Annotated in this window: 47 protein-coding genes and 1 tRNA gene (1 of these 48 running past the window's edge); 19 read left to right on the forward strand and 29 right to left on the reverse strand. The window is 34.5% G+C overall.

Annotated features, from left to right (window positions below):
- Positions 1-302: 302 nt before the first annotated feature.
- The 4 genes from ABJI11_RS04040 to ABJI11_RS04055 all read left to right on the forward strand — a co-directional run bounded on the left by ABJI11_RS04040 (position 303) and on the right by ABJI11_RS04055 (position 5167).
- A complete protein-coding gene (locus ABJI11_RS04040; protein ID WP_348349647.1) occupies positions 303-944 on the forward strand; it encodes a response regulator transcription factor in 642 nt (213 codons plus the stop codon).
- Positions 945-1178: 234 nt separating this feature from the next.
- Positions 1179-2666 (forward strand): FGGY family carbohydrate kinase, encoded by a 1488-nt coding sequence (locus ABJI11_RS04045; protein WP_348349649.1) that lies wholly within the window; start codon positions 1179-1181, stop codon positions 2664-2666.
- Positions 2667-3992: a xylose isomerase gene (gene xylA, locus ABJI11_RS04050; RefSeq protein WP_348349734.1), complete on the forward strand. Its 1326-nt coding sequence runs from the start codon at positions 2667-2669 to the stop codon at positions 3990-3992.
- 158 nt (positions 3993-4150) lie between these two features.
- Entirely contained in the window at positions 4151-5167 is a 1017-nt protein-coding gene (locus ABJI11_RS04055) for a LacI family DNA-binding transcriptional regulator (protein ID WP_348349651.1), read from the forward strand.
- A 2-nt stretch (positions 5168-5169) separates the two neighbouring features.
- Here ABJI11_RS04055 and ABJI11_RS04060 read toward each other — a convergent pair whose 3' ends face one another.
- Complete coding sequence (locus ABJI11_RS04060; protein WP_348349653.1) at positions 5170-6543, reverse strand: Gfo/Idh/MocA family oxidoreductase; 1374 nt, start codon at positions 6541-6543, stop codon at positions 5170-5172.
- A 144-nt stretch (positions 6544-6687) separates the two neighbouring features.
- Between ABJI11_RS04060 and ABJI11_RS04065 the strand changes: the two genes are divergently transcribed.
- From ABJI11_RS04065 to ABJI11_RS04100, 8 genes are all read left to right on the forward strand, one after another.
- Positions 6688-8067 carry a sialate O-acetylesterase gene (locus ABJI11_RS04065; RefSeq protein ID WP_348349655.1) on the forward strand — a complete coding sequence of 460 codons (1380 nt, stop codon included), beginning with the start codon at positions 6688-6690 and terminating at the stop codon, positions 8065-8067.
- 131 nt (positions 8068-8198) lie between these two features.
- Positions 8199-9920 carry a GMC family oxidoreductase gene (locus ABJI11_RS04070; protein ID WP_348349657.1) on the forward strand — a complete coding sequence of 574 codons (1722 nt, stop codon included), beginning with the start codon at positions 8199-8201 and terminating at the stop codon, positions 9918-9920.
- 3 nt (positions 9921-9923) lie between these two features.
- Complete coding sequence (locus ABJI11_RS04075; RefSeq protein WP_348349659.1) at positions 9924-10646, forward strand: gluconate 2-dehydrogenase subunit 3 family protein; 723 nt, start codon at positions 9924-9926, stop codon at positions 10644-10646.
- A 12-nt stretch (positions 10647-10658) separates the two neighbouring features.
- Complete coding sequence (locus tag ABJI11_RS04080) at positions 10659-11480, forward strand: sugar phosphate isomerase/epimerase (protein WP_348349661.1); 822 nt, start codon at positions 10659-10661, stop codon at positions 11478-11480.
- A 187-nt stretch (positions 11481-11667) separates the two neighbouring features.
- Complete coding sequence (locus tag ABJI11_RS04085) at positions 11668-12405, forward strand: M15 family metallopeptidase (protein WP_348349663.1); 738 nt, start codon at positions 11668-11670, stop codon at positions 12403-12405.
- 15 nt (positions 12406-12420) lie between these two features.
- Positions 12421-13332, forward strand: coding sequence for an alpha/beta hydrolase (locus ABJI11_RS04090; protein WP_348349665.1), 912 nt, complete (start codon positions 12421-12423; stop codon positions 13330-13332).
- Between the two features lie 68 nt (positions 13333-13400).
- A tRNA-Pro gene (locus ABJI11_RS04095) sits at positions 13401-13474 on the forward strand.
- A gap of 396 nt (positions 13475-13870) precedes the next feature.
- Positions 13871-15025: a glycoside hydrolase family 5 protein gene (locus ABJI11_RS04100; protein ID WP_348349667.1), complete on the forward strand. Its 1155-nt coding sequence runs from the start codon at positions 13871-13873 to the stop codon at positions 15023-15025.
- Between the two features lie 163 nt (positions 15026-15188).
- Here the strand turns inward: ABJI11_RS04100 and ABJI11_RS04105 are convergent, their stop codons facing one another.
- The 8 genes from ABJI11_RS04105 to ABJI11_RS04140 all read right to left on the reverse strand — a co-directional run bounded on the left by ABJI11_RS04105 (position 15189) and on the right by ABJI11_RS04140 (position 23662).
- Positions 15189-15707, reverse strand: a complete 519-nt coding sequence (locus ABJI11_RS04105; RefSeq protein WP_348349669.1) for a hypothetical protein — start codon at positions 15705-15707, stop codon at positions 15189-15191.
- The gene (gene prfH / locus ABJI11_RS04110; protein ID WP_348349671.1) at positions 15692-16390 is read right to left on the reverse strand and encodes a peptide chain release factor H; all 699 of its coding nucleotides are present in this window, start codon (positions 16388-16390) and stop codon (positions 15692-15694) included. Before prfH ends, ABJI11_RS04105 begins: the two co-directional genes overlap by 16 nt.
- 107 nt (positions 16391-16497) lie before the next feature.
- Positions 16498-17889: an RtcB family protein gene (locus ABJI11_RS04115; RefSeq protein ID WP_348349673.1), complete on the reverse strand. Its 1392-nt coding sequence runs from the start codon at positions 17887-17889 to the stop codon at positions 16498-16500.
- A gap of 667 nt (positions 17890-18556) precedes the next feature.
- The gene (locus ABJI11_RS04120; protein WP_036155506.1) at positions 18557-18844 is read right to left on the reverse strand and encodes a hypothetical protein; all 288 of its coding nucleotides are present in this window, start codon (positions 18842-18844) and stop codon (positions 18557-18559) included.
- 112 nt (positions 18845-18956) lie between these two features.
- Positions 18957-20333 (reverse strand): hypothetical protein, encoded by a 1377-nt coding sequence (locus ABJI11_RS04125; protein WP_348349676.1) that lies wholly within the window; start codon positions 20331-20333, stop codon positions 18957-18959.
- 12 nt (positions 20334-20345) lie between these two features.
- Positions 20346-21743 carry an RtcB family protein gene (locus ABJI11_RS04130; RefSeq protein ID WP_348349678.1) on the reverse strand — a complete coding sequence of 466 codons (1398 nt, stop codon included), beginning with the start codon at positions 21741-21743 and terminating at the stop codon, positions 20346-20348.
- Positions 21744-21878: 135 nt separating this feature from the next.
- Positions 21879-22928, reverse strand: a complete 1050-nt coding sequence (locus ABJI11_RS04135) for a nucleotidyltransferase domain-containing protein (RefSeq protein WP_348349680.1) — start codon at positions 22926-22928, stop codon at positions 21879-21881.
- The gene (locus ABJI11_RS04140; protein WP_348349682.1) at positions 22925-23662 is read right to left on the reverse strand and encodes a nucleotidyltransferase domain-containing protein; all 738 of its coding nucleotides are present in this window, start codon (positions 23660-23662) and stop codon (positions 22925-22927) included. Before ABJI11_RS04140 ends, ABJI11_RS04135 begins: the two co-directional genes overlap by 4 nt.
- A gap of 92 nt (positions 23663-23754) precedes the next feature.
- Between ABJI11_RS04140 and ABJI11_RS04145 the strand changes: the two genes are divergently transcribed.
- Entirely contained in the window at positions 23755-24771 is a 1017-nt protein-coding gene (locus tag ABJI11_RS04145; RefSeq protein WP_348349684.1) for a WYL domain-containing protein, read from the forward strand.
- Positions 24772-24863: 92 nt separating this feature from the next.
- Entirely contained in the window at positions 24864-28301 is a 3438-nt protein-coding gene (locus ABJI11_RS04150) for a VIT domain-containing protein (RefSeq protein WP_348349686.1), read from the forward strand.
- A 141-nt stretch (positions 28302-28442) separates the two neighbouring features.
- Here ABJI11_RS04150 and ABJI11_RS04155 read toward each other — a convergent pair whose 3' ends face one another.
- From ABJI11_RS04155 to ABJI11_RS04220, 14 genes are all read right to left on the reverse strand, one after another.
- On the reverse strand, positions 28443-29783 hold the full coding sequence (locus ABJI11_RS04155; protein WP_348349688.1) for a hypothetical protein: 1341 nt from the start codon (positions 29781-29783) through the stop codon (positions 28443-28445).
- On the reverse strand, positions 29783-35974 hold the full coding sequence (locus ABJI11_RS04160; protein ID WP_348349689.1) for an AAA domain-containing protein: 6192 nt from the start codon (positions 35972-35974) through the stop codon (positions 29783-29785). Before ABJI11_RS04160 ends, ABJI11_RS04155 begins: the two co-directional genes overlap by 1 nt.
- 5 nt (positions 35975-35979) lie before the next feature.
- A complete protein-coding gene (locus tag ABJI11_RS04165) occupies positions 35980-36606 on the reverse strand; it encodes a 4Fe-4S single cluster domain-containing protein (protein ID WP_348349691.1) in 627 nt (208 codons plus the stop codon).
- 5 nt (positions 36607-36611) lie between these two features.
- Entirely contained in the window at positions 36612-38432 is a 1821-nt protein-coding gene (locus ABJI11_RS04170) for an AAA family ATPase (protein WP_348349693.1), read from the reverse strand.
- A gap of 361 nt (positions 38433-38793) precedes the next feature.
- Positions 38794-39177 carry a hypothetical protein gene (locus tag ABJI11_RS04175; protein WP_348349695.1) on the reverse strand — a complete coding sequence of 128 codons (384 nt, stop codon included), beginning with the start codon at positions 39175-39177 and terminating at the stop codon, positions 38794-38796.
- Entirely contained in the window at positions 39167-39442 is a 276-nt protein-coding gene (locus tag ABJI11_RS04180) for a hypothetical protein (RefSeq protein WP_348349697.1), read from the reverse strand. Before ABJI11_RS04180 ends, ABJI11_RS04175 begins: the two co-directional genes overlap by 11 nt.
- Entirely contained in the window at positions 39439-41055 is a 1617-nt protein-coding gene (locus ABJI11_RS04185) for a CRTAC1 family protein (RefSeq protein ID WP_348349699.1), read from the reverse strand. Before ABJI11_RS04185 ends, ABJI11_RS04180 begins: the two co-directional genes overlap by 4 nt.
- A 37-nt stretch (positions 41056-41092) precedes the next feature.
- A complete protein-coding gene (locus ABJI11_RS04190; protein ID WP_348349701.1) occupies positions 41093-41767 on the reverse strand; it encodes a DUF6796 family protein in 675 nt (224 codons plus the stop codon).
- The gene (locus ABJI11_RS04195) at positions 41764-42231 is read right to left on the reverse strand and encodes a DUF2062 domain-containing protein (RefSeq protein ID WP_348349703.1); all 468 of its coding nucleotides are present in this window, start codon (positions 42229-42231) and stop codon (positions 41764-41766) included. The genes ABJI11_RS04190 and ABJI11_RS04195 overlap by 4 nt, the downstream gene beginning before the upstream one ends.
- Positions 42232-42400: 169 nt before the next feature.
- The gene (locus ABJI11_RS04200; protein WP_348349705.1) at positions 42401-43672 is read right to left on the reverse strand and encodes an MgtC/SapB family protein; all 1272 of its coding nucleotides are present in this window, start codon (positions 43670-43672) and stop codon (positions 42401-42403) included.
- A gap of 11 nt (positions 43673-43683) precedes the next feature.
- The gene (locus ABJI11_RS04205; protein ID WP_348349707.1) at positions 43684-45366 is read right to left on the reverse strand and encodes an AarF/UbiB family protein; all 1683 of its coding nucleotides are present in this window, start codon (positions 45364-45366) and stop codon (positions 43684-43686) included.
- Between the two features lie 29 nt (positions 45367-45395).
- Entirely contained in the window at positions 45396-45611 is a 216-nt protein-coding gene (locus ABJI11_RS04210; RefSeq protein WP_348349709.1) for a hypothetical protein, read from the reverse strand.
- A gap of 9 nt (positions 45612-45620) precedes the next feature.
- On the reverse strand, positions 45621-46433 hold the full coding sequence (locus ABJI11_RS04215; protein ID WP_348349711.1) for a universal stress protein: 813 nt from the start codon (positions 46431-46433) through the stop codon (positions 45621-45623).
- 42 nt (positions 46434-46475) lie between these two features.
- Complete coding sequence (locus ABJI11_RS04220; RefSeq protein WP_348349713.1) at positions 46476-46934, reverse strand: hypothetical protein; 459 nt, start codon at positions 46932-46934, stop codon at positions 46476-46478.
- 272 nt (positions 46935-47206) lie between these two features.
- On the opposite strand from ABJI11_RS04220, the gene ABJI11_RS04225 reads away from it, so the two are divergent.
- The 5 genes from ABJI11_RS04225 to cls all read left to right on the forward strand — a co-directional run bounded on the left by ABJI11_RS04225 (position 47207) and on the right by cls (position 52327).
- Positions 47207-47635, forward strand: coding sequence for a hypothetical protein (locus ABJI11_RS04225; RefSeq protein WP_348349715.1), 429 nt, complete (start codon positions 47207-47209; stop codon positions 47633-47635).
- A 182-nt stretch (positions 47636-47817) separates the two neighbouring features.
- Positions 47818-48900 (forward strand): efflux RND transporter periplasmic adaptor subunit, encoded by a 1083-nt coding sequence (locus tag ABJI11_RS04230; RefSeq protein ID WP_348349716.1) that lies wholly within the window; start codon positions 47818-47820, stop codon positions 48898-48900.
- Positions 48897-50159, forward strand: a complete 1263-nt coding sequence (locus ABJI11_RS04235; RefSeq protein WP_348349736.1) for an FtsX-like permease family protein — start codon at positions 48897-48899, stop codon at positions 50157-50159. Before ABJI11_RS04230 ends, ABJI11_RS04235 begins: the two co-directional genes overlap by 4 nt.
- 10 nt (positions 50160-50169) lie before the next feature.
- Entirely contained in the window at positions 50170-50859 is a 690-nt protein-coding gene (locus tag ABJI11_RS04240; RefSeq protein ID WP_348349718.1) for an ABC transporter ATP-binding protein, read from the forward strand.
- 58 nt (positions 50860-50917) lie between these two features.
- Positions 50918-52327 (forward strand): cardiolipin synthase, encoded by a 1410-nt coding sequence (cls, locus tag ABJI11_RS04245; RefSeq protein ID WP_348349720.1) that lies wholly within the window; start codon positions 50918-50920, stop codon positions 52325-52327.
- Between the two features lie 105 nt (positions 52328-52432).
- On the opposite strand, the gene ABJI11_RS04250 is transcribed toward cls, so the two are convergent.
- From ABJI11_RS04250 to ABJI11_RS04275, 6 genes are all read right to left on the reverse strand, one after another.
- Complete coding sequence (locus ABJI11_RS04250; RefSeq protein ID WP_348349722.1) at positions 52433-53074, reverse strand: hypothetical protein; 642 nt, start codon at positions 53072-53074, stop codon at positions 52433-52435.
- A 108-nt stretch (positions 53075-53182) separates the two neighbouring features.
- Complete coding sequence (locus ABJI11_RS04255) at positions 53183-54553, reverse strand: MBL fold metallo-hydrolase (protein WP_348349724.1); 1371 nt, start codon at positions 54551-54553, stop codon at positions 53183-53185.
- Positions 54554-54557: 4 nt separating this feature from the next.
- On the reverse strand, positions 54558-55400 hold the full coding sequence (locus ABJI11_RS04260; RefSeq protein ID WP_348349726.1) for an ATP cone domain-containing protein: 843 nt from the start codon (positions 55398-55400) through the stop codon (positions 54558-54560).
- A 247-nt stretch (positions 55401-55647) separates the two neighbouring features.
- Positions 55648-56487, reverse strand: a complete 840-nt coding sequence (locus ABJI11_RS04265) for a universal stress protein (protein ID WP_348349728.1) — start codon at positions 56485-56487, stop codon at positions 55648-55650.
- Between the two features lie 64 nt (positions 56488-56551).
- On the reverse strand, positions 56552-57400 hold the full coding sequence (locus ABJI11_RS04270; RefSeq protein ID WP_348349730.1) for a universal stress protein: 849 nt from the start codon (positions 57398-57400) through the stop codon (positions 56552-56554).
- Between the two features lie 5 nt (positions 57401-57405).
- Positions 57406-57671 carry the end of a universal stress protein gene (locus ABJI11_RS04275; RefSeq protein ID WP_348349732.1) on the reverse strand. Its footprint extends 568 nt past the window's final position, so 266 of the gene's 834 nt are visible here — the last part of the coding sequence; its start codon lies beyond the right edge, outside the window — the gene reads right to left on this strand; its stop codon occupies positions 57406-57408.

The raw sequence follows: 57671 nt of genomic DNA on the forward strand, positions 1-57671 counted from the left end.
CTCATTAATCCAAAGTTTGGCAAGCGCCTCAGTTTTATGAATTAATTCATTAACGGATATCCGTTTTTTGATTTAATTTTTAACTGAACAATAGTGAAGTATAGTCAAAGTTTTGACTGTTCTTCTAGACATCATTTGTCAATTTTTAATGTAAAATTGAACTAATAGTATACGCTATTGGTGCATATAACATAGCTATTGTCTAGTTATTCGAGCCTTTCAAAAGGTTATTGAAATTACTAAAAACTAATTTTAGTTATTATTCTAAATAAGAATGATAGCTTTAAAAAACTATGGAGATTATGAAGAATTCAAGTATTAGAATAATTGTTTTGGAAAAAGATAGTTCATTACATTCTGTGTATAAAAATCACTTCGAAGATATAGATGGCTACGAAGTGGTAGGCTGCTACACATCAGCAAAAGAAGCCATTAAAGATTATAAGTTTACTAAACCTGAAATTGTATTATCTGAGATAGATTTAGATGATATGAACGGGGTAGATGCCATTAAACTTTTCAAGAAAAAAGATTGGGAAGTTAAAATTATAATGTTCAGTGAGATCAATGATTTCGACGTTATAAAAAATGCTTTCAAAAAAGGAGCTAATGGGTATTTGACCAAACCATTGACCTTAGACAAGTTAGAGCACGCTTTACGTAGTATGGAAAAAGAAGGTGCGGCAATGAGTAATGATATCGTAAAGAAAATTATAAGTAATTTTCATAGAAAGACCTTTGCTTTTTTCTCAGAAAGAGAGAATCAAATTGTAGATTTTCTATGTCAAGGTGCTACTTATAAAATGATTGCAAAAAAATTATTTGTTACGCCTAGTGCCGTAAATTTTCACATTCAGAATATTTATTTGAAGCTAGATGTAAACTCAAAATCAGAGGCACTTTCAAAGTTAGAACAATTACAAAATCAACTAGAACAGTATTAAAAAATGAATTCTTATGTATTGATATTAAGGGTAGTACGAAAACCCTTTCGAAAATAAGTTGTTTTCAATTTAATATATAACAATTTCATTTTCAAAACTTTATAGTTTCAGGTTTTTGTTTTGATATTTTTAAAAAATTGAACTATGATAATTTTTCGTTGTGTAAATATTGAATGGTCATCATAGTAACTATTTTTGGTTTAACTTATTACAGCAAACCAATTTATACTATTTATGTACCATTTAGGATTAGATATCGGTAGTTCATCTATTAAGATTGCCTTAGTAAATGCCTCAACAGGAAAAAGCGTTGGGGTGGTTACAGAACCTGAGACAGAAATGTCAATGGAGGCTGTGAAAAATGGCTGGGCAGAACAGCATCCGGAAGATTGGTGGAGCTATGTTTGTAGTGGCATTGACAAGATATGCAAACAAGAAAATATTAATCAAAAAGATATATCAGGCATTGGTATATCTTATCAAATGCACGGTCTAGTGCTCATTGATAAAGAAGGTGATTCCCTTAGAAAATCTATCATTTGGTGTGACAGTAGAGCTGTTGGCATTGGTCAGCAAGCCTACGAAGAAATAGGGTCGGATACTTGCGACACCCATCTATTAAATTCACCATCAAACTTCACGGCATCTAAGCTAAAATGGGTGAAGGAAAACGAACCTGACATTTACGCTCAAATTTATAAAATGATGCTTCCGGGTGATTACATTGCCTATAAATTATCAGGAGTAGCAAATACTACGGTTTCAGGTTTATCTGAAGGTATTTTTTGGGATTTCAAAAAAGACAGTATAGCCGATTTAGTACTGGAGTATTACGGATTGGAAAAAGATATGATACCGGATATTGTAGATACTTTTTCTGTACAATCTAAAGTAAATGAAAAAGGAGCAGCTGAAAGCGGACTTTCAATAGATACCCCAATATTATATAGGGCAGGAGACCAGCCAAATAATGCATTGACATTAAATGTGTTTAACCCTGGAGAAGTTGCGGCAACAGGTGGTACATCTGGCGTTGTTTATGCAGTAACAGATAATCTTTCAGTAAAAGAAAGCTCTCGGGTAAACAACTTTGCACATGTAAATTATTCAAAGGGAAAACCGGCTAGAATTGGCAAGTTGCTTTGCATTAATGGCGCAGGAATTCAATACCGTTGGTTGTTAAATAACCTCGATGTAGACTCGTATGAAGAAATGAATTCGTTAGCAGATGAGGTTTCCATTGGGTCAGATGGTGTAGCTATAATTCCGTTTGGCAATGGGGCAGAAAGAATGCTAAAAAGTAAAGAAGTAGGTACAAGAATTCTCAATTTAAATTTAAATAATCACGGTAAAGGGCATTTATGTCGCGCAGCGCTAGAAGGCATTGCTTTTTCTTTTGTTTACGGAATGGAAATCATGGAGTCTGATGGTATAAAAGTGAATGTAATGCGTGCTGGTAATGATAACCTTTTTCGTTCAGAAATCTTTTCGAATACAGTCGCAACTTTAATAGGGTATGATATTGAGATTTATAATACTACTGGTGCAATTGGAGCGGCTAGAGCGGCAAATTTACATAAGGGCGATTTTGAAGCTTTTGGTAAGGCAATATTAGATAATGATTATGTAATGACCTTCAGTCCTAAAAAAGATAAAATAGCATACCAAGAAGCCTACGCTACTTGGAAGAAAGAATTAGAATTGACATTGAACAACAAATAAATCAACATAATGGCAAACAAGGAATATTTTAAAGGAATAGACAAAATTAAATTTGAAGGCAAGGAATCTGACAATCCGTTAGCTTTTAAATACTACAATCCAGATCAAGTTGTTGCGGGTAAAACAATGAAGGAGCACTTTAAGTTTTCAACAGCTTACTGGCATACCTTCTGTGGTGAAGGTTCAGATCCATTTGGACCTGGTACACAGAATTTTGAGTGGGATAAATCATCTGATGCGGTACAAGCGGCTAAAGACAAGGCAGATGCTGCTTTTGAATTTTTTGATAAAATAGGATTTGATTACTACTGTTTTCATGATTTCGATTTAATTGAAGAAGCAGCAACATTTGCAGAGTCAGAAAAGAGATTGGCAACAATCACAGAGTACCTAAAAGAGAAGCAAAAAGAATCAGGCAAGAAATTATTGTGGGGTACGGCTAACTGTTTCTCAAACCCAAGATATATGAACGGTGCATCTACCAATCCTGATTTTAATGTATTGGCAAGAGCAGGTGGTCAAATTAAATTGGCTTTAGATGCTACCATTGCCTTAGGTGGTGAGAACTATGTTTTTTGGGGTGGTAGAGAAGGTTATATGTCACTATTGAATACAGACCTAAGTCGTGAAGTTGACCATATGGGGCAGTTTTTGACTATGGCAAGAGACTATGCACGTAGCCAAGGGTTTAAAGGAAATTTCTTTATTGAGCCAAAACCAATGGAGCCAATGAAACATCAGTACGATTTTGATTGTGCAACAGCCATTGGGTTCTTGAAAGAATATGGTCTAGAGAATGATTTTAAAATGAATATCGAAGTTAATCACGCTACATTGGCGCAACATACTTTTCAGCATGAAATTGCTGTTGCCGCAAAAGCAGGTATGTTAGGTAGTATGGATGCTAACAGAGGAGATTACCAAAATGGATGGGATACCGATCAGTTCCCTAACAATATTCAAGAAACAACAGAAGCAATGTTGGTATTCTTGGCAGCTGGTGGTTTACAAGGTGGTGGTGTAAATTTTGATGCCAAAATAAGAAGAAATAGTACGGATTTGGAAGATGTGTTCCATGCACATATTGGTGGTGCAGATACTTTTGCAAGAGCATTGATTACTGCAGATAAGATTATAGAATCCTCATCTTACAACAAGTTGCGTGAAAATAGATACAGTTCTTTTGATTCAGGCAAAGGAAAAGATTTTGAAAACGGTAAGTTAGATATGAAAGATCTTTACAACATTGCTAAAGAAAATGGTGAGTTGGAGTTACAGAGTGGTAAGCAAGAATTGTTTGAGAATATCATCAATCAATACATATAAGCATTTTTGCCCATTAAGCGTTTTAGCATAGTAGCTTTTTGGGTACTTATAGTTATAAAATTAAATTTAAATGTCCCTAGGTTTTGACCTTAGGGACATTTTGCTTTTTACGGATAATTTAAATGTCAAATTAAATCTGTTCTTTTGCAGTATATATTATGAAAAAAGTAACCTTAAAGGATATTGCCGGGCATTTTGGTGTTTCTATCTCTACCGTTTCTAAAGCGATAAACGATAGTCATGAGATTAGCAACGACCTAAAGGTGAAAATTCAAACATACGCCAAAGAGAAACATTACAAACCCAATAGGTTGGCTCTTAATTTGTTGAATAAAAGCACTAAGACTATTGGCGTTGTTGTACCTAATATTTTAAACTACTTCTTTGTTCAGGTTCTTTATGGTATAGAGAAGGTTGCAAATGAGAGTGGTTATAATATTATTAGTTGTATTAGTAACGAGTCTAAAGCAAAAGAAACGAAAACACTTGAATTTTTTGATGCAGGTACGGTAGATGGAGTTATAATGTCTCTTGCGGAAGAAAGCCAGAATGAGGATCAGCATGATGCGTTGATAGATGTTATTAATAATGATATACCCGTAGTACTTTTTGATAGGGTGTCAGAAAATGTGCAATGCGATAAGGTGGTTGTAGATGATCTTGAGGCTGGTTATAAAATCACCAAGTACCTCATAAACATTGGCTGTCAAAATATAGCTGTGGTAAATCCTATTTCAAGCTCAAGCGTAGGTAAATTGAGACTGCAAGGCTATAAAAAAGCATTGGATGAATTTGATATTCCGTTTGATCCTAAATTAATTATAAATCTCACGGTCAAAGATGATCTTGATCTGCTGATGTCATTTTTATTAAATTATAAAACAATTGAAGGTATTATAGGAATTGATGAACTAATTGCTGTTCAAGTCTTAGAAGTTGTAAAGGCAAGAGGCTACAATGTACCCAATGATATTTCTATAATTGGGTTTACAAACGGGCAGTTATCTAAATATGTAACTCCGTCATTGACAATGGTTAGTCAGCATGGTAAGTATATTGGTGAGCAAACCGCTAAATTGTTAATTAATAGAATTAAGAATCCTGGTTTACCTTATGAAACTAAAACAGTAAAGACCAGCTTGCTGGTACGTGATTCTACTAAAAAATTACAATAAATTTATACGGTATCTGGGTGCGGATGTTTCCACGGTCCACGATATTCTCGTTGCAAAAGTGCGGTAGCTTCAGGGTCGTTCAAAACCGTTCTACTTTTAGGATCATAGGTTAAAGGTCTTTTTAAATCCATCGATAAATTAGCCAAAATACAGCTGGCAGATGAAATGTGCCCTTGTTCAATATCCGCAACAGGTTTTGTATTGTTTTTAATTGCATTTAAGAAATCTATCATATGCCTACGCGTTGCTGGTGCGGCATGTAGTTCTAAATCTTTTTCTGTAAGGTCTTCCCTATATTTTTCTTTTTCATAAAGTACATTAAAACGAATACTGTCGCTACCATCAACGGGTACAAATTCGGCTTTCATGACATCGCCCTTAAGTACTCCTTTTTCTCCATATATTTTAAAGGCCCAAGGGTACTCTGGGTCATCGGGATTTCCCCAAGTTCTATGTTGCCAGTTACAGTTGAGTCCGTCATATTCAAATTCGACTGATTGTGTATCAGATATGTTAGATTTGCCTTCTTTCTGTACATAAATTCCTCCTTCAGAGCTTATTCGTTTGGGCCATCCTAAATCAAGCATCCAACGAACCGTATCTAGCATATGTACACACATATCTCCTGTAATTCCGTTTCCATACTCTCGAAATGTTCGCCACCATCTTTTATGCGGTAATCCGTCATAAGGTCTCATAGGTGCAGGACCCGTCCACATTTCATAATCAAAGAAATCAGGCACCTCTTGTTCCGGTGGATTACCGTTGGCTCTCATGTGGTAATAGCAGCACATATCTACATGACCAATGGTACCTAGTAGTCCTGTATCAATAATTTGTTTTTTAGCGGCTATTAGATGTGGCGTACTTTTTCGTTGGGTACCTACTTGTACTACCTTATTGTATTTTCTTGCTGCGGCAACCATTGCTTTACCTTCTATAACATCAATGCTGGTAGGCTTTTGAACATATACATGAGCCCCAGGTTTTATAGCTGCAATACAAGTTAAAGCGTGCCAATGATCAGGTGTACCTATAAGAACAATATCTAATTTTTCACTTTGCAACATGGTTCTATAATCAGAAAATAGTTTTGGTTTTTTACCATTCTTCTGTCGTTCAGATACTAATTGGGCAGCTATGTTTAACTGTTGACTATCAACATCACACAATGAAACTACTTCTACATTCGCTATTTGAATAAGACGTAATAAATCACCAGTGCCATACCAACCAGTACCTATGAGGGCTACTTTTTTAGGTTGTTCATTTTCAAAAAAATTGCTGGCGTAAGATGGCAAAGAAGTAAAAAGTAAAGATGCAGATGCTATTTTTATAAAATTTCTTCTCTTAATAGATAGAGGTTGGTTTGTCATGACAACTTGAGTTTAAATAGATTATGAACATCACAAATAAAGTACTTAAGATAGCAAATACTTTAAAAATAATATTGAATGATTATGAATTTGTTAATATGAAACATATTTAAGTATATTTAAATCAAAATTATAACCAATCCAATGAATATACGTTTTGCCCTGATATTGCTGTGCATGGTGGCTACCACCTTTGCAAAAGCAGAAATTACACTACCCAAAATATTTTCTAATGAAATGGTCTTGCAACGCGAGAGCAATGTGTTGTTGTATGGCTGGGCAGATCCCAACGAAGAATTTGCCATTTATACGAGTTGGAACGATGAGACGGTTCAAGTAAAAACTGGTAACAATGCAAAATGGGAAATCACCGTAAAAACTCCAGAAGCTGGTGGTCCTTTTACAATAAGCTTTACGGGGAAGAATAATGAAATTATTTTACAAGATGTTTTGATAGGCGAAGTTTGGCTTTGTTCTGGGCAAAGTAATATGGAGTGGAGTGCAAACAGCAAAATAGCGAATAGGGATTTTGAAGTTGAAAATGCAGACTATCCAAATATTAGACTGTTTACTGTAGCAAAGAGAACAGCCGATTATCCGCAAGAGGATGTAAGCGGCACATGGAAAGCATGTACTTCTGAAACCATGCAAGATTTTAGTGCGGTTGCCTATTTTTTCGCAAGAAAGGTGCAAGAAGAATTAAACATTCCGATCGGACTAATAGATAACGCATGGGGAGCATCTAGCGCAGAAGTGTGGACACCAGAATCTGTTTTTAAAGCACACCCTGAATTGGTAGAAGCGCACAAAAAAGTAGAACCAAATAAATGGGTAACGGTACAGAAATCATCTTTGTTCAATGGTATGGTGGCACCGTTAACTAAGTTTAAAATTGGTGGTACTATTTATTATCAAGGTGAAGCTAACACGCCAAATGCCGAAAACTATCAAGAGCTTTTTACCAATATGATTACATCTTGGCGAAAGGAATGGAAAGATGATTTTCCATTTTATTATGCTCAAATAGCGCCATTTAAGTATGACCAAGAATTTGCTGGAGGTATAGTTAGAGATCAGCAAAGAAGAACTTTAGCACTAGAGAATACTGGTATGGCAATGACAAGTGATATCTGTACAACAGAAGATATTCATCCTTTAAACAAGCAAGATGTAGGTCTGCGACTAGCAAATATTGCACTTAAAAATCATTTTGGTGTGTTGCAAGATGAAGAAGTATATGGACCACTTTATCAAAGTTCAGAAATTAATGGTAATCAGATAATAGTTCATTTTAGTCATGCCGATGGTTTATATAATAAAAGTAAAAAAATCACTCTTTTTGAAATTTCAAATGATAGAGGCGAATGGTATCCAGCGAAGGCTAAACTGAAAGATGGGACTGTTGTCGTCAGTGCTAAAGAAGTTAAAAAGCCAAGTGCGGTAAGGTATGCTTGGAAAAGTACTGATATAGCTACCTTATTCAATAAGGCAGGTTTACCTGCTTCAACTTTTACCAGTAAGTAGTCAAATGGTAGAATAAGTACTAAAGAGCTTAAAAACTATCCGTCCGTCCAATAACGAATGTTATTCAGCTAAAAACACGGGTTCTTATTTTATTTAATAGTTAAATTGTAGTCATCAACTAATCTCAAATTATGCAAATAAAAGAATCCTCAGAAATTTTTGATGTAATCATCGTAGGTTCAGGAGCCGGTGGTGGTATGGCTACCAAACAATTGGCAGATGCAGGTTTAAATGTTGCTGTTGTAGAAGCGGGTCCATTTTTTGATCCAGCTGATCCTAAGACCATGACGCAATTAAAACAACCGTATGATTCTCCAAGAAGGGGAGCAGGTACAGATAGAGCTTTTGGTGAATGGGATATGTCATGGGGAGATTGGGAAGTAGAAGGAGAGCCATATACACATGCAGAAGGAACTGAATTTAAGTGGTGGCGTGCACGAATGCTTGGAGGACGAACAAATCACTGGGGGCGTATTTCTTTACGTTTTGGACCTAAAGATTTTAAAGGAAAAACCCGTGACGGTCATGGAGATGACTGGCCAATAGGATATGAAGATGTTAAACCATATTATGATAAACTAGATAAGTTAATTGGTGTTTTTGGCACTAATGAAGGTAGAGAAAATGATCCTGACGGATTCTTTCTTCCTCCCCCGAAACCAAGATTGCACGAGTTATTTTATATCAACGGGGCAAAGAAGTCTAACATACCGGTTATACCTGGTAGACTTTCTATGTTAACGAAAAGAATCAACGAAGATCGTGGCGTTTGTTTCTACTGTGGACAATGTGGAAGATCATGTCAAATATATGCTGATTTCTCAGCAGGTAGTTGTTTGATTTTTCCTGCTCAAAAAAGTGGTGGACAGGTGAAGTTGTTCGTGAACTCAATGGTTCGTGAGGTTACAACAAATGAAGAAGGTAAAGCTACAGGTGTATCGTACATCAATAAAGAGGATAGAAAAGAATACAAGCTTAAAGCAAAGGTAGTAATACTAGCAGCTTCTGCATGTAGTTCTGCACGTATACTTTTAAACTCTAAAAGTAAACAACACCCTAATGGATTAGGAAATAGTAGTAACCTTGTTGGTCGTTATTTACACGATTCTACAGGAGCAAGTGCCGCAGGTGTAATCCCAGGCTTAATGAATAGAAAAACCTCTTATAATGAAGATGGTGTAGGGGGTATGCATGTATACTCACCTTGGTGGGGAGACAACTCTAAACTTGATTTCCCAAGAGGATATCATATTGAAGTTTGGGGAGGTATGAGTCAGCCAAACTACGGTTTTGGTTGGGACCCAAATGCAATGAACAAATACTTTGGGTTGAAATCTGGCGGATACGGAGAAAGTCTACGTGACGATGTTAAAAAATATTACGGTTCCGTAATAGGTTTTGGTGGTCGTGGAGAAGGTTTGGCAATGAAAGATAATTATTGTGAAATAGACCCTACTACGGTAGATGAATACGGTATTCCGGTATTGAAATTCAACTATAAATGGTCTCAATACGAAAAAAACCAAGCAAGACATATGCATGATACTTTTGAAGAGATCATTCATAACATGGGCGGTCATTACTTAGGTGAAAAACCAGGTAAAGATCAAGATTACGGTCTACATAAACCAGGAGAGATTATACATGAGGTTGGTACTACGAGAATGGGTGATGACCCAAAAACGTCGGTAACCAATAAGTTTCAGCAGTTACATGATGCAGACAATGTATTTATTGTAGATGCAGGTGTATTTGTATCTCAGGCAGATAAAAACTGTACTTGGACGATTATGGCACTTTCTTGGAGAGCATCTGATTATATCATTGAACAATTAAAGGCACAAAATATTTAAACGATGGATAGAAGAAAGAGTTTACAAACTTTAATACTTGGTGGTGCCGCGGCAACCTCTGGTCTGGTCTTCAATTCCTGTAAGACTGAAAATGGCGAAACAGTAGATGAAGCCATTGCAACAACTAGTGAAAAGTATTTTGGAAGAACACCGGCAGAGCTAGATCGTATTGAAAAATTGAACGCCGAGCAATTATTTAACGAGCATGAAATGGAAACCATAGCAGCTTTAAGTGTTGTTATATTACCTCCAAAGGCACCTCATGGCGGTCCTATAGAAGCAGAAGTGCCAGAACTTGTTGAATTTATGGGTAAGGATATTCCAGAAATGGCACCTACTTTATTAGGTGGTTTAATGTGGTTGGATCATAAAAGTAATACTGAGTTCGGTACTGAATTTAAGTCTGCTACTTTAGAGCAGAAAAAACAAATTTGTGATGAAATTTGCTGGCATGATACTGAAAAGCCATTAAGCGAGCAACCTTTGGAAATTCAATTTTTCTATACTATGCGAGGTTTAACCGTAACAGGTTATTATACCTCTAAAGTAGGAATAGCGGATTTGGGCTATAAAGGAAATTCACCTAACGTTTGGGATGGTGTACCACAAGATGTACTTGACCAACATGGTGTAGCCTATGACCCGGAATGGATAGCTAAATGCGTCGACCAAAGTCAACGTAATGTTATTGCTGAATGGGATGACGAAGGAAATTTACTTACGTAAATAGTATCATAAATGATAAAAAAAATAATGATCACCACTATCCTTTTGGTTAGTGGTTTTTCAACTCAAGCCCAAGAAGTAGGCATTCAATTATATAGCCTAAGAAATCAATTTAAAATGGATGTGTCCAACACCCTAGGATTGATTAATGAATGGGGAATTACCAAAATTGAAGGTGGTGGTACTTACGATATGCCGTTGGAAGATTTTAAAGCCTTACTATCTGAAAACGATTTAGAAATGGTAAGTGTTGGTGCCGAGTTTGGTGACTTGGAAAATGATGTTGAAAAGGTCATTAAAAACGCTAAGGATTTTGGAGCAAAGTATGTAATGTGTGCATGGGTACCTCACGATGATAATAAATGGGATTTAGAAGAAACTAAACACGCCACTGAGGTATTTAACCAGGCAGGAAAGACTTTAAAGAATAACGGACTTGTATTGGCTTATCACCCGCATGGATATGAGTTTAGACCTTATAAAAGCGGAACATTGTTTGACTATATGGCACAGAATGCTAAAGATTTCACATTTGAACTTGATGTATTCTGGGCGCAACATGGAGGTGCTGATCCATTGGCATTAATGAAGAAATACCCTAAAAAAATTACCCTTTTACATTTAAAAGATATGGAAAAAGGTATTGAAGGTAATAACACAGGTCATGAAGATGATGATACTAACGTTGTGCTAGGAACGGGACAGGTAGATATTGCAGGCATAGTTGCCGAAGCTAAAAAATTAGGAATTGAATATATGTTTATAGAAGATGAATCTAAAAATGTAGTTACCCAAGTACCAAAGAGCTTGGTGTATTTAAAAACCTTAAAGTAAACCAACAACCAAAATGTGTAATGCAACCTTCTATTTTTAATTAAATAGGAGGTTTTTTATGTTTTGGAGTTATTATTATTGGGTTTCTTATTTTATTCTTTATTATAAATTTTGATCCTTATTTTTACTTTCTGTATACATATAGGTGCTACTAAAAATTAAGCTCTGTATTCATAATCGATTATAAATGAAAAAGACAATATTGCCAAAAATAACTATTTCACTTCTACTTTTAAATCTGATTATTTTAGGTTGTAAAACTGAAGCTTCTAAGAAAGAAACGGTATCAATAGAAAATGAAGAGAAAAAATTAGTAAACGATTCCGTTAAAATAGTCTCAGTAGCAAAACCTATGTTTAAAAGCCTAGAAGGTGTTGCAGATACTACATTTGTTCGATTAGCAGACTATAGTGACGGCTTTGCTTATGATTTAAGATATGCCACCGATAACAACTTCTTAAAAGAGCAGGTATATGATTGTGGTGAATGCTATACGAGGGCAAAAACGGTAAAGGCTTTGCTAAAGGCAAATGAAGAGTTCAAAAGACACGGAGTAAAGATAAAATTCTATGACTGCTACAGACCTAATTCTGTACAATATAAAATGTGGAAAATAGTACCTAATCCCCAGTATGTAGCTAATCCTGTAAAAGGATCTATTCACAATAAGGGTGGAGCAGTAGACATTACTTTGGTTACTTTAGATGGTAAGGAAGTGAAAATGCCATCAGATTTTGATTTCTTTGGTAAACGTGCTTATCATGATAATTTTGACTTACCACAAGAGATTTTAGATAATAGAAAGTTACTTAAGGAAACCATGGAAAAATATGGGTTTTGGTCAACAAGAACCGAGTGGTGGCATTATAATTTGCAAGGAGCATCGCATGACCCAATAGCTAACTTTAAATGGGACTGTGAATAGGTTAAATTACATGATATGAAAAACAGACTATTATTGCTATTTTTAGTATTAGTGAGCTATGTTTCTGCTCAAGATACCATTATATCTTTATGGCCAGAAGATAAGATTCCTAATCAGTTAAAAAGCTCAGAAAAGGAGGTGCATGAACAAAGTGAAATTTTACGGATTAGTAAAGTTCAGGTACCTATTATAGAAGTCTATTTACCATCAAAACGAGATGCAACTGGAGAAGCGGTGCTGATTTTTCCAGGAGGCGGATATGGTATACTTGCCTATGATTGGGAAGGTACGGATATAGCAAAATTTTTGAACAGTAAGGGTATTGCAGGTATAGTAGTAAAATATCGTTTGCCATCAGATGTTTCTCAGAAAGATAAAAAGTACGTACCGTTAATTGATGCACAAAGAGCGATACGGTTAGTTCGTAGCAATGCGCAACGGTTTAATGTGAAGTCCGATAAAATAGGAATAATAGGTTTCTCTGCTGGGGGACATTTAGCATCAACCTTAGGAACACATTTTAACGAAAAGGTGTATAAAGCTGTTGATGAAATTGATACTGAAAATGCTCGACCAGATTTTATGGCATTGGGGTATCCGGTAATTTCTTTTGGAGAAATGACACACCAAGGGTCTAAAAGGAATTTGATAGGGGAGCACCCATCGATTGACTTGGTCGATTATTTTTCGAATGAAAAACAAGTAACCGAGTCAACACCACCTACATTTTTACTTCATGCTACCGATGATATGGTGGTACCAGTAGAAAATAGCTTGTTGTTTTATAAGGCTGTTAAGGATAAAAATATTTCGGCAACCATGCATATTTACCCAAAAGGCGGTCACGGTTTCGGATTAGGTTTGCATGATGAGCATTTAAAGGGTTGGAGCAATCTACTGATAGAATGGATAGTATCGTTAAGATAGTATTTCAATTTTTGGTAAAAGATAGAATCTAATCAATAGAACTTGTCTATTTTTGCAATCGAAATTTTCGGGATGTAGCGCAGTCCGGTAGCGCACTCGGCTGGGGGTCGAGTGGTCGCAGGTTCAAATCCTGTCATCCCGACTGAATAAGAAAATGAACTGTGAGAACAGTTCATTTTTTGTTTTCAAAAGTGTCAAAAACATAGTTTTTGTAAACGATTGTAAACAAAAAATGAAAAGGCGATAGCCTTTATTTTGTTATTTGCACTGAGGGTTTATTAGGATTATCAAAATCCTTTTGTTTTTGTAAACGATTGGAAACAAAAAATGAAAAGGCGTTAGCCTTCGCTTTGTCATTTGCACTGAGGGTTCATTAGGGTTATTTATAATTGATAAATAGTCCAAAAATCTCATGGAATTGGGCAATTTGTCTTGACTCGTGTTTTTATACTTAATTGCTTATCTTTCATTTCGCACCAAAACAAAATGTAAGTATATTAATATTCTTGCTCCTTTTGTTTTTAAATAGTAGGTACAAATGAAAAATACAATCCTAGTTTTTGTTTTATTAATCGTAGCTATTATAACTGGTTGCTCTAGTTCAGAAAATCCAGTAAATAATGGTTCACCAGAAGAAATAGACAACGTAGAAATACCTAGTGACGATTCCGGATCAGATGAAGTCATTGATGGAACTATGCGAGAAATCTCTCCGAAAGAATTTGTACTTGACATGGGTTCTGGTTGGAATTTGGGAAATACATTAGATACTGAAGATGTTGACGTGACGGCATGGGGAAATCCTTTGACAACTAAGGCAATGATCGATGAGATTGCCAACATGGGATTTAAAACGTTGAGGTTGCCGGTAACTTGGCAATATCATACTGGTTCAGCGCCAGATTATATTTTAGAATCGGATTGGTTAGACACGGTAGAAAATATTGCAAATTTTGCTTTAAGTAATGATATGTATGTTATCATTAATATTCATCATGATGATGAATGGATCATACCTACATATGAACAAGCACCTGCTGTAAAAGATAGATTGACAAAAACGTGGACACAGATAGCCAACAGGTTTAAACCCCATGGAGACCATGTAATTTTTGAAACTTTAAATGAACCACGTCATGAAGGTTCTCCGGAAGAATGGGAGGGAGGTACCACCGAGGGTCGAGATGTTGTAAATCAATATCATCAGGTTAGTGTTGATGCAATTCGTGCAACAGGTGGCAACAACGCCATTCGTAAAATTATGGTTTCTACTTATGCGGCCAGTACTGCCGAAAATGCCTTAGAAGATTATCAAATTCCAAATAATGATGAAAATGTAATTGTTTCTATTCATAGTTATTCTCCTTATTTGTTCAGTCTTGCAGGTACTGATCCAACTTGGGGTACGCAGGAAGATAAGGCGCAGTTAACGCAAGAATTTAATACCATTCAAAATAAGTTCGAGAGCGAAAGTAGGGCAATAGTTATGGGCGAATGGGGTTCCACTTTTTCCGATAACGAGAATGACCGCTTAGCTCATGCTGAATATTATGCTAACCTCTGTGCCGAACGCGGTATTTGCCCTATTTGGTGGGATAATGGTAATGCCGATGAATTCGGTATTTTCAATAGAAATACGTTAGAATGGGTATATCCTGAGATTGCAGAAGCAATTGTTAATGCTACGAAGTGATGGTGAAATTTATTTTTTTCATTATTTTCTGAGGTACTAAGTGTATATAACATCTAATAATGGTGCAATAAAAAAATATCGAAATGAATAGCTTTAGTTTTCATTTCGATATTTATAATCAAGGTTTAGTGGAATTTTTAACTCATTAATATTTTGTTTTAAATCATTTTTTTTTCTTCTTTTTTACTTTGGATTTATCCAATTTCAATTTCTTTTTGATTCTATTTTCTTCATCCCCAATAAAAGAGAAGTAATCGTCATTGTATGAATGCTTTTTAGCTTTTTTAAGAAACTTTAAAGCATCTTTATATGCTTCCTTGGTTTCTAACGCATACGCTGAAAGCCAAAATAAATTTCCTTTTGATATCCCTTTTAAAGTAAGGGCAAAAGCAATTAGTTTGTTTGCCCTTTCAATTTCATCAACCCAAATCAAGTATTTTACGTAAATTGGATATACACCCAAATAATAACTATCAATTGTAATGACTTTGTCAAAGCAATCAAAAGCTTTTTCATATTGGTTTAAGTTTGCGGCATATACTTTCCCTAAGAGACAAAGTGCAGCACAATGGTTTTCATCATAAGACAAGGCATAGTTGAGTGATTCGCAAACTTCGTCCCAATCGTAACCAGATGCCGCTTTTGCCTTTAGGTAATAGGTGTCGGCTATTGTAAGTCCCATTTTTGTTGTTTTAAATCGTTTTTTAGCTTTTGCCGTTTTGGTTTAAAGCCTTTTTTCTCTTCTTGATGTTTAAAGTCCGTGCCCTTAAAAACACGAATAGGGTTCCCACGTTGCAAATTCATATGATTTTCCCATTCGTCTATCATGCTATTTTTTAACTGCGCTAGATTAACTTCGTTTACTTTTTCTTTTAATCGAGCTATCGCTAATTTTTTGTTTTGATGTTGTGATCTACTATCCATTGCAACTACTTGAACTCCAGTTGTGTTATGAATTGCTCTCACCGCCGAGTTTACTTTATTTACATTTTGGCCACCAGGACCCGTACTTCGCATAGTTTGAAAAGAGATGTCCTTATTATCCAATTTCAAGGTTTGCATTTGCTTCAATTCAAAAACTCCAATAAACCAGTTTTTTCGTTTATGGTATTTTCGAAATGTAGAGATACCAATCCATTGAATGGTTCCCACCCAAGTTGCCAAAAAGGCTTCAAGGTTTTCTCCCGCTAAGCGAATAGTCACCGATTGAACTGTTCCATTTAGGTTTCCTTTTTCTCGGTGTAGTATGATATGTTTAAACCCTTTCATCTTGGTTTCTTCCAAAAATCGTTTAAGCACTTGGGCAACGACCCAGCTACATTCTGCTGGACCTCTACCTGCTGTTATTTGTATAATTTTTTCCATGTTTTTTAATAAAAAGTTAAACTTTAGTGTTCCTACGCCTTTGACTAAGCTCAGGATGACAGCTGAGCAAATACTGTTAGCTGCAACTGTCAACTGAACACTAATGTTTACTTATCCATTCTTACTATTTTAGGGGTAAAGGTTCCTATTACTTCTACTAGTTCTTGTTGATTTGCCATGACTTTATTAATGTCTTTGTAAGCCATCGGCGCTTCATCAATACCTCCACCAATAAGGGTTACTTCATTTGATTCTAGTTGCTTTTTAATATCACTTCGTGTAAAAGTTTGTTTACACTTTCGTCTTGAAAAAAGCCTTCCTGCACCATGAGAAGCAGAGTTTAAACTCTCTTTATTTCCCAAACCTCTAACAATGTAACCCGGTGCGGTCATAGAGCCAGGAATAATACCCAATTCGCCCTTGGCAGCTGGGATTGCTCCTTTTCTATGAACAATACACTCTTCGCCATTTACCTCTTGCTTCCAGGCAAAATTGTGATGGTTCTCGATTTTAGCCACCGGCTTTTCGCCTAAAAGCTTAGCAAGTCTTGCGTGAATATCGTCATGACATGCTTTCGCATAATCTCCCGCTAAATTCATAGCTAACCAATATTCTTGTCCGTCATGCGTATTTAAATCTAACCATGCTAAATGTTGCACATGCTTAGGTAAAGGACATTGCTTTGTTGCCAAATAGGTGTAATGTTTTGCAATGTTGGCTCCTAGACCTCGCGAGCCACTATGAGAAAGCACACCTAAGTATTCACCAATTTTCAAACCCCATTCATTTTGGTTATCTGCAATAGTAACCGTTCCAAATTCTACGAAATGATTTCCGCCACCTGAGGTTCCCAATTGTTTGTATGCCTTATCTTTTAATCTTTTTAAGAGAGGGATATTTTTAAACTCATCTCTCTCAAAGATTTCATGATCGTGCTTTATCTGATGCGTTTCCCGCATTCCAAATTTGGTATGTTCCGAAAGGAAATTAGCCAATTGGTGCTTCTTTCCTTTAAGGTATGAAACCGGAATCGGATAAATAGTCAAACACATTCGACAACCAATATCGACACCAACCCCATAAGGAATTACCGTATTCTTGGTAGCCAAAACTCCCCCAATAGGCAAACCATAACCACTATGGGCATCGGGCATTAAAGCCCCGGCAACAGAAATCGGAAGCTTTAAAGCATCATACAATTGGTATTTTGCTTGTTCTTCAATTTCATTTTCTCCATAGATATGAAAAGGTGCTCGTACTGAACTTAAGGCTTGTTTTTTTACTATAACCGGGTCTAATAAACTTTCGGAAATCTTGCCCCAAACACCATCGCCCTTATAGTTTTCAGGATGCAACAACACTTTTTTGGCTTCAGTTAATATCTTTTCTTTTTTTACTCTTTTATGATACCTATTGATTTGACCTAAAGTGATATTTATACTATTGTTCTTTGGAAAGCCTAATTTGATAAGGTCTTTTCCACTTAATTTCTTTCCCATGATATTTCATTTTAGAGAATAGAATGACCGTTCAACCTTTGAAAAGCCATACTTAATTTGATAAAATGTCTCGGAAAGTTTTGCCCTTAATTAATAAGCATAAAAAAAGTCCGAAACTTTAGGGCTTCGGACTTTCTATCATTAGCTATAGTAGCTTTATGTATTGTAGAAGTCCTGAAGCGACACTAATAAAGCACCTGGTACTTTAAGTGTATTCTGATATGTGATTGAAAAAGTCATATATACTTCAGTTAATAAATTTTGTTGCTGTATTGCGGTGCAAAGCTAAAATGTATTTTTAGATTACACAAGAAAAAACAAATATAATTTATTGACTATCAATTAGTTATGTTATTTATTTAACATAGGTATTCCTGTCCGTTGTTTAACGGATAACAGCACAATTAATCAATTTGCTGTTTTTCAAATACTTAGCTTTTAAATAACATTCTTTTGGAATTTTTAGAATTCTCTAGAAAAATTGCATAAAAAAAGCGTCCAATTTCTTGGACGCTCTAGTTATGTATCTGTTTTTAATAGTATCTATCTATCAATTCGATGCAATCCTAGCTTTTCAGCGTCCGGTATGTGATTAAAATGATTTAGCATGTACTATTTTATTTATAATTAACTTTTAAATTTTAAAGATTAAAATGTGGCATGGAGCCTATAATATCTCTATTACTTTACCATACACATTTTTTGTCCATCCGTTAATTCTACCGTGATTGTTACCAATTAACAAACCTCGTTTATCATTCTTCCCTTTTACAAGGTGTGTAAATACATTTCCACGTACTTTACAGAATACAATATCACCAACATTACATTCATCCCAACTAATTGGCGCAAGGCGCACTGGTTGTTTTGATTTTAATAATGGTAACATAGAATTACCGGGTTCTTTTGAAATGATGGTTTCCCCATCAAGTAATTTTTGAATTTTCCAATTCATAGTTTAAATTTTAAAAGTTATGCAGACCAGTATTGGCATGCATATCCCACAAAATTTTCAAAAGAACTATTTCAATGAACTGATGCAAAGATGCAAAGATGCAATTTTTATCTTAAATCTGATTTATTAGATCATATAAGAGGTCTTTTCTACTTTTACCATCCAATTGCTTTTCATAGCAACTGCTTAAAATCACCCCAAATTGTTGGGAAGGTTTTAAACCTAGATCAATCAAATCTTTTCCTGAAATCAAAGGTTTAATTTCATTCTCTCCAAATTTTTCAAAAAGGTTAAAACAGGTTTCAGATACTTTATGCTCGTCTAAAATGACATCTCTACCAGTTCTTCCAGCAGAATCAGCTTTGCTCTGCCAGCCCAAGATATCAATTCTACATTTGTTGTGTAACCTTTTCCAGGCTGCCTCCTTTGCCCCAGATACATATAATTGCCCAGGTCTCATATGTAAGCCAACAATAGTGGTTACCTTATGGATCAAAGTTTTATTATTGGTCATCCGTTTTAAAAAATTTTCGGCCAAGGGCATTCCCTTAACATCATGGCCATAAGCTGTTAATTCTAGGGTTGTCGTAGAGGGTTTACCTACATCATGTAACAATGCACCAAACATAAAGGGCAATTTCCATTTCTCAGGAATATGACCCCTTAATTTTGCAGCATTATCCAAAACCATACATGTATGTACCCAAACATCTCCTTCTGGATGCCATACAGGATTTTGAGGGCATCCAACTAAGTTTTGTAATTCAGGAAAATGCTTTAACCAGCCAGAATCTCTTAAAAATTCTAATCCTATAGAGGGTTGGTCTGCTTTAAGTAAAAGCTTTTCCCATTCTACAAAAATGCGCTCTGCCGGTAATTCTGAATAAGAATCTACCATTTTTCGACAAAGAGCCAAAGTTGATTTAGCGACCGATTTTCCTTTTCTCGGCAATAACTGCATGATACGAAGAACCCGTAGCGGATCTTCTATAAAGGTTTGCTCGTTGGTAGCCCTAAGAATACCTTTTTGCAAATCTACGAGTCCATTAAAAGGATCTACCAATTCTTTGGTATGTAAGTTTAGATACATGCTATTGATGGTAAGGTCTCTTCTTAATCCTGCCTCTTTAGGAGTCATATTTTCGTCTAGTTCAATGGTAAATCCTTTATGACCTATTCCCACTTTATTTTCTCTTCTAGGAATAGATATATCGATTTCTAAATTGGCTATGACTGTTTTAATAACACCAAAAGATTTACCAACCATATTACAATCAATATCTAGCCCCTCTATTAAATTGGTAAGTGCTACATAAGAAAGACCATAAACTTCAATATCTACATCTTTGATTTTTAATTCCTGTATTTCATCTATAACAGCCCCACCAATTAACATTGCAGTTCCGTTTTGTAATTCTATTTCTTTAAGGAATTTTTGGAAAGCAACTTCTTCAAAGAGTATATTCCTGGTCCTTTGTAAGTTTTCCATATTCTGTTTTATTTAAATTTTTCCTTTCTCTCTTCTTTTCTTCCTCCAAGGAGCATTTACCTGAAAATCTCCAGCCATAATGCAACCATAGGGCATTACTTTATCAATTATCTCTCCTAAGCCATACTCTTCCATTTGAGAACGAACCGTTTGTGCATTTTTATAAGCGCTGGGTAATTCAGAGATATCTATTTCTTTTGAAAAGAAACGAACATCTAATCCTTCCGTTTCCAAATTGAACAAGGCTTCTTTGGTAAAATCTGCATTGTTTCTTTTGTGTTGTGTTCTACTCATATTTCTACCAGCTCCGTGTGGGGCAAAACCTAAGTTCTTAACGGTTGTTTTACCTTCCACAATCAAAACAGGTTCAGCCATATTCAAGGGTATTAATCTTGGACCGGTAATATCAGGCATAAATTTAGGATCTAAGGGTGTAGCGCCTTTAGCATGGTAAAACAAATCTCCGTCTTTAAAAACAAAGTTATGCTCATTCCAATATCTGTCTTCAGCTTTCATTTCTAGAACTGCTAACGTAGCATTGTGAATACATTCGTGGTTTAATTTGGTCCATTTTCTTATCGTCTGCAACGCACTCCAGTATAATTGTCCTTCTTCAGTTTCAAAAGGAATCCATGCATTTTGTTTTAACGCAGCTGGGCAAAGATCTTTTCTAAATCGTTCTGCAATGTGCATTCCTTTTTTGTACAATCTTGCACCTGGCGCTCTAGAACCGTGATGAGTAATCATCATAGTATTATCAGTTTTTTCTGAAATACCAACAAATAAGAAGTGATTGCCATCACCTTGAGTACCTAAATGTTCTATTGCAAGACTTATGTCCTTTGGTGTATTCAATAGTTTATTTGCTTTGAACTCAGCTAATAATTCTTGGGGTAATTTATATTGTTTACCACGTGGTCTACCACCTGGTCCAAAATGTGTAATTGAATGTGCGGCATCTAAAACTAGTTTTGGATCTGTTTTTCCGAAATCGGTCAACATTACAGAGCAACAAATATCTGCACTATGCATACCTGGGTGAATCGCATTCTTTGCTACAACAACACCACCAACGGGTATTGTACCTAATGGTCCAGTTGGGCACGCATCAGGCATTATAGCACCATTGACAGTTGTAGGTGTGCGCATCAAAACTTTCATCGATTCCACTACTTTAGTTACATTGGTCTCTTCCAATTCATTTTCGGCTTTTATATTTATTTCGAATTCTGCAGGGTTAGAATGCAGGTTGATCATAGGTGGTAAACGATATTGCTCTAAGAAGTCTAACATAGCTTCTTCTTCCAACTGGTTTGCGTTAATATAATCTATGGCTTCTGGAAACCATTTTCCTGATCGAAAACCTAAATCGATCAATTCTTTTCCTGTGATGTTTATTGTATTTTTCATAATTTCTTTTAATTAGCTCTGCCGACTCCATTCGTTCGGCAGAGCGCTACACGAAGACTGTTTAACTGGTCTTCTTTATGATTCTGGTACAAACTTGAGAACTATCTACGTAATTATTTTGCGTAGTTAAAATTTTTAATAGAATTGTTCTCTTATTTCTACTAATAATTTGTTTACCGTATACAAATCAGGTCTTTCCATAAGGCTTGATTTTTCATAGATATCATCTAATTCCAATCTTAACTTTTCTGCCCTTTTAACTAGCTCTTCATATTCGAATTCAGCATTTTTTATGGACAAAAGAAAGTCTCTGTCTGTTCTTTTAATATTGATTCTACTTTCTGCACCTATTTCTTTTGCCATATGCAATAATCGAAAAGTATGCATCATATTTTTTGCATCGTAGTTTTTACTATGTGAGATATTGCTTTTGTATCGATCTTCATTTCTTTTTTCTACCCAAGACCAATATTCTTTATATTTTTTGCAATAAGATGAATACCCATCTCTATTAAAGTATAGAATAGCTACTGGCATCTCTGATTTAGGAATAGAACTCAGACAGACTTCATTCGCATTTTCTCGGACGATTCCACTATACTTCATATAAGGATTATAGAATAGATTGTAACAGTCTTTCATGTGGCTTATTTTTGCCAATCCGCAACGGGTTGCATCGAGGTCTTCAGTTTCTAAAAATGTATGCAAAGGCACCGAACGTTTTTCTTTTCGAACAAAGCAAAAATCAGTAACAGATTTTCGTTCTTTTTCTACTGGATTTACTATTTTCTTCTTCAAGCCTCTTGCCTTTTTAATTTGAGTAAAAGCATAATTGGCAAAAGTGTCTTTGCATAACTTTGAAAGGAAGTATTTAGATTTAAGCGTATCATATATAGGATGTTTTAAAAGAACGCAATCTTCTGGTGCACTTAAAAGCTCAAGAATATTAGGGTTGTTTTTTGAAAGAAGTTCCATGAATTTCTTGAGCTCATAATAAACAATATCATTCGTCTCGTTATTTATTTGACCCACATATTCTAGTGAATAGTACTTTTCTTTTGGCAATATAAAAACTCCACGAATATCCGTATCCGAGGTAGGGGTAGCAAGTCCGTATGCTCTACTGCCGCTTATACATTCAAATATGATGTTTCCTGAAGCTTTTAGTTCTTCTATTGTTTTCATTTGGTCAAGGTTTTATATAAAAAACTATCTATTCTATCTGTATCAGGGTTTCCGCCAGAAAGTGATTTTGCGTACTTCTCATTAGTACAAATAACTCTTGTTATGAGTTCTATGATCTTTTCATTTCTAGAATGCAGATAACTTTCGTTATTCTCTGATTTTATAGCCATTAAATTTCTTATTTCATCTTCTTCATCCTTTTTAACCAGAGATAGCATTTTACTAAAAACAACTGGTGGCATTGTATTATGTTCTAGTATCCATTTACCCGCCAAAGCTGTTCGTAATGCATAAAACAAACTCTTTAGTTTTACTTTTTTATCCGTTAGCTTTTCTTCATATTTTTTGCTCATACTTAAATAATGGTACATACAAGCTACTGGAGAAAAGCAATCTTCAGCTATGGCTCTAAGTTCTTTTATAGATTCACTTTCTTCTATATATGTTATAGGAGAAAATAGATGTTCTAAAGCAGGTACGTTAGACTTTTTAAGAAGACGCAGCTTCTTTCGAAGTTCCCAACCAACAGCGTCAAAATCACCATCCATAATATCGATAGTATCTTTTTTTTCTGAAACAGATAGATACCAGTCTAGGGGATGAGTGTAAACAAATCGAACATCGTAATCACTATCTGGTGATGCAAATCCCCAAGCTCTGCTACCTGATTCGCAAGCATAAAGGATAGATACTTTTTTATCTTTTGCTAAATTGTTTAGTTTGTCTATCATCATTTCTTTAATTATGATACAAATATGACAATGTACTACGCAGTTATTTTGCGTAGTAAAAATTGATGTATTATTTTTAGTAAAAATGAATTGAAATGGCAATCAATAAAAATGCACTTATCCGTTATAAAACGATTGATAAATGTCTTCAGAATACATACCGTAAATGGACATTAGATGATTTAATAGAAGCTTGTTCAGATGCTTTATATGAATATGAGGGTCGTGAAATCAATGTAAGCAAACGTACCGTGCAAATGGACATTCAGTTAATGCGAAGCGATAAATTAGGTTACAATGCACCCATAAAAGTTTACGATAAAAAATATTATAGGTACGAGGAGGATGAGTATTCCATTACAGATATTCCCATCACAGAAAATGATATGAATGTGCTTAGTGAAACTGTAGAAATGCTAAAACAGTTTAAAGACTTTTCATTGTTTTCTGAATTAGGGGGCATTATTCAACGTTTAGAAGATAAGGTATACACAGAGAAAACACATCAAGCTTCAATCATTCATTTAGACAAAAACGAGAACCTAAAAGGACTACATTGGTTGGATGAATTGTATCAAGCAATTCAGAAAAAAATAGTATTGAAATTGGAGTATCAATCTTTTAAAGCAAAGCAATCTGGGGTGATTCAATTTCATCCTATACTATTAAAAGAATTTAATAATCGTTGGTTTCTAATTGGAAAAGGTGCAAAATCAAGAGGAATTGTAAATTTAGCTTTAGACCGTATTAAGAGTGTTGATTATGCTTTTTCCGTGCCTTATATACCTGTAGAGTTCAATGCAGATGAATTTTATAAGAACGTAATTGGGGTAACTGTAAACCAAGGGGAAAGAGCAAGTAATGTAAAGCTGTGGGTACATCAAAGGCACGCACCATACGTTGAGACAAAACCCTTACATCATTCGCAATGCATTGAAGAAAGAAATGAAGACGGTAGCATAGTTATAGGTATTAAGGTCAAATTGAATTTTGAACTAGAACGAATTATATTAGGCTACGGCGAAGCTATGAAGGTTTTGCAGCCAGAGCGTTTAGTCAAACGCCTTGCTCTACGAGTAAATAGAGCAAAGAAGATGTATGATGTAGAGTAAGCTTAACTCATTCAAATGACCTGTTCACTCAGTTTGCATTTCATATCTCGTAGTTCATGAAGACTTTTATCAAAACCATAAAACTACCAATCATGAAAAAGCTGATTTTACTAATTTCTCTATTCATATGTACACAGTTTTTTGCCCAAGAGTCCCTTGAAATAGTACTGAAAGACTCTAGCAGACTAAAACTTACTAGTTTAAAAATCGATGTAAATATTATTGGCAATTTTGCCAACACTACCTATGATATGATGTTCTATAATGAATTAGATAGAACGTTAGAGGGAGAATTAGTATTTCCTTTAGGAGATGGGCAGTCCGTTTCTAAATTTGCGATGGATGTTAATGACAAACTTCGCGAGGCAGTTATTGTAGAAAAAGAATTGGCTCGTGTTACCTTTGAAAGTACAATAAGGCAAAATATAGATCCAGGTCTGTTAGAGAAAACAGAAGGCAATAATTACAAGGCACGAATTTATCCGATTTTACCCAAAAAGCATAAGCACATTGTTTTGATTTTTGAGCAAGAATTATCAACATTAAATCAACGTCAAATTTATGAATTGCCTTTAGGTATGAAAGCTAAATTAGATGATTTTTCAATACAAATGAACGTACTGAATGATGGAAAACTACCTAAAATAAAAAGTGATGTTGCAAACTTCTTTTTTAAGGAAAGTAACGATGGTTTTACGGCATCTTTAGAGAAACAGAATTATAGACCAAACATACCAGTTATAGTAGAATTGTCAAGTACTGGAAATGCAGAAACACAATTGAGTTTTCAAGACTATTTTTATATAAATCAAACGCTTAAACCAAATACTAGGCTGAAGCAAAAGCCTAAGAAAATCACTTTGCTTTGGGATACTTCGTATTCATTAAGAAATAGAAATGTAGAAAAAGAATTAGCCATACTTGGTGAATATTTTTATTACCTAAGAAACGTCGAAGTAAATTATATTTCTTTTAGTAATTCTATAGTTCAAACTAAAATTTATAAAATAGAAAATGGTGATTGGCTAGAATTAAAAGAAGCATTAAAAGATGCTGTTTATGATGGTGGTACATGTATGGATTTTTCTAAGTCATTAGCAAAAATTTCGGGCGAAACACTTTTGTTTACAGATGGTTTAGCTAATCTCGGAGATTATGCTAGTACTAATAAAGGCTCAATTTATACATTTAACTCTACTACTTCTGCAAATCATGAATTGCTAAGAGAAGTCGCTACATTATCTGGTGGCAGTTATATTAATCTGGTTAGGTTGCCACAAACCGAAGCTTTAAATATTTTAAAACAGGAGACTTTTCAATTTTTAGGATACCAGCAGAATAATGATTTCTGGGAGGTGTATCCAAATAAGAAAACAAACGTATCAGAAGATTTTACTCTTTCTGGTAGATTTTCAAAAAACAGCACTATAGAGTTGTTATTTGGATATAGTGGAAAAGTAACGGAGCGCATCAAACTTCAGATTAATAAAAATAAAAGTGATGAGGTAGTAAAACGATTATGGGCTAAACAAAAGCTAAAGCACTTAAGTAGTAATAAAGATGAAAATAAAGAAGAAATAATTTCGCTTGCAAAAAGCCATTATTTGGTAACAGATTATACTTCAATGTTGATTTTAGATAGGGTTGAAGATTATGCGAAGTATCGTATTGAGCCACCCTTTGAATTGAAAGCTGAATACAAAGAACTAATTAGAAATTTGGAAGAAGACGAAGCATATCATCTTGAGCGATTAAATGATAGAAAAGAAGATTTGTTCCGTAATTATGATAAAATTTTAGACTGGTATTCAACCAAGTACCCTAAAAAGAATATTAAGCAAAATAATGAAGAAACAGCCAATAATGATAGTTCTAGTATAGAAACAAATACTATTACTGCAGACACGATTGAGTTAGTCGAAAATACGGTGAGTCAAACTCCAAACCCTAGTGTTATAAATATTGATTCGACAAAAAATATAGTTTCAGGTACGGTTGTAGATGAAGAAAATACTCCGATACCTGGGGTAAGTGTAATTGTGCAAGGTACAACAAATGGCACTTCAACAGATTTCGATGGTAATTTTAGTATAAATGCAGAGGAAAATGATGAGTTAGAAATATCATATATAGGTTATGGCTCAGTGATAAAAACAATTACTAATTCTAGTGATATTTCTATAGCAATGGAAGAAAGTACTGAATATTTAGAGGAAGTAGTGGTAGTAGGATATGGAATGGTGGTGAAAAAGAGTATAACTGCTTCTGTCAGCTCAGTGGTCTCCGAAGCCTTACAAGGAAAGGCAGCAGGGGTAGAGATTACACAGAATTTAGGTGAGCTGGGTTCAGGCTCAAATATTGCGGTTAGGGGTGTCAATTCAGTTACAGCTAATAGCAATCCGCTTTATGTTGTCGATGGTCAAATTGTTTCAAAGAACCCGATGGGTGAGCTACAACCTGAAGACATTGATGGTATGCAGGTTTTAAAAGCATTAAATGCGGCTTCAATTTACGGAGCTAGAGCGTCAAACGGTGTAGTTATTATAACTACAAAGAAAGGCTTGGAAACTAACCTTGAAGCAATTGAAAAATTTAATCAAGAAATAAGTGATCAGATAGACCTTAAATCTTGGAATCCTGATACGCCCTATATTAAGATTCTAGAAAAAGAACCAAATACAGAATTAGCCTATAGTAAGTATTTAGAAATTAGAGATGAATATTCGAATAGTCCCTCTTTTTACCTTGATGTATCTGACTATTTTGAGCGTAAAGAAAAATCAGCTATTGCAATTAGAATTTTAACCAATTTAATGGAAATTGAATTAAGTAATCATGAATTAATGAAAGCACTAGGTTACAAACTTGAGTACTTCAATCAATATGATTTAGCAGTAGTGGTTTATAAAAAAGTTTTAGAATTAAGACCAGAAGAACCACAATCTTACAGAGATTTGGCTTTGGCTTATGAGCAATTGGGCGAAATTCAAAAAGCTTATGATTTATTATTTAAATTATATAATGGCGATTTATTAGAAAAAGATGAGGATGAACGTTTTAATGGAATAGAGCAAATTGCTTATGTTGAACTAAATAGACTTGTACATAAGTATGGTGACAAACTAAAATTAAAAAAAGAAGAGAAAGAGAAATTTAAACCTCTTGATACAGATGTAAGAATTGTGATTGACTGGAATCATAATGATACAGACATAGATTTATGGATTGTTGATCCTAAAGAAGAAAAAGCATATTACTCAAATCAAGAAACAAATATAGGGGGGCATATGTCTGAAGATATGACAGAAGGCTATGGTCCAGAAGAATTTATGTTGAAAGATGCTGTTAAAGGCGAGTATAAAATTTTAGTAGATTATTTTGCTGATGACGTTCAGAAAATTTCAGGCCCAACTGTATTAAAAGTTACGATGTTTACCGATTATGGCAAACCAAATGAAGAGCGCAAAACTACGGTAGTGCGACTTGATAAAGAAAAAGATGAACTAGAGGTGGGTAGTTTAAAATTTTGAGTAATAGTTTTCCTGAATTTTATTCAATATTTACATGTAGTAGAAAGTAAAAAGCACTGTTAAGTTATAATTTAATAGTGCTTTTAAATTTATGTCTTCACCATAGAAGCATACGAATAAGTTACCTGAAATAGCAAAATTCTAACTACGCCTTTTCTTCTCAACACCTTGCTTACGGCTTTCATACCCACTATTTAGAGGTACTTCTTTAAGAGGAATTGCACCAGGCTCTTCCATTTTATCAATGATGATTTCTAAATCTTTATTAGCGAATAAAGTTCTTATCTCATCAATATCATCACACCAGGTTTCTTCTTCATTTTTATCTAGACTTGGAGATCTTTCGTTACTGCGGTTTTCGTCCGCTACTACACGGGCTTGAATTCTACTCAGGTTAGTAGGGCTCATAATTTCCACTCCGTAGAGTGAGTTTGTAGCCTTTTTCACGACTAGGCGTCCATTTTCTACCCAAGCAGTTTGCATATTGTCATTTATGGCGTACCCCGCTTTTTCTAAGGCAGATTTAATGGCAATTCTTCTCGCCTCTACTATTCGGCTTTCAGAAGTGTTCTTATAAAAAGTTCGAGCCTTTTCTGCTGTTTCTAATAGAAGACTAAGTTCTGAAGATTGGAGTATTTTCGTCCATTGTGGTACAAATTTGAAATCCTCACCTAATGTTTTAATAAGGAGTAGACTATTACTGAGGTCTTCACGGGCATCACGAAGTGCATGTTCATTTTTAGTAAAGTCTGCCGCATCTATGATAAGTGAATCTAATTGCACCTCATAATTTAATGCGTTGGCATCAAGTTGTCCGCAGCGATCTATCAATGTCTGTATTTTTTCTTGAGACATTTCATGCACGTACATTTCTTTAAGAGTCTCTTCTAGTTTCTTTAAACGAGATTTGGTTCTCGGTAGTTTGGCTTTCCAATCGGTAACCGAGAGCATACTGTCGCCTTTAGACAAACGCTCTTGCAATTCCAGTTGTTCCTCAGATAATGCGTCGGCTTTAGAAATTGATTTTTGTAGCAGTTCATATAAGTTATCTACTTGAGACTTATATGTCTTTAAATGACTCTTGGTTAGAATACTAGGAGCATTAAAGGGTTCAATAAGTATGTTTTTTTCTTTTGATAGCGCTTTTAACTCATTATGCGTACTCTTAAGATGCCTAAAAGTGTCCCAATCTGTGGTTCTTTCACTAGCAACTTTATGTTTAAGTTTTTTAAGTTCGGCATTTAAGTAGGCTATCTGCTGCGGTACTTCTTGCTCTATTTGTCGGTAATCATCTATGGTTAAATTGGCATAAAATTCATGGGTCTCTAAAAGCCCTTTCTCCAAATCTTTATCCAATAAATTATTATTCTGAGCATAGACTTCAGTTCTTACCAAAGCTTCTTTTAGTTGCGTTAGCCAACGGTCTTTTATAATCTGTCGTTCTTGTGGTGTAACAATACGTACTACTTTAGGTCCGCTCATTAGTTCTGTATAAGTGCCGTTTCAATGGCGTTTTTTAGTTTTAATTGCTCTTCTTGGGTATTCTCTAGCCACTGATAAGATGTGGTTCTATGAATATGTGGAATAGATCTTTTTAAAACATTCGGGCGCCACAATTCTCTGTATCGCGCTTGCTTTAAAAGATTATCATATGGAGCGTCACATTCTATACCTAAAATAAAATGACCGTGTTGTTTGTCTCTAATGGCAAGGTCCATATAGAATACCGAGTTCTCATTATCTTCGACAGTTTCATATCCTAAACTTTCCACAAATGCTTTAACTATATTTTTAAATCCGTCATTTCTAACCTTAGATATTTGTTGATGATTACCGGTTGATAAAAGACGTAAAGTTTTGGTAGCAATATCTATTTGCTCGTTTGAATGTATTTCTGCATAATTAAGATATGTCTGTATATAATCTCTTGGTTTAGAAGCTAGTCTACCTGTTGATAAAATATCTGATATTGCTTGCGTAGGCATAGAGGTCGCAATTACCACCTTGTTTCTTGCTCTGGTAATAGCCACATTAAGACGGCGTTCACCACCGCGATGACCCAATGCACCAAAATTACGGCGGAAAGCACCTAACGGATTAATACCAAAAGTGGTACTGAACAAAATCATATCACGCTCATCTCCTTGAACGTTTTCTACATTTTTAACAAAGAAGCCCATGTCTTCTCCATCTTGCTGTTTGTTACGAGCTATAGTAAGCGCACGACTAAAATTAGCATTTTCTGCAGCGTATTCTTCAATAGTATCTTCTATAAGCTCTGCTTGTTTTTTATTGAAAGTAACAATGCCTGTACTAAGTCTTTCGGCTTCTGGTAACGCCCAATGCTTCGCTAAATATTCTATGAGGGTATTTGCTTCTGCAACATTGGTCTGTTCGTCATAGATTCCATTAACGCGAAGTACTTCAATAGGCTTAACAGCTGCAATTTCTTCTTTAGGGTGATACGCGGGAATGTGAAGCATAGCATCATAAAACGCATAATTAGAATAATTAATAAGCGCTTTGTATTGTGATCTATAATGAATTTGTAGGGTAGTGGTAGGTAAAACTGTTTTTGCCAAAGAAAGTAGATCGGGACTATCTTTTACCTCTTTCTTGTTCCATGCGTCTTCATAATTTACAAGATCTTCTTCAGAATGGTCCTCATCAAGTTCTGCTTGGTCTATATCATCATCGTCTTCTTCCAGTTTTTTTGTAAAAAATCCTGTTGGTGGCATTTGTTTTTCATCTCCGCTTATGATTACCCTTTTACCTCTATATAATGAAGGTATAGCGTGATCCACCAACATTTGTGAAGCCTCGTCAAAAATAACAACATCAAACATACCGGCTTGTAGGGGTAATGCTTGAGAGACCACTTCTGGATTCATAAGCCATACAGGTCTCAATTCTAATAGCCCCAAGGGTTCGCCTTCAGAAATAAACTCACGGAGTTTTTTGTAATTTTTACCTCTTAATCTGGTTATACTGTTCCATGCGGTTTGTGATTCTATATCATCAAAATTATAATTGAGGGCTAACGTATTTCGGTTGAGCTCTTTCATTTCATCTAGATGGTCCTCTAGATCACTAATTTTATTTTCTACCTCACTCTCTGCCATAAGCATAGAAGGGTATGACTTTTCTATGCGTTGTTTCCAAGCCAATAAACCTTCTCTATGTAGTGATGTGGCAATAATAGATGACCATTTTTCCTTAGCAAAATTGGATATTTCTTTTTCGTAGTTTCTAAGAATAGCGAATATTTCTATAAGCTCATTTTTAGACGGGCTATCATTAAAACGTATTCTAAATTTTTGATAGGGAACAAAATTTACCATATCAGTAATGATATTTTTAGCTATGCTCAAATCCGTATCATTTTCCTCAACTGCATTTTTAAATAATGAGACAGCTTCTGGTGTCAGCCATTTTTCTAGCTCATGTAATTTACCAAGAGATTGCTGCCTGTTTTCAAAACGCTTGCTGGCGCTCTCTAAAGCAATTGAGAATTCTGTATATGCATTCTCATCTCCTATTTCCAGAATTGCTCTGGCTTCGTCCTTTGCAGGACAGCTTCTTAAAGTACTAACCAATAAGATGGCTTTTTCAAGCGCTCTGGCAGTAGATTTTACTTCTACTCCTAGTCGTCTGGGTTCTGTTATAACCAGAGAATTAGTCTTCAATTTTACAAGATGCTGCGCATATTCATTTCGGTAAGCTCTAAAATTGTTCTCATAGCTTACGGCAGCTTGTAATTCGTTAACAGATTGTTGATTTAATGGAAGACGATGCTTATTCGTTACTTTTTTAAGTTGTGATTTATATATCCAATAGAAAGGGTTGAGCACTTTTAAACTTGAAGTACTTAAATAGGTAGCACAAGCTTTATCCAATTTCAATACATTTTCATCATCTAAACTATCAAAATATGGAGCAAAACGGTCGTCTTGGTAATTAGAGATGAGCTGTTCTACTTGTTCTAATAATTTAAGAAGTTTGTCATGAATATCATCTCCTATGGACCGGCTATCAAATTCATCATAAAGAAGATGTAGCCAAAGTTGACTTTGAGAAGCCTGCGATTTTGATACATTGAGTAATACCTCTTTATGTTCAGCTAACCACTCACCATAATATGCGGCATTAGGGGTGTCAAGCTTTCCAGAAGTCTCCTTAATGAACTGTACACGTTCTTTTTCCGCTTCATAAAAAGTGTTCAAGTCTTTGGTCAATACAGATTCTGTATTACTGTCAAAAGAAGTGACTTGGAGGTTTTGAAGATGGTTATTTTCATATTTAGACGGAACCCAACCTGTTATTAAGCTGCTTATTTCTTCAATATGAATGTTAAGCTTATTTCTAGTGCTGTTTTCAAAAAGCATTCTCAGCTCTGGTACTTCAATGTATTCTTTAGAAGTAATATCAATTAATTCTGAAAGTACATTACGATAGCTTAAACCAGAAGTTTCGTCTACAAGATGAATTTGATGTGATAGTACGTCAAGATTAGCTTCTAATCGATCTATTTTTTTTCCAAGATTTTCACGTTTCTGAGTTAGATTATCTAAGGTTTTTTGATTGTAAGGTTGAGAATAGTAATGTGCCACTTGTTCTCGAATACCTTGTATAATAGGTTGGCGGTCTCTTGATAAGTCTGTAATCAGCAAAGCTCTCTTTTCTAGACCTACAGCTTGCAATCTTTTTAGAATAACTTGTATTGCCGCTCTCTTTTGAGAAATGACCAATACTTTTTCGTTTCTACCTATGCAATCAGAAATGATATTTACAATGGTCTGACTTTTACCCGTACCTGGCGGACCTTCTATAACAATACCCGGGGCTGTTCTACTTTTTAGAACGGCGTTATCTTGAGAAGGATCAATAGCCATTGTCGTGTAACGACCATTTTCCGAGCTTTCCTCAACTTGCTCAATAATCTCAGGTTCGGATATTTTTAAAATGGGCTCCATTGAAGAGCCTGTATGCGGTAATTTCTGTAAAAGGCGCAAGTCTTCACTAATTGCCTGACCTGTGAAATTAGCATTGAAAAACACTGCAGAAGGATGCAGCTCCGTACCAACTTCATCTCTTTTATAGTTAACGCTTGGGTGAGCGGTAAGTTCGTTGCTTTTTGCAGGAAAACATGCGCTAAAAGCATCGATAATTTCAGAACTATGTAACGATTGTCTACCTAGAATCTCACGGCTTATTTTCTCTAGTTTTTTATAACTATCAGGATCTAATGTATTTGCAAGAGCAGGGTTCAACCTTATTTCACCCTGCGCATAATCAAAACTTATTTTCAACGATGTAGTTGCTCTAGAACTAAAGTCTAAATGAACTGGCCATAATAGAATAGGCATGATACGTGGCCTGTGGGTCATTTTCTGTTGAGCTATCAAAAACGGAAACCCCATGAATAGTGAATCTAAACCTGTATCGCGCTTAAAATTGGCAGCTTTAAGCAACATTCTTCTCGTTCGTCTTGCTAACAGTGCATTTTTATTGAAAGCCAAGGGGTCTACATTTTCCGTACCTGTAGATCTTTTAAGAATATTTTGTACAAGCTTTTCAGTAGATTTTAAGCTAGTGCCAAGTTCATTAACGTCAATACGAGCCGAGTGTTTTGATATAATCAACCTAACTAACGGACCTCTAGAGGATGCGTACACCACTTTTTTCTCAAAATGACGTAATAAGCTAGAACCGTATTCATGTTTAGGCGGTGCTACCCATCTGTTTTTAGGAATAGATAGACATAGTACAGAAGGTATAATGGGTAACCTCTTTTCAATTCTGAAACGATCTGCCCATCTATCCAACGCTTCATTGTTACAGCGAGAGAAACCTTCTAAATGGTTGTTTAGCATCTCAAAGATTTCTAATCTATACTTTATAAGACAAGCTTCATAAAAAGGTACGTTGAGTTCTAAATCATGCTTTTTTGCAAGTTTTTTTGTTTTGTTTATAAGTTCCTCTAATGTAATAAACTGATTACGACTGGCACTTAAAACAAGTATCATATCTTCTTCACGAACCCTTAGATTGCTCATAACATCTGAAAGTCCGGCATTATGTGCATCTGGATAAAGGCGACGCAAGAAATCCATTTCAGATTTAAGTTTTACTCGTGAAGAACTAAGGCTGTAAATTAAAAACTTATCATTGTCTAATTGAATTTCTTGGTTTTTGGCTTTTCGCGTAATGTTCGCTTTTCTTTCCTTAAGCTGAATGAGCCATTTTTCTCGCTGAATACTTGCTAAATAATCGGGTACTTGGCTTTCAACAAGGTTAATAGCTTCTTTCGTATTTCCCATAAGCCATGCCGGGATTACAATCTGTCCTCGCCAAGTAAGCGGCAATGCCTCATTTAAAACCATTAAGGCTAGGGGATAGCGCCATTCTAAAGCAATATCCTCTTTATTTCTAAGATCACGAACAGCGGCAGATTTTTGGTCTTTACCAAGAACCTCACTTACCCAGCTGGCAAGAGAACCAGAATTAAAAAGCGATAAGCCCTCTTCCCAATGTTCCTCCTCGGCAGCAGCTAAGGCAAAGAATGCAACATTGGTGTAACTTTCAGAACCCAAAGTAATTTTCTTTTCTTTTTTCGTAGTCGTTGTAAGGTGTTCTACAGGAGCTAAGACCTCTTCATTTTTAAGCCATTTATCTACCTGTTCCCAATTCCAACGTTTTACTGGGTCTCTGTAAAGTAAACCCTTAAGCAAATGCAAAATACGCTCATCAATAGAAGGTGGAATATCTACGCCTCTAGTGATCAAGTGAATCATAAATGCTTTATCATTGATATTTTCAAAGAATTCTCCCTTTGTAATATGTTCTAGGACAATCATACCTAAACTCCACCAATCTGAAGCCGGACTAACACCACCTATAATGGCTTCAGGGGCGGTATATCTGGTAAGTTCTATGGGTGTGTCCGTATCTAGATCATAATCTGACAAACGTGCAGAACTGTAATCTATAATAACCACATCAAAATTTTCAGAATCTCTCAGTAGAAGATTTTTAGGACAAATATCGCGATGACGAATACCAGCCTTAGAAAAATCGTGTATAGCTCTACCGACTTCATCCACTAATTTCTCTATTTTATCAAGCTCTAGATAATCCAATTTATCTAAAGACCCACCATCTATACATTCGGAAACTTCAAAAAAGCGACCGTTCCATTCACCGGTTTTTATAAGTGTGGCAATATGGTCGCTATCCATCTTGTCCAATACTTTGTAAATACCTTTGTCCGGCTCGCTGTTTTCAAAATACAGGGTTAGAAAGTACTCCTTGTCTGCAGCGTCTTTGACTATAAAGCACTCTTTGGTAGTGCGTTGTGCTTTTACAGTTTTAACAATCTGATATTCATCTATTTGTTGGGTATTGGTATTTTCATGCGCACTAGTTAGCGTTTCAATATCTGCACCACATTCCATACACATAAAGTCGTTTGGCTGAACTTCGTGTCCGTTAGTACAGTAACGCGCGTTTTGTATAACAGGTGTGTTTTCAATTTCTACCTTACCGCCTTTTGGTGTTTGGGTAACGTTCATGAGCAACCAACTACACGTAGCATCATTGACCGTGTTTTGGCAGTACATTTCTTGAACAGGGCGTTCACTATTACAAGCAGGGCAGAGTCTTACAAATTCCATAATTATTACTTTTTGATCACTGCTTGACTGTGCGTTAGGGTTACATTATTCTCCTTACTTGCTTGGGTAATCTCATTCATCCCGTCAACGGGTATGCCTGCCATCCAAATAGTTTCTGGGGTAATATGAAGGTCTAATTTTTTCTCTATGGGTTCTTCTAGATATGTAGTGAATTCATTTTTACCTACCGATGTTAGAAAGTGAACCTTTTGATTATCACTACCAAGAAGTCTTTTGGTCTGGCTTTGAGTATGGTCATAAGGTTCAGATATTAATACATCTATCAATCCGTTTTGCATTAGCTTTTTTTCTTTTAATACATCAAACGAATATCCGCTATAGACCAAAATATTCTTATCATAGGAGTTTAAAAATTCGAGCAACTCCGAAAGAGGTTTTTCTTGATCAAAAGGTTCACCGCCAGAAATGGTAATTCCGTCACATTGTGGTAACCATGTTTTTAAAACTTGCTTTAAGTCTTTCATGGATACCTTGTTGGTATTAAATTGCCAAGTATCCATAGAAATACACCCTTCACAATGAATAGAACAGCCTTGCAGCCAAATACCTATACGTTTTCCAGGACCTAATGTTGTAACCGGATAGTGCACACGAGAAATATGTATATCCATATAGGTTATTGTTTTTTCAGAATGATTGTTGTGCCCGTACTATCTATGGTAATAGCAGTAGCTTTTAAATTATCATTAGGTGCAGGGTTAAGACTGAAAAGAGAACGTGAAATAGGGGTAATAAAGTGATATTCTATTTTATTTCTAATACCACGCCCACCATTACTTAGGTCTTTTAAGGCTAATTCTTTTAGACTGTTTTTTACGGAGTCATCTATATTCAAGGTGATGTTCAGTTGTTTTTGTATAGCTTTCAAATGGTTATCAAGCATCATATCAAAAATCATCTCGCCAACATGTGGTCTTATATAGTCAAAAACAATAATATTATCACCAATACGATTTAGAAGTTCAGGCCTGTTCAGTTCAAACTTGAAATAATTCTCAATTTCATATTTAATTTTTTCTTGTATGGTAACAAAAGGATCCTCATAAGAAGTATGGGCAATACGACCACCAGTAGGTGTCTTCTTATAAATACCTAGGTTAGAGGTGAAAATAATAAGGGTTTCAGAAAAATAAACCTTATCGCCACGACCGCTGGTGAGAACACCATCATCTAGTATTTGTAAAAACTTATCCAGTATACGCGGATGTGCTTTTTCAATCTCGTCAAATAATAGAACGCTAAAAGGTTTTTCACGTACCGCATTGGTTAGTTCACCACCAACATCATACCCGATATACCCAGGAGGAGCGCCTAAAAGACGCTGGTCTGAATGCTCTGCACTGAACTCTGACATATCAAAACGGATGTAAGCATTCTCATCGCCAAAAAGTAAACTGGTCAATGTTTTTGCTAATTCCGTTTTACCTACTCCCGTTGGTCCTGCCAAAAAGACAACACCTCTAGGGCGACTATTTCGTTTGGAAGAACCTACACCTGTAATAGCTCTTTTAACTATGTCCATTATGTGCTGTACAGAATGATCTTGCCCTTTTACTCGAGTCTTTATAAAGGTTTCTCCCTGTACTATTTTCTCTCGGTCTATATTGATCCAAGGATCTTCTGTAACCCCAATCTTATATCTACGTACGGCATCGGCAATATGGGTAATGGGAATAGATTCTGCTCTTGTAAGCTCTATAATTGCAACAAGGTCTAAAAGTAGTAGGCCTTCTGTTTCATTTACAAAATCGGTAACAATTTTATCTACGTCTTCATCTTGTTTACCAAAACCTTGAATCAGTGTATCCACAAGTCTTCTGCGTACAATGTGGTCTGGTTTTTCTATGGGAATATGGCGTATTTTGGGGTTGTTTACCACCATCCAATCTGGCAGATCACCTTCTTTGTCAACAATCCAAATAACCGAATTGTAAAATGGGGTAGGCGGATTGCCGTGTGGTCTTGTATTTGTAGTTTGTGAAAGTACGTTTGCAAGACTAAAAGTATCATGCTCCGCTTTTACCAAACTTTCAGGATTCATGAGTAATTGCGATGCAAAATCTACAATCAATGCAATAGGACTTTCCTTGAAGTTGACTATAGATTGAAGAACGCTATTAAAAGTATCCAGATTATTAAAACTAGTAGGACTGCTTAGCGGTATGTTCAGCTTGTTGAAAAGGGCTTTTTTCTCATCAGGGTTACCGGTGAAAAAAGGAATGTCAAATCCGTCTAACGGGTTGTAATATAACACCTCTTCATACCCTAAACTTTTAAGTTCAATGTCAATCGCATTTTCTAGCCTATGCCAGTTAAAACCGCCAAAACCATTGTCAATAAGTTGTAAGTCTTTGGTGTTCCCAGAAAGTATAAATTGGCTCTTAAGTGTTACAAATCTTCTAAGGTCCTGTAGCCATCTTACTTTGGTATCTTTCATATATGTTTTGACTTGAAATTTATAAAGCTGTATAAAGGCTTTTTAATTGAACGATATCAGTTGTTTAATATTTTAAATAAAAGATAATAACAACTACGTCAAGTGTACTCAAATATAAATGATTCTATTTGAAAATAGTTTGTGTAACGTAGTATTTAGGTTACGTTTTCACGACAATTAAAATACAGTATGGTAATGATCTATAAGTAATACATTGTCTAATTATGCAATGCATTTAGATTGTAGAAAGTATTATAGATATGTTGAAAAATACATTTTGATACTTACTTCTATACTATTAATTTCTCTTTTTTATAGAAGTTATAGGAACAAAAAACAGCAGATAAAATTTGTGGGACAGTTACTTGCTATTAGGGTATTGAAGTTGAATTTTTTTGAGGATGATAAGTGATGTAAAAATCAGTAATGATATATAGCACATAGGAATTCCAGAATCAGTTTTAGGGCATTCTGCCTTATCAACAAGCTGCATTATCGAAGCCACTAAAGCAATTAGTGCTGCAATAGCGGTAAATATGAAGTAGATAAGATTCCACTTTTTAAACAAATGCGAAACAAAGGGCAGTATAAAACAAATTAAGATAATTAAACAGGCTGGCACAGCCCCAAACTTGGGGCAGCCATTACCTATTGTAAATTCTGTAATAACTAGGCTACCCGCACCAAAAAGACCAATGAGGAATAGAATATTTATAATCCAGTATAGATTGGTATTAGTTCTCATTTTTAAGAGTGATATGACAAGTAGGACATTCTAGTCCGCTAATTTTGCTTTTTAGCTGGATACCTGTTAAATGGGTAACTACAAAATTTTGAATAAAGGCATGTTTACTACTGTGATTGTTTACTTCAATCTGTAGATCTTTATATTTTTCACGAACTATATTTCCATATTCTTGGTCACCCCAGCAATTTGGGCAAACTCCTTCAGGAGTTTTATCAAATTCGTCCGGTCTTTTATGGAACATTTTTTTAAGAGATTCTATCATAATTTTGTTTTCAATGTTGTTACTAATGTATCGTTTGCCTTTAGTAGATTACGTTCTTTTATAATATCTACTACCGAATTAATTTTAGGTGCAATAATCTCGTCTTTGTTACCATTTGAATAGGTTACCGTTATTTTATTAATATTTTGATTTTGTCCTAATCCAAAGTGTATCAATGCAGTTTGGTCACTTGCTAATCCCTCACCCGTTACCAGCCAATCTGTATATGTTTGGTTTGGTGTAACAACGGTAACTTTTGCTCCCATAGCTTCTGCGGCATCTGCTAAATCTACTTGTACAAAATTGTTGTTATTTCCTTTATTGATAAAAGCTTTTGATGGGCCATCGATATTGGTCCAGATAAGATCCAAATGACCATCGGCATTGAAATCACTTACAAGTGCGGTTATACCGTAAAAAGGATTTTCAACACCACTTTCTGTTTCTGTAGGAACAAAGGTGTGGTCTTCTTTTTGAATCAATAATCGTCCTGGTAGTTTAAAAATTTTACTAAAAGGAAAATCCACATAATTCTCTGCTACCATTAAATCTTGTAAGCCATCATTATTCATGTCTGCAAAAGTACATCCCCAAGAAAACTCATAATCAGCAATTTTAGCTTCTTCTGCGGCATCTGTAAATTGAAAGTTACCTTCATTCTTGAATAAAATCCATTTATCATTAAAGAGAGATTTATCCTTAATATCGCCACTTGCCATAAAATTTGGAGCAGTTGTACCAACATTTGAGAACATGAAATCAACCAATCCGTCATTATTATAATCACCAACAGCTAGCCCCATAGGGTAGGCAAACTTGCCAGTTAACGGGTTAGATTTCATTGTAAAAGTTAAATCTCCATTGTTTTTATAGGTTCTAGCTTCGCCAGTATCATGCACTACAACTAGATCTAGCCATGAATCATTGTCAATATCTACAAGAACTCCTTGAAAAGTGTTGTGTATGTAATCTAAGCCGGCAGCTTTTGTAATACTCTTAAAAGAATTATCACCGTTGTTCAATAATAACTCGCTTGTAGATCCATAGTCATAGCGTTCAAATATATTTTGACCCTCCATCAATTCTTTATGTAGGTAGGTAGCTAAGAAAATATCTAAATCGCCGTCCTTATCAATATCACCTAGAGTGATTCCTGCAGGGGACGACTTTTTATTTACCGGAGTATTAACGACTGTTTCTGTAAATGTTTTTCCATCATTATAGTAAATTCGAAGACCATCTTCTCTACCAATAATTAAATCTGTAAAGCCATTGTTGTCCATATCTCCGGATACAACACCTAATGAAGTAGTAGTGTTTCCTTTTTTAGGTAAGCCAATTTCATCTGAAATCAGTACAAATTCATTATTGCGATATGCATAAATGGCATCTTCTTGGTCCATTCCACCACCAAAAAATACTTCGTCAATGTTGTCATTATTAATATCTATAAGAGCAGACGGAGCTAAAGGGAGTGATTTGTCGCCAGTGTATTTATGAATAAAATCTAAGGGTACACTTGAAAATTCAGGTATTTTACTTGATTCAATACTAACATCGTATTTATCAGAAACTGCATCACGCCAAAATCTAAAAAATACTAAGAGTATCATTGTTAATAGGATTATACCTATTATTTTAAGTATTTTTTTAATCATTATGTAAAGGTTTTAGAAGATTATTTAATTGGTATAGCGATAAGCTAAAAAGTATAAAATGAGTAATATTCATAAGAATTGGTAAAGTATGCTGACCAATAGCAGGAATAGCTAAACCAACTAGGGCTACGACAACTAATATTACAATTGGACTAAAAATTGCCATCCATTTTTTATAGTAAGTACCGCCTTTAAGTATAGCAACAATAAAAACAATGGATAGTAATGCAACTATTACTCTTAGCGCTTGCACTAATACTTCCATATGATTTGTATAATGGGCTAGTAAATCTTTATATACTTCTGGGGACATTGCATTTTTAAGATGTACAATGTTGCCTATTGAAGAGCGAGAGCCAATCCATATTCCCCCAACGGCAAAAGCGATAAAACCAATTGCGAGTACCATTCTGGCTAATGTTTCATTGCCCGATCTCAACATTAGATATATATGAATATAGCCAGCAAAGTAAAAGGGTAGACCAATGACTGCTAAAAAATGACCTAAAGACATATGGTCTAAGTCTACAAAAGCAAAGAATTCATAATTTTCTGAATGACCCAAAATATTAGTAGAGTAGTGGAGTAAATATTCTCCCATCCCTACCAGAATAGATCCTATTAATCCTAAATAGCCTAAAAATTGAATGGTTGTTTTTGTACTCATGTGGTTGATTTAGAATCTTTGACGAATAATTTTAACAATTCTTTCAATAAAAAATAAAAAAATATAGAAGTGGGTATTATAGTTAAGGCCCAACCCACAATACCACAGACTAATTCATATGAAAGAGAATTTAGTGTATTCCAAAAACTAAAATGATAACTTGCTTTTATCGCTTTAAAAGTCAACAAAGTATGTTCCGTTCCAAAAAGTGTTTCGCCGATATTGATAAAAGGAATGAAAAGAAAAGCCTTAATAGGCTCAACCACATAACTTAATACAATCATAATAGGGAGGTTTAATTTGTATTTGACAGCAAGTGCGGTAAGAACTATTGTTGAAATGCCAAAAATTGGAAACAGAGAAACTACAATTGCAACAGTAATACTTAATGACAATTGCCTAGGAGTAAGTCCTTGTTGAAAAAGTGATTTGAATCTGCTCCAAGTTGATTTAATAAAATTCATTCAATGATTATATTCAGATAAGTTTTAAGTCGTAAACTAGACGCAAAACTTTTAACACAATTTTGAAAGTAATATTAATTTAATGGAATCTGAATAATGATTTTCTAGAAGTTACTATAGGCGACAATAGTAGCTCTTATGATTATTTTTAGAATTTAGTTAAACGATGTTATCTAGCGATTACAGCATATAAAATACCAATGATAATAATGCCAACGAAAGTATAACCTACTAATTTACCCGTAATTTTAGAACCTTTGAATACCGAAATACCCAATTTAACGAGCATATTACTCATTACTGCGGTAACTATGACAGACGATGCCAGTTTAATTTTTTCTGCATCAGAAGCAAATTTTGCCAAGCTTATGGTGATAGCATCCGTATCTGCTAATCCGGCAATTAACGCAGAGTAGTATAGACCACTCTCACCGAAAAATTTATTACTGTAAAAAACGGCAAAAAGTATGACCACATAAATTACACCGAACCAAATAGCATTAAGTAAATTCATAGGGTTGCCTAGCTTAATATTTGTGTCGGGCTTATTGGTATCTTCTCTAATTAATAGAAGAGAAACTGTAAGGCATAGAATTGAAAATATGGCAAAAGGTATGGCTACATATTTAAAAAGTGCAGCATTGAAAATATAGGTCAGCAAGGCTAGCCTTGGAAACATAATTGCCGATGCAATGATTATACCTGCAGCATATTTTCTAGAAAGTTCTGGAGATTCTACACTACGCGAAGCATAGCTCCAAGTTACCGCAGTACTTGAAATTAGTCCGCCCAGAATTGCGGTTAATAAAATACCCTTTTTAGAGCCAACAAATTTGACCAGAAAATAGCCTATGAAGTTCAAAAAAGATACAATAACGATGATGGATCCAATCTCAAACGGATTAATCAATTCATTAGGACCGTAATTATTATTCGGTAAAAAAGGTAGAATCAATAAAGCTATAATTGAAAATTTTATCAATCCGAAAAGTTCGTCAGATGTAATATTCCTTATAACAGTATGAAAACGAGTCTTTAAAGATAGTAAGGTGACTATAATCACTGCCGTAGCGACTGCATTTCTATAATAATCTGCAGAAACCATTAGCCCTAAAACCAAAGTTGCAATCAATGCGATGTTGGTAGTGAAACTACGCTCATATTCTACAATTTCTTTATATAAATGATTGAAGCCTAAAAAGAAAATGAAAGCACCTAGACCAATAATGGGCAACCAGGTAGAGTAGATTTCAGTAAGGCTGCCAAGTGTGAAACCTAAAATGGCTACAATGGGGAAAGCACGTATACCGGCAAACCCTTTATCTTCCTTTAAGTTATTATATTCTCTCTCTAGTCCTAGAATTAGACCAATACCCAAACTAATGAGTACCCCTAAAATATAAGGATCCAAATACTTGGTGATATTTTCAACTTCATCCATATATTAAATACTTAAAATTGATCATTTCTAAAGATGGAAATTATGATATAAAACCCAAGAATTGCAGACAATACAAACCCTATGGCACCTAAAAGAGGAACGCCGTTAATTAATGGCGGCATTTTAGCCATGACCAATAAAGATGAGCCAATGGAAAGTGCTGCGATGATAACGGCAAAGACTAAGCGATTGACAGCCTTGCTAGTTGCAGTTTGAAACTCTTTAAGACCTTTATGTTCATGCACTATTTCTAACTTACCTTCCTTAATTTTTTTTAAGATAGTATTGATATCATCGGGCAAAGTATCAACTAGGGCGTTGATATCTTTTATACGGTTCAGGTTCTTTTTAAACAGGTATTTTAAGCTAAACCTTCTTTGTAAGATTTTTGCGGTATAAGGCTCTAGATTTTCAGTGATATTAAATTCAGGATCTAGTTTTAAGCCAACACCTTCAATAAGAACAATACCTCTTATCATCATATATAGATAATGGGGAATTATAATTTGATTCTCGTATAGGACAACTTTAAATTGAGATAAGGTATCGCCCAGTTTAATATTCTGTATAGCAGTATTACTTACACCTTCAAGTAATTGATAGAGGTCTTGTTCTAGTTTTTTATAATCGGGTATATTAGTTCTTATAGCAATGTTTTCTAAGAGTATAATTATCTTTTTAACGTCTTTGCTGAGAAAATACAGTAACAAGTCGTTTATATATTCTTTTTCATTTGGTAGAATGGTACCCATCATTCCAAAATCTAAAAAACATATTTTTTTTGTTTCCGGAATTATAAAAATGTTACCAGGGTGTGGGTCTGCGTGAAAAAATCCGTGATCTAAAATCTGTTCTATATATAGGTCAACACCAATTTTTGCAATGGCTTTTGGGTTTATGTTTGCTTTTGTAAGTGCTTCAATATTAGAAACTTTTATACCGTCTATAAGTTCCATACAAATAATCTTATCTGTAGAGAGTTCCTTATAAATTTCAGGTACGTGAATATATTGATTGTCAGCAAAATTTTGCGCAAAACGTTCGGTATTGCCTATTTCTCTTGCAAACTGTAGTTCTTCATTAATGCTACGTTCAAAAGATTCAATAATACGAATAGGCTGAAAAGCTTGCGCCTGCGTACTATATTTCTCAAGACTATCGGCAACTTGCTTCATGACCATTAGGTCTGCTTCAATGACCTCTGTAATATGTGGTCTCTGTATTTTTAAAATGACATCTTCACCATTTACCAGTTGAGCTTGGTGTACCTGCGCCAAAGATGCTGCGGCTAAAGGTTCTAATTTAATGGTGGCAAAATACCCGAATTTTTCAATACCTAATTCTTGCTCAACAGTATGTAATACATCAAAGTCTTTAAGTTTGGGAACATGATCCTGCAGTTTCTCTAGTTCTTCTATAAGCTCTAGCGGCAGCATGTCTTCACGGGTACTGAATATTTGTCCTAGTTTTATGTAGGTAGGTCCTAATTCTTCAAGAACCATTCTAATACGTTCGTATTTAGAAAAAGATAAATTTTTCTTGGTATCTGGGTGATTGTCCAGATATTTTTTAGGAATTAATTTAATAATTGGACTATGTGATAACACATCTTCAAAGCCATATTTAACAAGTACATTGAATAAAGTGGCGTACCTCTTTATTTCTTTCTGAGTTGGAATTCTTAATATGGCCATTAGGTTTATAGTTCTGTGTGTTGAAAATTTTAGTTTTCAGCTTTATGTTCTTCCAAATAATGATGTAACATTTGTTTTAAGTTTTCTAGGTATTCTTGCATGACTACCTTGTCCATATGCAGGTGTTGACTAACAGGCAGGGTCATGGGGTTTTCGTCTAAGGAACGGTATAGTTCTGGATAGTTCGTTTCTATATTGCTAGTAAGCTGGGTAATTTCATTTAATACTTTATGTAACTGTTTCATATTTTTATTTTAATTATTTACTTGTGGTAGAACCAATAATGGAATCTTTGTTTTAGCACTTAAATTTTTAATGATATTCTCTCTTAAGAGTTGTTTAAAAAAACCATGTTTTGTTTTTAAAATTACCATGGTATCAATATTCTGGTTTTCCTTTTCGATTTGATAAAGTGTGTACGCCACATTGTCTTGTAGTTCAATCTCAAAAAAATGATGTTTAGTTTTTTTCAATTCATTTTTTAATAATTCTTTGTTCGAGATTTGTTCATTGCTTAAAGTTTCTTCAGTTTTAACATGCGCAATGTTTAATGTAGTTTCTTTTAAGTTAACCATTTTTAAAACAGGAGATAGCTCGGTATTTGTAAACCTATGCTTATAATCGGTTGCTAATACAATTTCCTTTGCACTAGAGTTCTTATATTCTGGAGGAACAATTATTAAAGCAGAATTTTCTAGATGCTCAATAAGATCTAAAGCATTGCTACCAATAAAAATTTGACTGAGAGCAGAAGATCCTTTAGTACCAATAATAACAAAATCCGCATTTATGATATTTTGGGTATGGTTAGTCAAATTTATAACCGATTCGGTTTTTAAAATTCCTTCAAAATAGAAGTCTTGATCTTCATTTTGCAGCTCTAAACTTTTAATTAAAATATCTAAAGTTTTTTGAGTGGCAGATTTAGACATTTCTGAAGAAGGGGCGTTATGGTAGCCATGAAGAATGTAAAATGTGCATGTTTCATTCTTAAATAAATCAAGAGCGTAATCAATTGCTTTTTGAGCGTTTAAAGAAAAATCTGTTGGAATAATAACTTTTTTCATAGTAGAAAAGCTTTGAGTTTTAATAAGTAAATAGTTTGGAATTTATGCTCTTGTAAGACCTAATCGTTTTATCATTTCTTCACCATCAATTACATGTTCGGTGATAGCGAAAACTTCTTTTCTGTTCGTTCTAAATTGTTTTACAAAATCTGCAATTTCATCTTCAAGTTGCTCATGTTCTGTTCTAAAAGTATGAGAATCATACGCAAATGGATTATCTATTAATTCAGCCAAATGATGCAGGTGGGTATCAATTCGTTTTACCAATGAATCGCACTTCTTATCCGTATCAATAAGGCTTACTTCTATTTCACGCACCATATCAATATTATCTTTCTTAGAAATCCACATAAAGTATTTATCTATTAAGTGATGTAAGAACTTTAAATCTTCATTGTAAAAAGCCATATCAGATTTCCAATGTTCCGTCAATACATAAAGAGATTTCCAGTCTGCTTCATGAATGTAGTTGTCTTTAGGTCTGTTTCTAAAAGTGCTCATTTCTTAACATTTTAATTAAAGGATAAAGTTATAGTCCATACTCTTAAAAAATTATGACCAAAATCATATGAAGTAAAGACTAACAAAGTGTAGAATTTGTAATGATGTAAAAAGGAGTCAATTTGGTTAAAAACCAAGATATAAACCGAACAACCTCATTTTTAAGTCGTAAGACAATTATTTGCATTAAATAAAAGAAAAATGATTAATTTAAATTTTAGGTTGAATTTGATCAACCCAGATAGTTTAATACACCTTTTATAAAAACAAAGATGGTTGAAGAAAATAATGATAATGTGTTAGCGGATGAACAACCATTATTACAAGAAAGCACTGTAGTTCAGGAACAAGGTGTAACAATAGTTGATGCAATCCAGAATTTAGAAGCAGATTTAGATGCTGAAATACTACCTGAAAAAACAAAAAAGAAGAAGGCTAAGAAAAAGAGCACTTCTAAAAAGAAGAAACGAAAAAATATAAAGTATAAGTCAAGTACATATAAATTAATTAAAAAGATGAAAGCAGAGATTAAACAGGTAACCAAATCAGCAAAGAAAGTTGAAAGTCTTAAAAGCAAACTGAAAAAAGCAAAAAAGAAAAATGCTAAGAAAAGCGAAATAAAAAAAGTAAAAAGTAAGTTGAGCGCGTCGGTCAAAAGACTGAAGAGCAAGAAAACAAAACTTAGAAAAGCTTTAAAATAATATATGAAAAACCGAGATGAAAATCTCGGTTTTTTTTGTTCAATATTTGATTGACTATTTCTCAAAAGACTGTATAAGTAATAGATAATTGAGATTTATAGGTTGATTTTATAAAGCATGATATTACTCATATCATACCTAAAAGATTTCCTGTTATTTTGAATTATAATAATCTATAATTCATGAGATATCTGAACATTAGCGTACTATTTCTACTTTTTCTTTCTTGTGGGGAAAAACAAGAAAAGGTACTACCCCAAAAATCTCAACTAATATCTTCTGTCTATGCATCTGTTACCATACAACCAGATAGTATATATCAGGTTTATGCAGTAGTAGCCGGTATTTTAGATGATAATTTAGTAGAAGAAGGAGATTTGGTCAAGAAAGGAGATGCTATTTTACAGATTAATAATCGTACTCCCGTTTTAAATTCAGAAAATGCGTATTTGACTTTGCAACAGTCCAAAGAAAATTTTCAGGGTAGTGCCGCTATTTTAAAAAGTATAGAAGATGATATTTATGCAGCAGAATTGAAGTTCAACAATGACTCTATAAATTTTACTAGACAAAAACGGCTTTGGGAGCAGAATATAGGATCTAAGGCAGAATTTGACAATCAAAAGTTAGCGTATGAGCTATCAAAAAATCAACTGAATCAACAAAGGTCAAATTATACCAGAACAAAGAATGACTTGGAAACTGCTCTACAGCAAGCAAAGAATAGTTATTCATCCTCAAAAATTACCGCAGAAGATTATACCATTAATAGCAAAATTAACGGAAAGGTCTATGCATTGTTTAAAGAACCGGGAGAGTTGATCAATACGCTAGAACCATTAGGTGCAATAGGTAGTGCTACTCATTTTAAAATAGAAATGTTGATTGATGAAGTAGATATCATTAAAATTAAAATGGGGCAGACTACCTTGGTAACTCTTGATGCTTACCCAACAGAAGTATTTACGGCTACGGTAAGTAAAATATATCCGCAAAAGGACGAAACATCACAAACTTTTAAAGTAGATGCAATTTTTATGAATCAGCCCAAGGTATTGTACCCTGGTCTTGCCGGTGAGGGTAATATTGTAATTTCTAAGAAAGAAGATGTGCTTACCATACCTAGAGCATATCTTATTGACGGTAATAAAGTAATGACCGAAAACGGTACGGTTACCGTTGAAGTAGGTGCTGAAAATTTACAAAGAGTAGAAATTATTTCAGGTATAACCGAAAATGATTTGCTTTTAAAGCCTGTAGAATAATGAATTGGCCTGTTATACTAAATATCGCCAAAACCCATCTTTTGACCAAGATGAAATCTACTGCAACTGCAGCCTTGGGGGTAACTTTTGGCATTGGCGCTTATATTACCATGGTAAGTTTTATGACAGGTCTTAATGATATGTTAGATAATTTGGTGCTCAACCAAACTCCTCATATTCATTTGTATAATGAAATAGAACCTACAATAGATCAGCCAGTTTCCTTATATGAGCAGTTTAGTAATTCGGTACAAATGGTCAGTTCAATTAAACCGAAAAACGGACAAAAAAAGATTCATAACGCGCTGCCGATCTTAGATCATTTAAAACAGATGGATGAGGTAAAAGGGGCTACTGCCCAGGTACGTGCTCAAATCTTTTACCTATCTGGTTCTATTGAATTGTCAGGTAATTTGGTAGGTGTTGATATTATAGAAGAAACTAGACTTTCAAATATGCGAGATTATATTATAGAGGGCTCTCCCGAGGCTTTGAACAATATGGATAACGGTATTTTATTGGGTTCTGGGCTAGCTAGTAAAATGTCTTTGCAAATTGGAGATAGAGTACAGATTAGTACAACTAGAGGTGCTGTATTTCCATTGAAAATAGTGGGTATTTATCAAAGCGGAGTGGCAGATATAGATAATTCCCAAAGCTATTGTAATTTAAAAACGGTACAGCGAATTCAGGGAGAGGCACAAAATTATATCACTGATATTAATATAAAATTGAACAATATTGAAAAAGCCCCAATTTTGGCAAAAGGTTTTGAAAAGCAATTTGATGTTACCGCAACTGATATTAACGAAGCTAATGCCCAGTTTGAGACCGGTACAAACATTCGTAACTTAATTACCTATGCTGTATCCATAACCTTGTTAATAGTAGCAGGATTTGGAATATATAACATTCTAAACATGCTTATTTATGAAAAAATGAAAGATATAGCCATTTTAAAAGCTACAGGGTTTTCAGGTAAAGATGTGCAATATATATTCATGAGTCAAGCTATGATTATAGGTATAGTCGGTGGCGTTCTAGGCTTAATTTTAGGTTTTGTATTATCGGTCATCATAGACGGTGTTCCTTTTAAAACAGAGGCTTTACCTACTATGACCACCTATCCGGTTCATTTTAGCTCTATGTTTTATATTATAGGAATTGTATTTGCGCTCATTTCTACATTTGTAGCAGGTTGGCTACCATCTATCAAGGCAAAACATATTGATCCGGTAAAAATTATTAGAGGTACTTAAGATATACTAGATGGACATTGTATTAGAAGCAAAAGATATAAATAAGCACTTTCATAAACCAAAAGATTTCCATGTCTTAAAAGATATTTCATTTCAAATATTTAATGGGGAATTTGCTTCGATAATGGGGAAATCTGGTTCTGGAAAATCAACACTATTATATATTCTGTCAACGATGGATACTGAATATACAGGCGATTTATTATTGAACAATAAGTTGGTAACGGGTTTGTCTGCAACAGAATTATCATTAATTAGAAATGAGAATATTGGTTTTGTATTTCAGTTTCATTATTTGTTATCAGAATTTAGTGTAATTGAAAATGTAATGTTACCAGCTAAAAAGCTAGCTCGTAAAAGTCATCAAGAAATTGAGCATGATGCTATGCAGAAATTGAAAATGTTAGGTATAGAGAATTTGGCAAAACAGAAGGCATCTCGTATTTCAGGAGGAGAAAAACAACGGGTAGCCATTGCTAGGGCATTAATTAACAATCCGTCTATACTTATGGGCGATGAACCCACCGGAAATTTAGATAGTTACAATTCTGATAATGTTTTTAATATCTTCAAGCAACTGAAAGAAGAAGAAGGGCTATCATTGTTAATAGTAACGCATGATGAAGATTTTGCTAAACGAACAGATTACATCATACAAATGGAAGATGGTAGAATTGTTGGTAAATCTAGTAACTTGTAACAAACCATAGTTTTTGTTTTTACTTTAATAGTACTGGAATATACAGAACGCGAATTTTATGTGGACGTCAATTTTTATTGGAATTTATGTAATAGTAGCATTGTCAATTGTATTGTCAATTCTGTTATATGGAGCAAAGCCTACCAAAAGTTTGGCTTGGCTCTTAGCTATTTTTGCCCTACCTGTTGGTGGTATTTTCCTTTATTTGCTATTAGGTAGAAATAGAAGAAGGTACAAACTTATTCAGAACCAAAAAGACTTGTTCCATAGAATGCCAATGCCTAAAACGGAACAGATAAACGTTTTTGAAGGCATGTATGATAAGCTAATGACACTTAGCTACAAGAACTCTCATTTTCCTCCTACTACCGGCAATGAGCTTAAAATATTAAAAGATGGGAGAACAACTTTTGAAACTATATTTAAGGCATTAGAAGGAGCAACGACCAGAATTCATATTCAATATTACATATTTGAAGAAGGAGATTTAGCTAATAGGTTATTAGCGTTGTTTGAAGAAAAAATAGCGCATGGGGTAGCTGTTAGAATGATTTATGACGGTGTAGGTAGTTTTTCTTTAAGTAAGAAATATTTAAAAAAGTTACTAAATATAGGCGTAGAGGTATACTCTTTTTTGCCATTTAAATTTGGCAGGTATTTTTATTCATTGAATTTTAGAAATCACCGTAAAATTATAGTGGTCGATGGTAAAATTGCTTTTACCGGTGGTATTAATGTTTCTGATAAGTATTTAAAAGGTCAAATAGGTTTGGGTAAATGGCATGATATGCATTTAAGACTTATAGGTACTGCAGCCACACAGCTAGATCAGGTCTTTATGACAGATTGGTACTTGGTAAGCACAAAATTATTAAAGCCCATACCATTACAGCAGAATAGTTCTATTGAGACTGTAGCTAATGAATTGGTACAAATTGTTGCCGGTGGTCCAGATGATGATTTTCCGGTGTTGGAACAAACTTATTTCTCTATGATAAATATGGCCAAGAACTATATTTATATAACCAACCCATATATTATACCAGGGCAGGCAATGGTAAGAGCGTTACAAACAGCAGCTTTAAGTGGGGTAGATGTAAGGTTGTTGGTATCAGAAAAAATAGATAATCAAGTAGTAAGTTGGTCAGTTCAATCTTATTTTGAGTTGTTCTTGAAAGCGGGTATTAAAATATATCTTTTTCCTGATGGATTTTTACACAGTAAAATTATGGTGAGTGATGATGCTGTTTCATCTATTGGCACGGCTAATTTAGATGACCGTAGTTTTGAACAGAACTATGAGGTCAATGCTATTATGTATCATAGTAAAATAGCTAAGATCTTAAAAGAAGACTTTTTAAATGATTGTAAGGTTAGCAATGAATTACTCTATGATGAATATGTAAAAAGGTCATGGGGCAAAAAGTTGAAACAAGGAGTGGGCAGAGTATTGAGTCCGTTATTCTAAAATCTATTCTTTGCTGGATAATACAAGATAATTACATCCTTAATCTTACCTCGATATTAGAAAATGATTCGTTCAAAATACCATATATATTTGCTCAAAAGCAGTTTACTCAATCTGTGATGTAAATACCAAATCTTGATCCTCCATAGCAACGATGATCATTTTTACGTAATCTTTTATAGCTTTATCAATGTTGTTAGGTTCTGTAATTTCAATGATACCTCTCCATATCATAGCTCTTTCTTTACCTTCACAAATGCAATATAAAGTAGTCTCTGCATGGTAAATGGTAAATTTTTCATAGTAGTTGTCGTCGTAATATATGCCTTGGTGTTCTAGGTAATCGTCATTAAATCTAGATTGGTGGTCATCCCACCTAGAAATAGATTTTACAAAGCTTTCACGATTTTCTGATCCTATAATCTTGGTTAATAAAATAGCATCAAAATCTTTGTCTAAAAGACTTTGTTCTACATCGTCTAATTCTTTATCGGTCTTGCGGGAGTCCGTTAGGGAAAGATCAAAAATATCTACACTACGCCATGCTTCAACATCTCTACTAGTAAATTCTTTCTGTAGTTTACTTTCAAAGTTTTCTCGTGTATCATTATTTTGAGCCATACCTACAATTAAAACTTTGTTGGCATTGAATAATACGATATCTGGGTTTTTCCAGTTTTCCACTAAACTAATAGAAGAACACCCCCCCATTAACATCAATGATAATACTACAAATAACTTTTTCATAAGGCAGGTATATTTATATCTAATACGTGTCCAAGATACTATTTAGAAAATGCAGTAGATATGACGATTATCAGTTCGTCTAATTGTATAGAAAAATGCAAATGTAGTTTATATAAGTAAATCTATGGTTTCTTCTAATTTTGGAATATGACAGTGCCACCCTTTAGTATCTCTAATTTTCACTTTAAAAGCATCTAAAGCACCTGGTTCTCCATGAATTAAGAAAACATTTTCTGGAGTATTTTTAATACCATCTATAAAATGAAGAAGCTCCGCTTGGTCTGCATGTGCAGAAAGGCTTTCTATAAAATGAATACTAGCTTTTACAGGGTAGTATTTACCAAATAATTTAAGTTCGTGGGTCCCATCTAACAATTGTCTTCCTCTAGTACCTTCTGCTTGGTAGCCAACTAATAGAACCTTTGTTTTTGGTTCATCTATTAATTGTTTTAAATAGGTGAGTACGCGCCCGCCTGTGACCATGCCACTACCTGCAATGACAATTTTGGGTCTGGGGTCGTCAATAGTTTTCCAGGTATCCGCGTAAGATGAAGTTATGGTAAAGTGATTGCACATAGCTTTAAAATCATTCTGGTCAAGATTATGCCAATCTGTAAACTGCTCAAAAACATCAAGAACATTGCTTCCCATAGGGCTGTCTATGAAAATGGGTATGTTAGGTATTTTGTTCTTTTTATATAAATTCCAAAATATGAACATGAGCAATTGTAATCTTTCAACGGCAAAAGAAGGTATGATCAAAGTACCTCTTTCATTAATGGTTTTTTGAACCAAATCACTTAAAATTTCAGTGATGTTTTCTTTAGGATGTAGTTTGTTGCCATAGGTACTTTCTAAAAAAAGATAGTCTGCCCATTCGGGTCTTTCTGGAGTCATTAATAGCTCGTCATTAAGTCTCCCTACATCGCCAGAGAAAACGAACATTTTTCCGAATATCTCCAATTCAATAAACGTAGAACCAATGATATGGCCGTTATATCTGTATTTAAATCGGATGTTCTCTGAAAGCGGTATCCATTCATCTCTATTTTTACCTGAGAATAAACTAATCGTTCTTTCAGCTTCTAAAAGATTATAAAAAGGAAGCGCTTTTGGGTGTTTAGGAAAGCCCTCTTCATTTGCTTTTTTTGCTTGCTCTTCTTGAATTTTGGCGCTATCAAGTAATATTACACGGGCAACGGATAAGGTAGGGTAGGAGCCTATAATTTCTCCCTTAAAACCTTCTTTGACTAATCTTGGTAAGTAGCCCGTATGGTCTAGGTGACCATGTGTCAATAAAACGACATCTACTTTACTTGCGTCTATAGATAAGGGTTTCCAATTTTTTTTACGTAGTTCTTTAAGCCCTTGAAACATGCCACAATCTATCATGATGTTCAATTCATCTGTTTTTAAATAAAACTTAGAACCGGTAACCGTACCAGAAGCGCCTAAAAATTTGATGCTAACTTTTTTCATACTATTAAGCTTTACAGAGTTGTGAGATTTCGTCTAAAATCTTTGATTTCCGATTGGTAGAAATACCTAGGTGATCTAAGTAAAATTTATCTTTAACTAGTTGTCTGCATAGTACTATATTTCTACTAAGAAGAAATTGTTTTTCTCGTTTAGATAATAAGCTAGATACGGTTATCGGGTAAAGCCCCAGGCGGTCTATTCTATCTTTTAGTCCGTCATTTACAGGAAAATCCCAACTTAAAAGATAGAGGTCTGCACACTTGCCATAAGTTAGTGCGTCTTGTGTGAACCTAGTGTTGGTGACCACCCAACCTTTATTCAAAGGTTTATTATTTTTATTTGTTACCCAATGTGCTTTTACATCATTATATCTAGAATGTATGTAAAGTGGAATTTTGACATTGCAATTACGTCCCTCGTCATTATGAAACTTACATTCAATAACGGTGACAGTATTATTTTTTTCTGCAATTACGTCTATTTCATGGGTAACGCACTCACCGTTTAATGTAACACCAACTTGTACATCATAGCCAGAGTAATTTAGTATTTCGGCAATAAAGCGTTCAAATGGAAAACCAGTTGGTCCCAATTCATAGATAGCCTTCTTGAGTTTGTATTTAGAGGCAAATACAGATTTGTTCTTTTTTAGCAACGAATACGCTCTATTGTAGATTTCATTAGAGGTAATGCCTTCGAATAGCTCATCATATACTTTACTAACAATTTCTTCTACTAGTTCATGATTTGCACCACTATGCTTAAGAGAGTTACGAAGTTTGTCTAGCGAGAACTTCATTTTCTGCCCAGAAGATTTAATGATGTCAATAGGTTCTTTAGTATCCATATTGCCTTTTTATTTTAGGTAGTGCTTCAGCTAGTGGTTTAAGCTTGTAGAAAGCATTGTAATCTTTCAATTAGTTTTAGTTAGTGTTTGGTATTCGGTAATAGGTCAGAAAATATATCTATAAGATTTTCTTTAAAAAAACCGCCAATGAAAAGAATTCTTTGACGGTTTAATTTTAGACATCAACCAACTAAAAATGTCTAAAATATTCTTACTTCTTGTTAAGTGTAAATATCAAATAAACTTACTAGTGTAATGCTAAAATGGGTACATCGCTGTCGTAACCAATTTCTTTAATCAATGGTTTAGAAAACACACTGCCAAAAAAGAAATGTTTACGGTTAATGAAAGAGACCATATCACTTTCTCTACTTTCAACAAAATTCTGTATACCCTTGCCTAAATTCTTCTCTCTTAGGGTATGAAATTGGCATTTAGTCTCACTTAAAATAGATGATAATAATTTCTTGTTGCTTAATTGGGTTTCAGTTAGTTCTTTATTGTTATCTATATGTAATACGGCAATTTCGGCATTATGCATATTAGCCAATTCAATAAGATATCTAAACGCTGATCGTTTATAGACATCTTTGAAATCTGTTGGAAAAACAATCTCTTTCGGCGATATGAACGATACATGTTCTGGTATAGCCAGTACAGGGCATTCCCTAATTTTTTCCATCGCCATTACGGTATTGCTGCCAAATAGAACACCTTTTGATCCTGTAGCGCCCTTAGTACCCATTGCAACCAAATCAATATCCTTTTCAGCGATTATTTTTTTAATAGCTTCAGAAAGATAACTATAAGATGATTCAGTGTAATAATTATGTTTTAGGTTGTCTGGGTGCAAGGCTAAGGTATCTAGTAGCTTTACAAAGTTCTTTTCAGAATCTTGTTTTGCCTGTTCAAATGCAGCGCTGCCTTCTTCCGGTATACTTAAGCTATTCGTTGTATATTTTTCAAAACTAAATAAATTCAAAAAATAGAAATCACAGTTTAGTTTAGCATAAAGATCAATAGTATATCTAATGGCGTTCAAGGCATTTTTAGAAAAATCTGTAGGTATAAGAATACGCTTGTTCATTGTTAAATGATTTAGATTGCTCAATAAATATATGCTCTATTGATCACTAATACTATGATAAATATCAGTCTAGTACCGGTAGAATTAGAAAGGGAATAGTGGCATAAATACTTAAATCCATAATCACAGGTTCATGTAAAAAACGTTCAAAGAATTTTCTTCTGTGGTATGCCATTGCTAGCATACTGATTTCTCTTTCAACTATAAAATCTTGTATAACATTGGCCTTGTCGGCATAATTCCAAATTTCATCATAGCTATGTGGTGTTTGCTGTAAACACTTGTCTAATAGTTTTTGATTGGAAACTTGTTTAGAAGTCATAATCTCTTCTTCATTTATATGAAGAACAGCAATAGAAGCATCTGTTAAAGTAGCTATATTCAACAATGAAGATAGTGTAGATTTAGTACATCCTTTTTTATAGTCCGTAACAAAAGCAATCTCTTTTATTGGCTTAAATGCAATTTCTTGTGGTATTGCTAAAATGGGGCATTTGGTAATTGTATTGGCAACTTGAATGGTATTGCTGCCCATAAACAGTTCTTTAGCGCCAGTTTTACCTTTGTTGCCCAAAACTACAAGTTCTATGTCATGACTATCTATAGTCTGTGAAATTACCATAGTAAGACTGCCCTTACTTGAAATGGTGTTGAATTTATGAATTTTGTTATCTGTGTCCAATACAATTTTGTGAACAGTTTTAGTTAGGTTTTCTTCAGATAGGTTCTGTAAATCCTCCATCTCTTTCTGACCTGTAAATAGTGCGTTTTTTGCGCTTAAAACTATATCGTCAAAGGCATGCACTATATGAAATGTACAGGTTGTAGATGCAAAAATTTGTGTTGCATAAAATAGCGCATTGTAGGCTTCATTAGAAAAATCTGTAGCTACTAGTATATTTTTAATTTTCATAATTTTTATTGTGGAATTACTAAAAATGGAACCGTTACGTGAAAGCCTATTTTCTTTATTACAGGCTCAATGAACAAGCGTTCTAAAAAGGTGTGCTTATTCTGTACCATTACCAATAAATTGATTTTTTGCTTTATCTGAAATTCATTGATTGCAGCAATAACCTCATTGCTTGGAACGTCATGAAAAAATCCGCTTTCAGATAGTACCTTGGTAAGTTGTTTTTTGTTTTTTTCTTGAATGGTATTTAGCTTATCACCTGTATAAACAT

Origin of the sequence: Maribacter sp., assembly GCF_039968975.1 — a bacterium.
Lineage (GTDB): Bacteria > Bacteroidota > Bacteroidia > Flavobacteriales > Flavobacteriaceae > Maribacter.

Bases quoted from the DNA above. Each gene is read 5' to 3' on its own strand.
- ABJI11_RS04040 (WP_348349647.1), top strand. From the start codon at position 303: ATGAAGAATTCAAGTATTAGAATAATTGTTTTGGAAAAAGATAGTTCA.
- ABJI11_RS04045 (WP_348349649.1), top strand. From the start codon at position 1,179: ATGTACCATTTAGGATTAGATATCGGTAGTTCATCTATTAAGATTGCC.
- ABJI11_RS04055 (WP_348349651.1), top strand. From the start codon at position 4,151: ATGAAAAAAGTAACCTTAAAGGATATTGCCGGGCATTTTGGTGTTTCT.
- ABJI11_RS04060 (WP_348349653.1), bottom strand. From the start codon at position 6,543: ATGACAAACCAACCTCTATCTATTAAGAGAAGAAATTTTATAAAAATA.
- ABJI11_RS04065 (WP_348349655.1), top strand. From the start codon at position 6,688: ATGAATATACGTTTTGCCCTGATATTGCTGTGCATGGTGGCTACCACC.
- ABJI11_RS04070 (WP_348349657.1), top strand. From the start codon at position 8,199: ATGCAAATAAAAGAATCCTCAGAAATTTTTGATGTAATCATCGTAGGT.
- ABJI11_RS04075 (WP_348349659.1), top strand. From the start codon at position 9,924: ATGGATAGAAGAAAGAGTTTACAAACTTTAATACTTGGTGGTGCCGCG.
- ABJI11_RS04080 (WP_348349661.1), top strand. From the start codon at position 10,659: ATGATAAAAAAAATAATGATCACCACTATCCTTTTGGTTAGTGGTTTT.
- ABJI11_RS04085 (WP_348349663.1), top strand. From the start codon at position 11,668: ATGAAAAAGACAATATTGCCAAAAATAACTATTTCACTTCTACTTTTA.
- ABJI11_RS04090 (WP_348349665.1), top strand. From the start codon at position 12,421: ATGAAAAACAGACTATTATTGCTATTTTTAGTATTAGTGAGCTATGTT.
- ABJI11_RS04100 (WP_348349667.1), top strand. From the start codon at position 13,871: ATGAAAAATACAATCCTAGTTTTTGTTTTATTAATCGTAGCTATTATA.
- ABJI11_RS04105 (WP_348349669.1), bottom strand. From the start codon at position 15,707: ATGGGACTTACAATAGCCGACACCTATTACCTAAAGGCAAAAGCGGCA.
- prfH (WP_348349671.1), bottom strand. From the start codon at position 16,390: ATGGAAAAAATTATACAAATAACAGCAGGTAGAGGTCCAGCAGAATGT.
- ABJI11_RS04115 (WP_348349673.1), bottom strand. From the start codon at position 17,889: ATGGGAAAGAAATTAAGTGGAAAAGACCTTATCAAATTAGGCTTTCCA.
- ABJI11_RS04120 (WP_036155506.1), bottom strand. From the start codon at position 18,844: ATGAATTGGAAAATTCAAAAATTACTTGATGGGGAAACCATCATTTCA.
- ABJI11_RS04125 (WP_348349676.1), bottom strand. From the start codon at position 20,333: ATGGAAAACTTACAAAGGACCAGGAATATACTCTTTGAAGAAGTTGCT.
- ABJI11_RS04130 (WP_348349678.1), bottom strand. From the start codon at position 21,743: ATGAAAAATACAATAAACATCACAGGAAAAGAATTGATCGATTTAGGT.
- ABJI11_RS04135 (WP_348349680.1), bottom strand. From the start codon at position 22,928: ATGAAAACAATAGAAGAACTAAAAGCTTCAGGAAACATCATATTTGAA.
- ABJI11_RS04140 (WP_348349682.1), bottom strand. From the start codon at position 23,662: ATGATGATAGACAAACTAAACAATTTAGCAAAAGATAAAAAAGTATCT.
- ABJI11_RS04145 (WP_348349684.1), top strand. From the start codon at position 23,755: ATGGCAATCAATAAAAATGCACTTATCCGTTATAAAACGATTGATAAA.
- ABJI11_RS04150 (WP_348349686.1), top strand. From the start codon at position 24,864: ATGAAAAAGCTGATTTTACTAATTTCTCTATTCATATGTACACAGTTT.
- ABJI11_RS04155 (WP_348349688.1), bottom strand. From the start codon at position 29,783: ATGAGCGGACCTAAAGTAGTACGTATTGTTACACCACAAGAACGACAG.
- ABJI11_RS04160 (WP_348349689.1), bottom strand. From the start codon at position 35,974: ATGGAATTTGTAAGACTCTGCCCTGCTTGTAATAGTGAACGCCCTGTT.
- ABJI11_RS04165 (WP_348349691.1), bottom strand. From the start codon at position 36,606: ATGGATATACATATTTCTCGTGTGCACTATCCGGTTACAACATTAGGT.
- ABJI11_RS04170 (WP_348349693.1), bottom strand. From the start codon at position 38,432: ATGAAAGATACCAAAGTAAGATGGCTACAGGACCTTAGAAGATTTGTA.
- ABJI11_RS04175 (WP_348349695.1), bottom strand. From the start codon at position 39,177: ATGAGAACTAATACCAATCTATACTGGATTATAAATATTCTATTCCTC.
- ABJI11_RS04180 (WP_348349697.1), bottom strand. From the start codon at position 39,442: ATGATAGAATCTCTTAAAAAAATGTTCCATAAAAGACCGGACGAATTT.
- ABJI11_RS04185 (WP_348349699.1), bottom strand. From the start codon at position 41,055: ATGATACTCTTAGTATTTTTTAGATTTTGGCGTGATGCAGTTTCTGAT.
- ABJI11_RS04190 (WP_348349701.1), bottom strand. From the start codon at position 41,767: ATGAGTACAAAAACAACCATTCAATTTTTAGGCTATTTAGGATTAATA.
- ABJI11_RS04195 (WP_348349703.1), bottom strand. From the start codon at position 42,231: ATGAATTTTATTAAATCAACTTGGAGCAGATTCAAATCACTTTTTCAA.
- ABJI11_RS04200 (WP_348349705.1), bottom strand. From the start codon at position 43,672: ATGGATGAAGTTGAAAATATCACCAAGTATTTGGATCCTTATATTTTA.
- ABJI11_RS04205 (WP_348349707.1), bottom strand. From the start codon at position 45,366: ATGGCCATATTAAGAATTCCAACTCAGAAAGAAATAAAGAGGTACGCC.
- ABJI11_RS04210 (WP_348349709.1), bottom strand. From the start codon at position 45,611: ATGAAACAGTTACATAAAGTATTAAATGAAATTACCCAGCTTACTAGC.
- ABJI11_RS04215 (WP_348349711.1), bottom strand. From the start codon at position 46,433: ATGAAAAAAGTTATTATTCCAACAGATTTTTCTTTAAACGCTCAAAAA.
- ABJI11_RS04220 (WP_348349713.1), bottom strand. From the start codon at position 46,934: ATGAGCACTTTTAGAAACAGACCTAAAGACAACTACATTCATGAAGCA.
- ABJI11_RS04225 (WP_348349715.1), top strand. From the start codon at position 47,207: ATGGTTGAAGAAAATAATGATAATGTGTTAGCGGATGAACAACCATTA.
- ABJI11_RS04230 (WP_348349716.1), top strand. From the start codon at position 47,818: ATGAGATATCTGAACATTAGCGTACTATTTCTACTTTTTCTTTCTTGT.
- ABJI11_RS04240 (WP_348349718.1), top strand. From the start codon at position 50,170: ATGGACATTGTATTAGAAGCAAAAGATATAAATAAGCACTTTCATAAA.
- cls (WP_348349720.1), top strand. From the start codon at position 50,918: ATGTGGACGTCAATTTTTATTGGAATTTATGTAATAGTAGCATTGTCA.
- ABJI11_RS04250 (WP_348349722.1), bottom strand. From the start codon at position 53,074: ATGAAAAAGTTATTTGTAGTATTATCATTGATGTTAATGGGGGGGTGT.
- ABJI11_RS04255 (WP_348349724.1), bottom strand. From the start codon at position 54,553: ATGAAAAAAGTTAGCATCAAATTTTTAGGCGCTTCTGGTACGGTTACC.
- ABJI11_RS04260 (WP_348349726.1), bottom strand. From the start codon at position 55,400: ATGGATACTAAAGAACCTATTGACATCATTAAATCTTCTGGGCAGAAA.
- ABJI11_RS04265 (WP_348349728.1), bottom strand. From the start codon at position 56,487: ATGAACAAGCGTATTCTTATACCTACAGATTTTTCTAAAAATGCCTTG.
- ABJI11_RS04270 (WP_348349730.1), bottom strand. From the start codon at position 57,400: ATGAAAATTAAAAATATACTAGTAGCTACAGATTTTTCTAATGAAGCC.